Below are 57,671 nucleotides of genomic sequence, written 5' to 3' on the forward strand. Positions count from 1 at the left end.
CTCATTATGAACCTTTATGGGAATAATATGTGGTTCTTTAACCTCATGCAATTTCTCCAGTTTGTGATATTATCCATGTTCTACCTGACCTGTATCAAATCTCCCAAACTACGTTATATAATTCTCCGTCTTCCAATTGTGATGCTTTGCATCTTTTCTGTGGATTTCTTCCGAATGGAGGGAATGAAGTTTTATGATTCCATTTCCACAGGGATTAAAGCTGCGTTGATGATATTTTATGCTATCTCCCTTTTTATGCAGCAATTGGGAGATAAAGAGCTGATAGAAAAATCGATATACATAAACTCTTTACCTACTTTCTGGTATAATTCCGGAATATTCCTGTACTTTTGTTCAACTATTCTATTTTCCATTAGTTTAAGTTTGACACAAACACAAAAGGTTCAGGCTTCTATTCCCATGAATATGGTATACGTCACGTATGTGATTGTTTACACTGTTGGCAGTATTTCAATGATTCTCTTTTATGTTGGTCTAACTAAGACGAAATTATTGAAATATGCGGATCACTGATATCATTATCATCGGAACTACTGTCATGCTGATTCTGGCTATCGTGGTTATATTACTGGTAATGCAACAGCAGAAACAGGTAATTCAGCATAAGCTTATCATCAGAGATAAAGATCTTCAACTAGAGCGAGAGCGACTGGAAGCCATTCTCCAAGGAGGTGAACAGGAAAGAAAACGTATCGCGGAAGATCTGCATGATGAAGTAGGCGCACAATTGTCTGTATTAAAGTTAACCATAGGCGGACTTCAACCGCTATTAAAAACCGGCAATGGAGAAGCAGAACGCCTCAAAGAAACCAAAGAATTTACAGATACCATTATCCAGCAATTACGATTTATCTCCCAAAGCTTACATCCACAAGCCCTGGAAAACCTGGGTCTGGCACATGCCTTAGATTCCTTCTGCAGCCTGATGAATAAAAACAAACAGGTGAAGATAAAATTTAAGACAGACGCTTCCACGAATGCGGTAGATAAAGCAAAGGCATTACATGTGTACCGCGTAGTACAGGAATTGATTAATAATATCCTGAAACATGCGCAAGCTTCAGAAGTGGAAATCAGTTACCACAGCACTCCTTCCCTGCTTACTATTCACGTTGAAGATGATGGCAATGGTGCGCTGCTAGGACAGTTGGAAGCTGCCAGAAAAAAAACGGGTAGTCTTGGATTGAAAAATATTGAAAGCAGGCTGGATATCATAGGTGGTAACATTAGCTATAATCAACGGACGCCGAAAGGAACAATTGCTCAGATTCAAGTAGAGAACTATCAGCCTGCAGTACAGAATTAATTGATACTTATGTTGTTTTATTCTTAAATTGCCATCCGGTTGCGATCGGCGACCCGATTTTTTCAACTGTCGCACTGATGCTATTTTATCCTAGAAACAATCATGTAATTCTCTGTAAACTGTCCTCAAATGACACACCATATCAAAGTGGCAATTGCTGACGATCACAAAATATTTCGAAGTGGAGTCATTAATACCCTTATCCCGTACGAAAATATCAATGTCATCTTTGAGGCCGATGATGGCCAACACCTGCTGGATCTGATGGACCGCCAACAGCCAGATGTTATTTTAATGGACCTCAAAATGCCCAATATGGATGGCATTGAGGCTACCGTAAAGGTGAAAGCCAAATTTCCGGATGTCAAGGTGATTATCCTCACCATGTATGAGGACGATAACTTCATCGTACACCTCGTTGAAAACGGCGCCAATGCCTATCTCCTAAAAAATGCGGAGCCAGAAGAAATCTATGAGGCAATTTGTACTACCTTCGATAAAGGTTTTTATTTCAATGAAAATGTAAACCTAGCACTACTCAAAAAGGTATTACATAAAACGAAGCAACAGATCAAACCGACTCTCAAAAATGAGGTGCAACTGAATGATCGAGAACTGGAAGTTTTGAAGCTGATATGTAATGAACAGACTACCCAAGAAATTTCTGAACAGATTTTCTTGAGTCCTCGTACCGTAGAGGGAATACGCCAGAAACTGTTGGAAAAACTGAATGTAAAAAACAGTGTAGGCATCGTATTATACGCCTTTAGAAACGGCCTGATTGAGTAACTGCCAGCCAAACAGCCACCAATATTCTCAATATAAACCATGAAAACTGCTAGATCAATTGCCGTAGCTGCGAGCTGCGCATTTTTGCTGTATGCAAGTGCTTCCGTAGCACAAGTAAAAGTACCTGCTCCAAGTCCGGCGCAAACCGTTAAACAGGAATTTGCGCTGTCTAATGTTGAACTGAGCTACTCCCGTCCAAACACCAAAGGTCGTGTGATTATGGGTGATCTCGTACCTTATAACAAAGTATGGAGAACTGGCGCCAATAACGCTACCACCATCACTTTTGGTGAAGATGTGAAATTTGGCGGTACTGCTGTAAAAGCCGGCAAATACGGCTTACTAACCATCCCTGGCCAACAAAAATGGACAGTGATTCTCACCAGCAGCCTGGATGTTACCAAACCAGCCGATTACAAACAGGAAAATGATGTAGCCCGTGTAACGGTGACGCCTGTACGTACACAATTCGCACAGGAAAGTTTCACCATCGGTTTTGAAAATGTACAATACAATTCAATGGTACTGGCCCTTAGCTGGGATAAAGTAAAAGTACCAGTTGTCATTACTGCGGATATCGATGGTACCATCGAAGCACAGATCAATGCTGCTATGCAGACCGATAAAAAACCTTACTTCCAGGCAGCTATGTTCTATGCTGATCAGCATAAAGACCTGACCAAAGCCGTGTCTTACATCGACAAAGCTGCAGAAGCACAACCAGATGCCTTCTGGGTAATGTACCAGAAAGCTAGAATCCATTCCCTGGCGAAAGACAATGTCACAGCTAAAGCTGCGGCACTGAAATCACTGGAGCTGGCTAAAGCGGCTAAAAGCGATGATTATGTAGCGCTGAATACCAAGCTGCTGGCTACTTTGAAATAATCAAACATGCTTTATAATACAGCATGAGGCTGTATCAAAAAAAGAGGAGAGGAAGTGACATCACTTCCTCTCCTCTTTTTTTCGTCTCCCCTGCCCTGTGGGCAGGGCGACAGGCAAATTGATTTCGTATAACTTGGTGAATTATTTAGAGAGACGCCGGTCCACGAAAGGCTGTAAGATCAGCGCAAAACCGATCACGAGCAAACAGCCGATGGCGTTCAGCCAGAGCCAAGATACCTTGTCCAGCCAGAACATAATGAGTACAATGATCTCCGCTCCGATAGCGGCACAAAATGTAGCCGTTCCGCCGATACGCTTCAAGTAAAAAGCAACCAGGAATATCCCTAGTGTAACGCCATAGAACCAGCTACCCAGCACATTTACTACCTCAATCAAACTACCCAAACTACTTGCAAATTGCGCTACTGCAATGCAGAATATCCCCCAGATGAGCGTCCATATGCGGGACATCCGCATATATTTTTCTGGCGTCTCTTCTTTTTTGTACAATCGTTTATATACATCTACCACGGTGGTGGAAGCGAGGGAATTCAATGCTGCGGCGATACTCCCCCATGCGGCCAAAAATATAATGGCAATCAAGAGTCCTACCAGCCCTTTAGGTAAATTGTGCACTACAAAGTGTAGAAAAATGTAGTTAGTGTCACTCGCGTCTCCCGTAGGGTCAGCATTTTTTATCAACATCACGGCCTCCGACCTCACTTGCTGTGCTTTATCCTCTGTGGCTTGTAACGCGTTTTTCGCTGTAGCAATGGCGGTTTCTTCTTTTTTCTCCATTGCCGCCGCCAGCGTCTTTACTTGCCGTTGTTTTGCTGTACTTAAGGTGTTGTATTGATTTTCCAACTCACGCAACGCCGGTCCATGTGAGGTAGCGTATACCCGTTGCAGTTGGGCTTCATTAAAAAATAATGGCGCGCGGAAATAGAGATAAAATACAAATACCAGGGCACCTATGAGCAGGATCAGGAATTGCATCGGCACTTTTACCAATCCATTCATCAACAGACCTAAACGACTTTCCCGTACTGATTTTGCGCTGAGATAACGCCCTACTTGCGACTGGTCCGTACCAAAGTAAGATAAGGCCAGGAAGAACCCTCCTATCAAACCACTCCAGATATTGTATTTATCATTCCAGTCAAATTTGGTAACAATGACATTCAGCTTATTCATTTTGCCGGATACCTGCAAGGCTTCTTTGAATCCTATATCCGCAGGTAGCAAATGCACCACCATCCATCCCGCGAGGAACATGCCGGAGAAAATGACTACTAGTTGTAATGTTTGGGTATAAGATACCGCACGGGTTCCACCCGCCACTGTGTAGATAATCAACAATCCTCCCATAATCAGGTTCGTCCAGTAAAGGTTCCAGCCTAATAAAGAAGATAAAATAATACTGGGCGCACAGATACTGATACCGGTTGAAAGCCCGCGCTGAATAAGGAAAATCGCGGCCGTTAATGTACGCGTTTTTAAATCGAAGCGTTGTTCCAAAAACTCATAGGCGGTATAAACTTTCAGTTTATGGAATATCGGAACGAAGGTGATGCATAGTACCACCATCGCCAGCGGCAAACCAAAATAATATTGCACAAAGCGCATTCCGTCTGTATAAGCCTGGCCTGGCGCGGAAATAAACGTGATGGCACTCGCCTGTGTACCGATGATCGACAGTAAAACAATATACCAGGGCATAGATTGATTGCCCAGGAAATAACTCTCCATATTCTGTTTTCCCCTGCTCTTCCATACCCCATACAGAACAATGAAAGAGAGAGTAGCAACAAGTACAATCCAGTCTAACGAACTCATGAAAATGCTTTGGTGAATAAATAGAAGAGAACGATAAGCAATACCAGCCAGGCCACTACCAGTACATACCAGTAGTTCCAGGTTGGAAATAATGGAGGCTTCTCTTCATGCAGCGGTTTATCTGACATGGAAAGCGGAATTACAGGTTCAATAAAATCTGACGCCACATGCGTCTTATATACTTTTAGTCATGGTGACTTTTAGCCCACATGCTGCCGGTGAGCAGGCCGAGGCCAATACCGATCAGCAAGCCAATGTGAATCCGTTTTATTTCAAAACCAATTACCAGTCCTAAAAGAATACACAGCACCGCCGCAATGCGCAGGCGGGGCCGGTTATTCTTTACATTTTTATCGCTCATTAACTGCTATTTCTTTTTTGCGGAAATCAGGTTGACAAATATGCGATAAGCCCCTGGTACACCAGCAGGCAACTGCCTGAAGAATGACAAGGAAGTGTACACGTATCTGCCTTTACCATAATTCGTCACCAGTGTAGAGCCATCCAAAGGAGATTCTCCTTTGTCGCTCATGGCAAATAATTTATCATATGCCTTATCAGCCGATCCGGTGAAATACAATCCCAGTTCCTGTACCCATCCACTGAAATCAGCGTTATTGATATCATTTGGATAATGCAGCACAGGGTCTGCAGGGTGGAGAATGGTCACTTGGGCTTTTTCATCCGTAACTCTGTCGCGCGACAGTGAGAATGGATAAGGGCCAAGGTTGGTCATCACCAGCGGCGAATTTACGTTATACTGTACAAGATAAGTACCTCCATTTTTCACATATTCCATCAGTCGATTCTGCCAGAACTTCATTCTTGGATTGGTATTGTAAGCCCTCACACCAGCAATGATCGCATCATATTGGGCAAGGTTTCCGTTCATGATATCTTTTTCGGAGAGTTCTGTCACCTTGTACCCTACTTGGCGTAAGGAAGCCGCCACGAAATCGCCGGCGCCAGGGATATATCCCAGGTTATTGCCGTTATGTTTCAGGTCTACCGTCACCAGTCGCGCCTGTGCAGGAGGGAACAGTGTAATAACAGGAATATGGTCATAGCTGATACGTTGCAGTCCATCCGTATATACTTTCCCGTTATTAGTCATCGCCACAGAGAAAGTATCCACCTTGTTGGAATTTCCTGCCTGTGTGGGTTTTATCGTAAAATGAAATTCCTGTTCATCCCCTTGCTGATTGAAAGCGTAGGATTGCGTAGCTGGTGTCGCCACAAATCCGGCAGGTAATTTCAGGGAGATATCACCTTTCACACCTTCCGCCATCGCTTGCATTTTCACGGTTGCTTCCTGTGATTGGGCTCCTGTGAAAATAAATACTTGGTTAGTGAGATTGCCCGTCACCGGAGGGGCGATCACTAATGGCTCATAGAGCTCACCTTTCACAGGATCAGTGTATTTATATTGCAATGGGCGATGTAAGGTAAGTTCCTGGCCGTCGATGTTAAGGCGAATAGTGGCCTGGAGGGCAGGAATATTTTCCGGATTGCCTACCAGCAGCGGGTCTTGGATGGTATATGTACCCAGAGGATGGGGAGCATTCAACCAATAGGGCTGTGAAAAGGGCGTATTTTCCGGAACTGTAAACGTTTGTGGGAACGTATTTAGTTTATTATTTATAAGATCTTGTGCTGCCACTGCATTAGGAACGCCTGGGAAATCGGCCCCCAGTAGTTTAACCGGTACATTTCCCCTGTTAATTACCTGTAAGGTAGATTGTACTTTATATCCAGGAACGACAGTAGCATTCGCACTATAAGCTTCTGCCCAAAGGCCAGCACAGGCCAGGATCAGTTGTTCTGTTTCTTTCAATTTCTGGGATTTCCAATAACCGTCAGGAAGTCCTTGGATAGCCTTGCGAATAGCCAGTAATGCAGGTACAGAAGCAGCGGGATTGTCCATGTTATAGGCAGCAATGGCTTTGTCCACCATATCTCCAATAGCTTTACCACCGTTGATGCGGGCCCAGGACTGGTCTACCCCATCGAGGAGTTCTTTAGAAGGGCTAGTACCTTTAATGGTCTGGAAATACTCCAGTGAACTACCGCGGGTAGCAGCTACGCCGAAACCCTGGCTTTTGTGCTGGGATCGGCTTTCTGCGGCAATTTCCCCGAAGCCCTTGCCTAGGAGGGGATTGTATACCCCTACATCCATTTTAAACTGATCTTCCGAGGTAGTATTAATTCCGCTGAAGGTGTATGTATTCCAGAGGAGGCGTTTTGCCTGCCAGGGTTTTACATATTTCAGTTGTTCAGGTGCATAGTTAGGATCTGCTGCTAGGTCGAAGGCTTTAGCCGCAATAATGGCAGAGGCCGTATGATGGCCGTGACCAGCGCGACTATCCGCTGGGAAGCGGCAGATAATTACATCAGGTTGGAATTTACGGATGATCCATACCGCATCGCGGGTGATTTTATCGGTATCCCAGATGGAAAAGGTTTCTTCCGGATTTTTGGAGAAGCCGAAGTCCTGCGCCCTGGTAAAGAACTGTTCAGCGCCGTCAATTCGTCTGGCAGCGAGAAGTTCTTGGGTACGGATGAGGCCTAATAGTTCCCCTTGTTCGTTTCCGACGAGGTTTTGACCGCCATCTCCGCGTGTAAGCGAGAGATAGCCCGTACGATATAATTTTTCTTTGGCGAGATAGCCCAGTAATCGGGTATTTTCATCATCCGGATGGGCAGCGAAATAGAGAACACTTCCGAGGGTATCCAACTTTTTCAACTGCAGCCTGATATCGGCGGCATTCCAAACGGGTGTAGGCTGACTGTTGGCCGAACCGGCTACCAGCAGCAATAGTAACAAAGCCAGTGCGGTATAGATTCTTTGAATCATGTATGGTTGCGAGATTTACGGATAGTCAAAAATAGTAATTAATCCAGGCCGTCCAAGTGAATTGGGTTGAGCGGCTGTAGGATTGGAAGAACTACTTTTTGAACATAAAATAGGCGGCGCCTATCAGCAATGCGAAAGAGAGCATATAGTTCCATCTCAGCGGTTCTTTCAGAAAAAAGATAGCAAAAAGGCCGAATATTGTCAGGGAGACTACCTCCTGGATGGTTTTGAGCTGGAAGCCGTTAAATCCTTCCTGGACGCCATAGCGGTTGGCTGGCACCATAAAGCAGTATTCAAAGAAGGCGATTCCCCAACTGATGAGGATGATTTTCCAAAGGGCTGTGTCTGTTTGTTTCAAGTGGCCATACCAGGCATAAGTCATAAAACTGTTGGACAGTAGGAGGAGCAGTATCGTGCGCATGTGTGATTTTTTCGGATGCAAAGATACTGACTAAATGAAGGCAAAAAAAAGAGGCCGAATCAAGAATGATGTAGCCTCGTGTGGATCAAACCAATAGGGTTCTCATCTAGGATGAGTGTGTTGTTGGTTGCTAGTATTCTTTTTATTATTGTTCTAATTTAATTTCGCCAACATCAGTAGCTTTTCCGTCTTCCACTTTTACATCCTTGATGGTAGCGCTTTTGTATGGTGCTTTTCCTACTACAACAATTGTATAGGAACCTGCTTTTGCACCTTGAATAGTGAAGGTACCTTGGGATACCGCAGCTTTCAGTTTACCTTCCGCACTTACCGCTTCTACTTCAGTAGCTCCGTCTGCAGGTGTGATTTTACCGGTAATTGATCCAGCTTCCACTGCGCGAAGAGATTCAGTACCTTTGAGACTGTCCAGACCTTTCAGGGAATCGAGACTAACGGCTACGTGTGTACGCATTGCAGCAGAATCGATGCCTGCCAATGAATCAGCTGAGTAAACAGCAATACTATCAGCTCCCTTTACCGGTGTTGCAGCTGTCCCTTTGAAAGCAGACATTCCGAAAATCATTGCGGTTAATGCGAACATTCCTGTCATTGTTTTTTTCATGGCATTCAATTTTGATATGGTTAAAAATTATGATGACCTGATCACGGCGCTTATATGTGCATGGTTTTTGTAACATTGCCAATCTGTTGGCGGCCGTATAGTAACAATACATCCGAAACATCACTTACCATTAGTGAAGAAAATGTTAAAGTGAAAAAAAGTTTTAATCGTCTATCTTCGCACCGGCGGAAACAAATGATCAGCCCATGTTGCAACTGAGTAATGAAGAAATAGTTAAAGGCATCCGGACAAGAAACAAAGCTGTATTTGAAGCTGTATTCAAACAGTTCGCTCCTTCCATGTATAATATTGCGGTGCGATATGTAAAGGATGAGGATAGCGCGAACGATATGGTGCAGGATGTATTCCTCAATTTGTGGAAGAATGCAGAAAACCTGGATGAAAGAGCACCTATTCAGCACTATCTGGCTCGGGCTACTGTGAACACTTGCCTGAATAGTATTAAAAAGGACCAGCGGCAGGAAGCATATACAAAAGAACAGCTCCATGTAGCCTCTCCCTCTGAAACCTCCCATCAGCTACTAGAACATAAAGAATTGGAAACCCAATATCGTTATGCATTGGAAAAATTACCAGACCAGTGTAGACGTGTTTTTGAAATGAGCAGGTTTAAAGGACTTTCCCCTACGGAAATTGCAGCGCAACTGGATATATCTATTAATACGGTGTACGCTCATCTCACCACTGCTCTCAAAAAATTAAGAGTGGTATTGGTAAATAAGCAATAACCCCTGCCCGGAAAAAATTTTTTTAATTCGACTAATGGTAACTTCCCCTCTGGTTGTATTATCAATAAGAAGCCATGAATAGCAAAACCGACATAGATATTGTGATCCGTTACTTGGAGAATCCGGAAAACGAGCAGTGCAAACGCTTGTTGAACGACTGGATTCAAGAGGAACCGGCTAATCTCGACATCTTCCTGGACATGAGAGACATGTGGCATGGCGATCCTCTTCCTGCCGCCTCTGCCTTCGATACCCAGGGACAGTGGGTACAACTCAGCGCTACGCTGGACAAGCTTCCTGCCACCCAGCCCTCTACAGCAACAGTAGCTACTCCCATTGCAACTGCCAAAGTAAAAAAGATGCCTTACCGTTACTGGTGGGCCGCTGCAGCCGTAACTGGTATTGCAGTAGGCATGGCATTCTTGGGCCCTGGCGCTAACAAAACATATGCTACCCATCAGCAGATCGATAGCGTACGCCTGCAAGACGGCTCTATGATCTACCTGAATGCCAATACCGTGGTGAAGGTGCCTCGTAAATTCGGTGAAACCAGCCGTAAGGTGACCATCGCACAGGGAGAGGCTTTCTTTGACGTAGCACAAAGGGCATCACAACCCTTTACAGTAGAAGCATCGGATGTAAATATCCGTGTATTAGGCACCTCCTTTAATGTGAAAGCTGCAGACAAAGATGTGCAGGTTTTCGTGCAGACGGGTAAAGTGAGTGCTGCCTTCAAAAATTCCGACCAAAATGTAATACTGACGCCAGGTCTGGAGGCAAGAATGCCCCATAATGGCAATAATATCAGTACTACGGAACATAAAAAAGCCACCAATATCCTAGCGTGGAAAACACGCTGTCTCGTATTTGATGAAAGTCCCCTCACCGATGTGGCAGTAGCCCTGGAAGACTATTACCACGTGAAAGTGAATATCAATGATCCTAAGCTTGCAGATGCAAGACTGCTGGCTACTTTCCGTAACCTGCCGCTGGATGAAGTATTGGACATCATCAGAAAAGCATTACAAATAAACATTAAACACGAAGGTAACCTGGTAGAATTTTACTAATAGCCCTGCGATTACTGCTTATGCAGCAAACACTATCTCAGGCGCTACGCTCAGTTACCAGGTTAAGCCTGTCGTCTGTTTTTCTGTTTTTTGTTATCCTGGTATTTGCCGTTGCTGACGCCGCGGCCCAAAATTCTGTTCCCAAAAATGTCACGCTGCATTATCGGAAAGCCAGTCTGAAAACAGTATTACGGGAGATAGAACGACAAACAAAATACACCTTTGCTATTTCTTCCGAAGAACTGGAAAACCGCCGAGGGGTGTCTATCCAGGTAAAAAACACACCACTTCCAACTGTACTACCACTACTCTTCCCTCCTGCTAGATATTCTTTTGAAATTCGCGATGGACAAATCATTGTGATACCTGTGGGCAGCGCCAGCCCGAATGCTCCTACACCCGGATATAGTCGGCCTATCAATCCAAACAAATGGCTAATTACCGGTATCATCACTGACGGTATGCAGCCACTAAGTGGGGTTTCCATCCGCGAAGATGATACAAAGAATGGTACCGCCACTGCCGAAGATGGCAGTTTCCAAGTGGAAGTAGCCTCTGGTCAAGCTACCCTGCATGTATCCCTGATTGGTTTTCAACCGAAAGAAATCAGTGTACGCGACAGGCGTATCATCAATGTTATCCTGCAACCAGATTTAAAAAAGCTGAATGAACTAGTAGTACTGGGATATGGCTTACAGAAGCGCGCCAACATTACTGGGGCTATTGCCCAAGTAGATGGCAATCGGCTGAAAAGCAGACCAGTGCCGAATGTGATAGCCGCACTGCAAGGTACAGCAACAGGGCTGGTGGTTACTCGTAGCAACGGGCAACCTGGGAAGGAAGGTTTTAACTTACAGATACGTGGCGTTAACAGTGGCTCCGGCTCGAATACGCCCGTGATTGTGGATGGAGTGCCAGGATCATTGTCTGTGTTAAATCCAGATGATATAGAATCTGTTTCCATTTTGAAAGATGCCGCCGCTGCAGCCATCTACGGCGCTAGAGGAGCTGGTGGCGTAGTGCTGGTAAGTACGCGCAGTGGTAAGCCAGGCAAAATTTCTGTCGACTTCAATACCCTCGGTGGATGGGAAACTCCCATCCGACTACCACAACGATTATCCTCAGCGACAGATGCTACTCTGGAGAATATTGCAGCGGCGAATGCCGGAAAACCAGCGCCATGGCAGCCTGCGGAAATAGCTTTGCTACAACAAGGCAACAAGTATATGATAGATCCGAATAATCCGGATTTCTATAAATACTATTACAACTATAACCAGCTTGGATTAGTGACCAAGAATAGAACGGCTGTACAGAATTATAATTTGTCGGTGAAAGGTGGCTCGGAGAAAAACCAGTTTACGGCGTCAATGGGGTATTTCGGTAGACAAGGACTCTTCGCTGTAGGACCCGATAAAACCAATCGTGTAAACGGTCGGTTGAGTATGAATAACCGGTTTAATAAACACTTCAGCCTAGAATCCAGGATGTCTTTGGCACAGAGCAATACCTTCTCTCCTTCTCAACTTGTAGAAGGGCCACAAGGTTTGCTGGCAGGACTTTACCGCGGTCCAGGAAATGTACCGGTATTCGTGCCTGGCACCAATCACTATGCCTTCGGAGGAGCGCCAGTATATGCCATTTTGCACGATGGTGGCAAACGACAGGAGAAAAATGATTATATCGATGCGGTGTTTACATTGAGGGCCGATAGCCTCGTGAAAGGATTGAATCTTCGGTTAATTTATAGTCCACAAAAACAGGTGCTTCGCGATGATCTAGGCAGGCAGACAATTCCTCTTTGGAATCGTGTAGGCATCGCCGGTAGTGTACAACCGGATAATATGTTGCAGCAGAACAAGCTCGAAGCAAAAGGCGGAAACCTGCAACTGTTGGGCGATTACGATCTGAAGTTAAATGATAAAAATACCTTCCATTTACTGGGAGGCATCACACAAGAATCGTATAATACCACTCAAAATACGGCAGTCTCTTATGATATTGCCGCAGCGGATATCGCGAATAACAGGTTTAGTAACGCACCACAAAACACCCGACTACTGGGCATTACAGGGTCTCTTACTTCCCTTTTCGGAAAACTGAATTACAACTTTGATAATCGCTATTTGCTAGAGGCGAATTTGATTGGAGCGCGACTCTACCAGGCCGGTAATTACTTCCCGTCTATTACACAATGGAAGGTATTTCCGTCTTTCTCAGCGGGATGGCGACTGAATAATGAAACTTGGTTTTATGAAGCACTGCCTTTCTTCAACGAGTTTAAGTTACGCTGGTCTTGGGGGCAACTAGGGAATGTGAACAGTTGGAATACCATCAGCAGTGATGAGCGCTACCAAACCTTCACCTTTCAACCTGGGCCGCAACTACAACCGTTCGTCTTCCATAATCCTGTTCCGCAAGCCTATGGCTGGGAAAACATCGCTGCCAGCAATTTTGGTTGGGATGCGGTGTTGTTAAAGGGACAACTCACCCTTTCAGCGGATTATTTCATCCGCAGGAATAGGGATATGCAGATGCCCAAATTGACGTCCTCACTCGTTGGTGCATGGCCGCTCAGTTACCATGAAGGAGAAATGCGTACAGAAGGTTGGGAATTCAATGCAGGTTGGAAAAGTAATACCAGTAAAGCTATTACTTGGTATCTGAATGCCAATATCTTCCATAGCAAGAATAAAGTGTTGCGCAGTGATGGAGTTATTCCGCAGGCAGGCTGGAACCAAGGCGTACCGGGATATCCCTACTCCTCCCTCTTCGGATATCAGGCAGATGGCTATTTCCAGACGCAGCAGGAAGTGAGCCAGCATGCATTTCAAAATGCAGCCACTGGCCCTGGAGATATTAAGTACAAGGACATTAATGGCGATCATGTCATCGATAGTAAAGATTTGGTATATCTAGGGACTACAGATCCTCAGTATTCATACGGCATTGACGCAGGGATTAGCTGGAAAGGCATTGAGTTGTCTGTATTCTTCCAGGGAGTGGGCAATCGCAAAGTGATGCCGGATCCACGTTATAATATCCCTTTCAACAGTGGATGGCAGGAACCCTGGAGCATCAACCAGGACTACTGGACCCCTAATAATCCGAATGCCTTGTTCCCGCGGCTGTATCTGGGCGATCAGCAAAATGCCGTGCCATCTAGTCATTGGGTCATGAATGGCGCTTATATACGCCTGAAAAGCCTACAATTGGGCTATACCCTGCCTCCAGGACTCCTGAAGGCTTTACAGATTAAGTTGCTGCGTATTTACTTCTCTGGTCAGGATCTCTGGGAAACCAATAATATGAAGATTAAATACTATGATCCAGAGCAAGCCAGCGGCTATAACGGAAACGTCTATCCGTTTTTTAGATCTTACACCATTGGTTTGAATGTTTCTTTCTAACTTATTATTTCCAATGTTGGGCATCCGGGCAATGTGTCTGTAAGGCGCTGTAGGAGGCTGTTTTACCAAACAATGATTTAAACCGTTGTCGGAGTGGAGACGAATAATCCTCTTTGCAATGATAATGATCCATATAAACGCCATGGGCAGCTTCATCACAAATAGCCAGCATGATAGTGGCTTTTGCCTTTAATTCCTCATCTTTTCCCGCATAGGTAATTGCTTCACGATATAGTTTCATTGATTCCCTACAGTCAAAATAATCATTGCCAAAACGGCTGGTGAGTGGCCAGGAGGAATAAGAGAAACCATCCGGTATTGTGCGTGCCGATTCACTATACGATTTTCCGTAGGTAATAAGGCTCCAGGCCTTTCCTTCATAGGTAATATTAAAATAGGCGTTTCCCAGTTGCATAGCCGCCTGGGCCTTCTCTTTCAACGTAACAGCAGCAGATCTGGCCTTTTGCAATTGCAGGATATGATCCACTATTATGCGTTTGTTTCCTACTTTATAATCCGCATAATGTGTGGTATCAATACGATACAGGGGTACTGCTGCTTCTATATTATGGGTTAAGCCATAGTAATCAAAAGGAGTATACTCCCAATATGAGGTGGGAATGGCAGCAAAAGTAGCGGCAGCGGCTTCAAACTGGCGACTGCGTACCTGCAGGGTACCTTTTACGTCCAGCAATATATTATCATCCAGTTTTTCAGTGGTATTGATCATTTGTTCGAAGGCGGTTTTGGAAGATTGATGCTTAAAGGCAATGAGGGCATCTATATCGGATGGGGAGGCATATTTTTCAAACCAGGCAATATGGCGATAGCCAATTGTCGTATCAGCATAACCGGTTCCATTGTAATTAAATCCGTAATAGATATTCACAGGAAACTCGTACTGTTGCGCCTTCTGGAATGCCATACCTGCTTTAATCAGATCATGGTTTTTCAGTAATTGCTGTGATAAAACAAGGTATAGTTGTGGCATCAGTTGCAGCATAGGACCATTGATAAGCTCCTGGTTATTTTTCTCCTCTTGCATGGATTGCAGTAGATGCAGTTGTTCATAGATTTTTTGTTGTACCTGCGGGTCCGTGGTATTATAAGCATACATCGTTCCCAATACAATGGCAATGGCTTTTTGGCGAATGTAACGGGGTCTCCCCTTTGTATTTACCCTTTTCAGCCAGCGTTCTGCGGTTGCATAATCCTGATCAATCTGGCACAGGTGAGCAATGGCAAGATATAGCAAATCCTTATGCATCCTGGATTTACTGGAAATATGTTCCAACTCTTGCCGTACTTCCCGCAGATATACCAGATCCTTCTGCCTGTTGGGATTGGTAAAGCCAGCTTTTTTCCATTGCGGAACACTATTTCCAAATCCCAGTAGTTCTGGCGTCAGGAGCCAGTCTTCCAGCTTATTGACTTCCCTGCAAACCATCAGTGGCAGAAATTTATCATCCGGATCTATGTCCACAATTTTACGGATATACTGCAAGCCTTTCCCCGGATTCTTAATATTCAATACCGTATAGGCTGTTTTACGAAGAGCCGTATCTATTGGGGTTTCTAACAGTTGCTTAATCCACCTGGTTTCAAGCAGCCGTATCATATAGCTTTTCTTTTCATCTGACTGGGCAAAGCATTGCAGCCAGGCTTTAGTCTGCGAGAGACTATCACCTGTCATCCACCCATAGTACAATAGGCCCCAGTCGCCAACTACAACGTTTTTGTTGAGCAATTCCTTTTCATAATACTGACGCAGTAAATGCATATCCGACTTTCGCATGCTGTCGCTGTTGAATGTCTGATAGCTCAGTAATTTCATTCCCTGGAAAATATAACGTTGACGGATAAACGTTGGCAAGGTTTCAACACACCTGTTTTTTACAGTATCTACCAAGGGCTGAAAGCGGCATTTAAAGGAAGTTTCTTCTTCCTCCCAGGGATCATCCAGGCAGGCAGCATTACTTTCTATCTCCTTTGCAAAAATCATATAGTCCAGTGCAGCCTTGTTGGATGGCTGTTTCAGCCATTTGACAAACCGGTTATGCCGGTAGCTACCCTGTGGTATATCGTGCACTGCTTCCAGGAAATCATTGGATGGCATTGCATACTGGACTTCCATTATATCCTTCCAGGGGACTGTATTGTCCGTGAACCGGCTCCATTCCTCACAGTTTCTTTTCCGGTCATGCTGGCCGGGATCGGAATGAAAGTCGGAGTATATTTCTGAATTAAAATGAAGCGGTTCCAGGTTATCATTCCCCGTAATAGGCTGACGGAACAATAGAATTTGGAGTTGATTATGATACCAGTCAGGCCCGCAACTCTGGCTGGTGGTGGTGAATAGCTGGCTGGCCACTACTATACTAATAACGATAAAAAGTTTCCTGTATGAGAGGTGCATATTTGTTCATGTTGGGAGTGTTCCAATGATAGAAGGCGATCGTTTCATAGTTCGGAATTTTGCCAGTGACATAGCGGATGATTTCCTGTAACTCCGCCGGCTGTGCATATTCGCGGCGCAATACATCTCCTTCCCGGATGTAATGATTATCCATTACCGTATCCAGTTTTGAGATGAAATTGTTTGCTATTACCGGGTGGAAGACGCTCGTATCTTCAGCCAGACTCGCATCTCCATAAATAATCTGTTGAAACTCGTTATTCCTAAACCAAGCGTACCAGCCGAATACCGGGAAAGCCAGATCTAACGGCAACGGATATACGGTTTTACCAGTAATATAACGTTTCACCTCCTCCTGCATAATTATAGAATTATTTACATCGGGGTTGTTGATGCTATTGAGGTTATAGCACATCAGCATGCCTCTGTCTACAGGCGGGACGCCCATTCTCTGCTGGTATTTATAAGGATACAAGCGTATGGTAGCGGAGATAGTTTTATAAACTTCATTCGCCCGAAATGCCTGGAGGAAAGTAAAGTATTGCTTTTGTGTACTCGCTGTCCAGTCGCAGTCAAATTGCATTTCCGTAATGATTCCTTGCATGTTTAGTTGCCGGTTCAAAGCCCTTATTTTAGCCGCTACTTTACGGGCCAGCACAGCACAGGAGTCGACAGGCAGTTTCTCAAATACCCTGTTTTCAATATATACGACTGGTTTTATCCCTTGCAGCCGGCTCCAGGACGAATAACTGTATTTATCCGGGCTGGCAACAGGCACCGGCATTTTGCGTCGTTCGTCCCAGATCACATCAAAATAATGGAGATAGATGTTATCCGGTCGTAGTTTGGCGATGTTATCTGCATCCTCCGAATAACAAGAAGATTTCCAATAATAAAATGCATGGCTGGTAGGCCGACTGCGTTTGCAGCTCAAGGCAGCGATAATAGAAAAAAGCAGTAGTAGGGAGATGCGGAAACGCATGTAGAAAAGAATTACTACAAAGCTACGTGGTGGGAATAATTGTAAAAAAAGATCATTCGTGTTAGTGATAAGAATAAAAAAAAGCGGTAGTCTCCTACCGCTTTCCTGATATGCAAAAGAACGTTTATAAAGTTTGTTTACCTGCTAGCAGATAGAGCGCAGCCATACGTACCGCTACCCCGTTTTCCACCTGATCCAGGATGATAGACTGACCAGAGTCTGCCACATCGGAATTCAGTTCCACCCCTCTATTGATAGGGCCTGGGTGCATGATCACGATATCTTTTTGCAGGCTGTCCAGCAGTGCGCGATTGATACCGTATGCGATAGAATATTCCCTCAGAGAAGAGAACAGTGGTGTATTCTGGCGTTCCAGTTGTATACGGAGAACGTTGGCAACATCCGCCCATTGGAGGGCTTCGCGGATATCGTAAGTAACGTTTACGCCCAATGCAGCTTCCAGGTATTTAGGAATCAGTGTAGGCGGGCCTACTACTGTAACTTCCGCTCCTAGTTTCTTCAGGCAGTAAATATTGGAGAGTGCTACACGGGAGTGCATGATGTCTCCACAAATAGCAATTTTCTTTCCTTCTACTGATCCGAGTCTTTCCTTGATAGAAAAGGAATCCAGCAGTGCCTGGGTGGGATGTTCGTTGATACCATCGCCGGCATTGAGAATAGGTACGTCAATGTGGTTTGACAAGAAATGCGGCGCTCCGCTGGCGCTGTGACGCATCACCACCATATCCACTTTCATGGAGAGGATGTTATGCACCGTATCGATGAGGGTTTCCCCTTTAGATACAGAAGAACCGGAAGCGGAAAAATTGATCGTATCCGCGCCAAGTCTTTTTTCAGCGAGTTCGAATGAAATACGGGTGCGAGTTGAATTCTCGAAAAACAGATTGACAATAGTAGTATCGCGGAGCGTGGGAACTTTTTTAATTGGCCTTTGTAAAACTTCTTTAAACTGACTGGCTGTTTGAAAAATAAGTTCTATATCCTGACGCTGCAGATCGCGAATTCCGAGTAAGTGTTTTACAGAAAGTGACATTAATGTGCAAATATAAAGGATGAAACCTGAATTGTAAAATTCAATTTGCTAATCAACCAGTACAACCTCATCTTTTCCATCTCTATCTTCCCACAAAACCTTAACTTTCTGCGAGATAAATGCATCGATGGTTCTACCAGTATAATCCGGCTGAATCGGCAGTTGGCGGCTGAAACGGCGGTCTATCAAGGCCAGCAACTCTACGGAAGCAGGACGACCGAAATCCAGCATGGCATCGAGCGCAGAACGGATTGTTCTACCGGTATACAAAACGTCGTCTATCAGTACAACTTTCTTATTTTCTATGGAAAAATCAATGCTCGTTTCGTTGGGAACATGCAAGCCCTTCCCTTTGTTGAAATCATCTCTATAAAAGGTGATGTCCAGCTTGCCATAACGGATATTGGCATCCGGCAGCAGTTTGCGCAAAGTGCTGTAAATCCTATCCGACAGAAAAATACCTCTTGGTTGCAGTCCTATCAATACCGTCTCCTCAAACTGCAGGTGATTTTCTATTAACTGGTGACAAAGCCGGTCTATCGTAATAGACAATTGCTTCCCGTTTAGTATGGTTTTCAAAACACTACGTTTTAGGGGCCAAAAATAACAATTAATGAGGCAGATAAAAAGTACAATTATTCATTTGTAGGCAAGGATCATAAAAAAATACATCAAGGAGGAGTTATATGTAAAAATATTTACATAGTTCACTATTCAGTGGACTTGTCTTACATTCGTAGTACAAGATATTGCTATGCGTATACTAAAATTATTCTTGTTTATGGCAATTTTGAATTTCTGGAGCCCATCTGCGGATGCCCAGATTAAGACTGGGGATAAGGTACCGGTATTTTCCCTCCAAGATCAGAATGGAAAAACCTTTGATCTGGCCAATTATGTGGGTAAGCAGCCGCTGGTAATTTACTTCTATCCGAAGGATGAAACCAGCGTATGTACGAAAGAAGCCTGCTCCTTCCGTGACTCCTATGAGGAATTCAAAAAACTGGGTGCCCTGGTGATTGGGATCAGTTCAGATGATGTGGCCTCTCATAAAAGCTTTGCGGCACACCATCAGTTGCCTTTTACACTGTTGAGTGATCCGGATCAGAAAGTACGGAAGCTGTTTGGCGTTCCGAAAACTTTTGTGATCCCTGGCAGAGTAACGTATATCGTGGATAAGAAGGGCATCGTGGTGCATACCTTCAATTCTATGCGCGATGGAGAAAAGCATGTTACAGAATCCCTGGAAGCACTGCGAAAAATGCAGTAACATCAATGGGCAGCGAACGTCTGCCGGATGATATCCCGGTATTGATAAGTTACCGGCGGATTCCAATACCAGAAGGCAATCCGCCGGTATTTTATTTTACCAGTAATATATTTTATGGCAGACGCGAGAACCGCTGGCTGCACCGCCTCTCTACGCAAGATATCATTCACTTTATAATCAGTTCCTAAGTAGCTGGTATCTTTCAGCAATGTAAATTGCTCCTGATCTTTAGCTTCGAATAACGATTTATATTCCTTGAAAAACTCGAACAGGTAAGGATATCCCAACTTCTTCCCTTCCCGATAATGTACCATCCATCCTCCTACAGGAAACGCAAGATCTAACGGTAACGGATATACGCCTCCTTTAAAATATCCGGCTAAGATGGTGGAGTCCAGATTAGCATTATTACTACTAGTATCGTTGCTTCTCCCTATATCATAACATTGTAACATTACCCTGTTAACAGGTGGCACCCCCATTGTAGCCCTTTCTTTGAATGCATATAAGTTAACGGTGGCGGACAGTTCCTTCTTAGGTTGGAGTTGTTTGAACTGCAGCAGAAGGATGAAATATTTGTCTTTCGTATCAGGTGTCCAGTTACAATCAAATTGTATTTCATCATCTGGTGTAACAGCAGATTGCTGGTGGATTTGGGAAGACAACAGCTCCAACTTACTGTTCATCTTCGCTGCGAGCGGCACCATGGAGTCCATCGGTAGCTTCTCCAACACGGTATTTTCAATATGTATGACTGGGGTAAATGCGTTTCCACCATAAAATGTGGAATCCACAAACTGCTGCCTGAAGGAAGGTTTGGGCAAGGGAATATGATATTCATCGCTCCAGGTAACGTCGTAATAGTGAAGATACAAGTGGTTAAAGGTAGAAGATGGCAGTTTCGCTGAAGAATCTGTTGGCTGATAAAAAGCCGACCAGGAATAGAATGCCTGCGTATCTGATTTTTCCTTGCGGGAATTACAGGAAATACAAAAGAGGAATAAAACAATAGCAATGGGACGACACATAGTAAAACAATGAAAGAATGAAATAGGAAGTTAATCAATACCTTGGTTATCAGCAAAAAGAAGATGGTGTATCAAAACCAATTAGTACAATGGAAATGAAGGTAATACTTTCCTGTCTGTCGTCCCTGCCGCTGGGCAGGGACGACGAAAGAGATAAAAAAAGGGATCGACGTCTGCGACATCGATCCCTTTTTTTGATAAAGCATTTGTTGTATTGAACAATAATAAAATTATGCTTCGTTCAGGAATGGATACCTGTAATCAACAGGAGGTACAAAAGTTTCTTTGATAGCTCTTGCACTCAACCAGCGATAGAGGTTCAGCATAGAACCGGCTTTATCGTTGGTACCGGAAGCGCGGGCACCGCCAAAAGGCTGCTGACCAACTACTGCGCCGGTTGGTTTATCGTTGATGTAGAAGTTACCGGCAGCGTTTACCAATTTCCTGGTGGCCAGTTCTACTGCATAACGATCCTGTGCGATGATAGCGCCTGTCAGGGCATATTCAGAAGTTTGATCCAGTACTTCCATGATTTCTTCGAATTTCTCTGCATCGTATACGTGGATCGTCAGCACTGGGCCGAAGATTTCCTCGCACATAGTAACATACTTAGGATCGGTAGTTTCGATAACAGTAGGTTCGATGAAGTAACCTTCAGATTTATTGTAGTTACCGCCAGCGATGATTTTAGCAGCAGGATCTTTCTTCGCGTTGTCGATGTATTGCGTGATCTTATCGAAAGAACGCTCATCGATGACAGCGTTGATGAAGTTGCTGAAATCTTCTGTGGTACCCATTTTCATGGTTTTCAGATCAGCTACCAGTTTAGATTTGATAGCCTCTGCGATATTGCTAGGCAGGTAAGCGCGAGAAGCGGCAGAGCATTTCTGGCCCTGGTATTCGAACGCGCCGCGAGCCAATGCAGTGGCTGCAACATCCACGAGAGCGGATTTGTGGATGAGAACGAAGTCTTTACCACCAGTTTCCCCAACGATGCGTGGATAGGTTTTGTATTTGTGAATGTTTTCGCCGATGGTTTTCCACATGGTCTGGAACACGCCAGTAGAACCGGTGAAGTGGATACCAGCGAAATGTGGGTTAGCGAAGCAGATATCACCGATGAGTGGACCGCTTGCATATACCAGGTTAATAACGCCATCAGGCAGACCTGCTTCGATGAGTATTTTCATAAACATCTGTGCTGCGAATACCTGGGTGTTTGCTGGTTTCCATACTACTACGTTACCGCACATCGCAGCAGAAGTAGGCAGGTTACCACCGATAGCGGTGAAGTTGAAAGGTGTTACCGCCAGCACGAAACCTTCCAGAGGACGGTATTCCATACGGTTGTGGATACCAGGAGCGCTCACCGGTTGTTGGCGGTAGATTTCGCTCAGGTAATGCACGTTCCAACGGAGGAAGTCGATCAGTTCACAAGCGCTGTCGATTTCTGCTTGGAAAGCGTTTTTGCTTTGACCCAGCATGGTCGCACCGTTCATGTGGTAGCGATATTTCGTTGCGATCAGGTCAGCGGCGCGGAGGAAGATACCTGCGCGAGCTTCCCAGTCCATGTTTGCCCATTTTTCACGGGCAGCCAGGGCTGCTTCGATCGCATCATTGATATGGGAAGCATCTCCTTGATGGAAGTGACCCAGTTTGTGTTTATGTTCGTGAGGAGGGCGCAGATCGACAGTTTTGCCGGTGCGTACTTCCTTACCACCAATATACATAGGGATGTCGGCAGATTCCGCCTTAAAAGCTGCCAGTTGTTTTTTCAGGGCAGCTCTTTCCGGAGAACCCGGTGCATAGCTAAGAACAGGCTCATTTGCTGGCGCTGCGTAATCAAAATATCCTGTATTCATCTGGTAAGATTTTGTTGTTTCGAATAAATAATATGCCTCTTGCAGTTTCCGCTGCAAAGGTACTTGTTGTAACCAGGTGAGGCTTATTAATTATTAGTGGATACTTATTAATTATTGTCCTCTTCCTTCTGCATCATGAGGTATGCCTTGATGAAACCGTTGAGGTCGCCATCCATTACTGGGCCTACGTTACCTACTTCGTATTCGGTACGGTGATCTTTAATCATTTTGTACGGATGGAATACGTACGATCTGATTTGAGAGCCCCATTCGATTTTACGTTTGTTGGCGTTGGCGGCGTTTTTGAGTTCTTCGCGTTTGCGGAGTTCTTCTTCATACAGGCGTGATTTCAGCATGGTGAGGGCTTTTTCACGGTTCTCACCTTGTGTACGTGCCTGTTGGCATTCGATGATGATTCCTGAAGGGACGTGTTTGAGTCGGACAGCGGTTTCCACTTTGTTTACGTTCTGTCCGCCCTTACCACCGGAACGATAGAATTCCCATTCCAGATCGGCAGGGTTTACTGCAATCTCGATATTATCATCCACTAACGGATATACATATACGGAGGCAAAGGAAGTATGCCTGCGCGCATTAGAATCGAATGGTGAAATACGAACGAGCCTATGAACGCCACTTTCGGCTTTCAGGTGTCCGTAGGCGAAATCGCCGTCAAACTCAAGGGTTGCGGATTTGATACCGGCGCCATCGCCGTATTGCGTATCAATTTCAGACACTTTCCAGCCTTGTTTCTCACCATACATGCGATACATACGCAGCAACATTTCCGCCCAATCTTGGCTTTCTGTGCCACCTGCACCGGAGTTAATGGTAAGTACTGCCGGCATTTCATCTTCTGGTTGGTTTAAGGTAGACTTAAACTCCAGATCTTCTAATGCCGCCAGGGAGGCTTGGTAGGCCTGTTCCACTTCTTCTTCAGTTGCTTCTCCTTCTCTGAAAAAATCATTGAGCACACTACTGTCTTCTATGGCAGTATGCACATTGTCGTAAAGGTCAACCCAATATTTGTTTACCTTAATTTCTTTCAGGATGGAAGTTGCTCTGGCATTATCATCCCAGAATCCTGGGGCCAGGCTTAATTGTTTGTCATTTTCTATTTTGGCTAATCGGTCAGGGACGTTAAAGAAAACCTCCCAGGACGTGAAGACGATCCCTCATAGCTTTAAGTTGCTCTGCTGTCATAGGTCGCAAATGTAGTGAAAAATGTACAAATCTACTAATGTAATACCGATTGATATATACACTGCAACAAATCTGCGGTGTTAAACATGGTATTTAGCAAAATATTTACGAAATTTATTGATAACCAGGTTCTTCATATATAATCATTTGGTCATTTGTCTTATGCAAGCCCATGATACGCTCTATTACAGGAACAGGTCGATTTTTAACTCCATTGCCTTCATCATACTGATTGCGGTTCATCTGTTATCCTGGCTATTACCCATTAACGGGGTCAGCTCAGCAGATGTATCCGACTTATACCCTAGTCTGTTCGTTCCGGCCGGATTTACGTTTCACATTCGGGAGGTAATTTATATCTGTTTACTTGCCTTTACCATCTGCCAGCAAATGCTGGCCTTTTCACCGGACGAGGAATCTCGACTACGTTATCATATGCAGCGGATGCAGCATTGGTTCATTCTGAGTTGTATTTTAAATGCCTGTTGGTTTTTCGCATGGCATTATGAGATGATCCCGTTATCCATGCTATTGAAGGTATTGCAGCTCCTATGTCTGATCCGAATACATCAAAATTTTCATATTTATAATCCGTATGCTTATCAAAAGGAGGTCTGGTTTGTACAGATTCCTTTTAGCATTTACCTAGCGTGGATTGCCATCACTACCCTATTGAATTTTGCCACACTGAGTACTTATGAGCAGTGGATGATCACTCCTGCTGCACAGATAGGCCTAACCGTTGCACTGATCTGTGTCTCCACAATTATCAGTATGATAATGATACTTTTTCGAAACAATATTTTGTTTGCGCTTGTTAATGTGTGGATGCTATATGGCATCTTGTACAAAAGGCAGATGACCGGTACTCCAGAAGAATATGCCATTATCCATGCCTGTATTGTGGGAATCGGAATGATTGCTGTAACTATTTCATGGTATTTGATCCGGAAGCAGAAATCATCCGCTTAAAATATTAATTTTGGCGCGCATTAATATACACTACTATGTTCCCATCAATCAATCCTACTACTACCAAGTCCTGGCAGCAGTTACAGCAGCACGCTGAAGAAATGAAGAAGGTGCATATGCGTGCCTTGTTCGCAGAAGACGAAGAAAGGTTTAACACTTTCTCCATAAAGTTTGAGGACATTCTCTTTGACTATTCCAAGAATATCATAACGGAGGATACGAAGAACATACTCCTGCAACTGGCCGCCGATTGCCATGTTCCGGAAGCCATTAAGGCTATGTTCAGCGCAGAGAAAATCAATGTTACAGAAAACCGCGCTGTATTGCACACCGCACTGCGCAATTTCTCTGGCAAACCCGTTATGCTGGACGGTAGAGATGTCATGCCAGATGTAGAAGCCGTGCTGAACAAGATGAATCATATTTGTCGGCAGGTGCATTCCGGCGAATGGAAAGGTTATACGGGGAAGCCTATACGCTATATTGTAAACATCGGTATTGGAGGTTCTGATCTGGGTCCGGTGATGGTAACAGAAGCGCTGAAACCTTATTGGAAAGAAGGCATTCGTCCATTCTTTGTATCTAACGTGGATGGTACGCATATTGCGGAAACCCTCAAGCAGATCACACCAGATGAAACCCTGTTTCTGATTGCCTCCAAAACCTTTACTACACAGGAAACCATGACCAACGCACTCACCGCTCGTGATTGGTTCCTGCAACATGCGAAGGATGAGCAATTTGTAGCCAAACACTTTGTGGCCCTCTCTACGAACGAGAAAGCGGTGAAAGCATTTGGTATAGACCCCAATAATATGTTTGAGTTTTGGGACTGGGTAGGTGGACGTTATTCCCTCTGGTCTGCTATTGGACTCTCCATTGCGTTGACAATCGGTTATGATAATTTCACACAACTCCTATCGGGTGCGCATGCGGTAGATAAACACTTTGCTAGTACGCCGCTGGAAAACAATATTCCGGCTATCATGGCGCTCATCGGCCTATGGTACGGCAATTTCTTCGATACTGCAACAGAAGCCATTCTGCCATATGATCAGTATATGCACCGCTTCGCCGCTTATTTCCAGCAAGGAAATATGGAAAGTAATGGTAAACATACAGATCGTACAGGCGTTGACGTTAAGTATGAAACGGGCCCTATTGTATGGGGAGAACCAGGTACTAACGGTCAGCATGCCTTTTACCAACTGATTCACCAGGGCACGCATATTATCCCTTGCGATTTTATTGCGCCTGCGATCAGCCACAATCCTATCGGTGATCATCATGTTAAGCTGCTGTCTAACTTCTTTGCACAAACGGAAGCGCTGATGAATGGAAAAACCGAAGCAGAAGTACTGGCAGAACTGAAAAGTGCCAACGCTTCTGAAGAGGAAATTAAACGGGTACTGCCATACAAGGTTTTCTCCGGCAATCGCCCTACGAATTCCTTTTTGGTAAAAGAGATTACACCGTATTCCCTTGGTTCTCTGATTGCTTTATATGAGCATAAAATATTTGTACAGGGGGTTATCTGGAATATCTATAGCTTTGATCAGTGGGGTGTTGAACTGGGTAAACAACTGGCCAGCAAGATCCTACCGGAGCTGGAAAATGATGATTTAATCATTAACCATGACGCCAGTACGAACGGACTAATAAACGCTTTTAAAGCGATGAGAAAATAATTCATGTTTAAGGCTTAAGCCTTACTTTAGGTTTAAGTTCTGAGGTTGAAAATCGTCCCGCACTCTTTAGTGCGGGAATTTTTTTGTCTCGCAAAGGCGCAATGAGAAAATTAAGTCGCAAAGTGCGCCTGTGGCACTGGTCTCCTTTACATCTTTGCGGCATACTTTGCGACTTTGCGTGAAACTTTCCGGCATAAAAAAACCCCCGGAGAAATCCGGAGGTTGTCAGTGTATGATAAATAAATTCAGTTTACCATTTGTCTACATCATCGGCTGCATGTGAAGTAGGAGCAGCAGCTTCTACAGGAGCTGTTACTGGCGCGCCAGTAACTTCAGCACCTTCCGCTTCGTCCTGGTCTTCCTGCACATAGTCGTGGTTGTAGGCATCAAAGTCAAAATCGGGCATCAACTCAGTTTTCACGTAGTTGATGGTTTCGGTCAGCGCGTTCAGGAACTTGTTGAAGTCTTCCTTGTACAGGAATACTTTATGCCTGTCATAACCGTTGTCATTAAAACGTTTCTTACTTTCAGTGATTGTAAGAAAGTAATCATTTCCCCGAGTGGTCTTTACATCAAAGAAGTACGTTCTTCTTTTGCCCGCTTTCAATCGTTTAGAAAAGATGCTATCATTGTTTCTTTCCTGTTGATTGTTGTTTTCGTACGCCACAGTTGATAGATTTAAGTGTTAACGAATCAAATCCTGTTTCAATAAGGAACAAATATACTATTGTTTTACAAATATCAAAATAATTTTAAATGATTTTGAAAAATCATAAAACCACTGCGTTTACAGGCACTGCAGCGTATATGCAAGAGCGTGATTCTTACTCAGTTAGTGGTTCCTCTTCTCCAGATTGCTGCCGTGCGTACAGCTCAGCATAGTAGCCATTCAATGACAATAATTCATCATGCGTTCCAGCTTCTGCAATCCTTCCTTCGTCCAAAACAATGATCTTATCGAACTCAAATAAGGCGAATATACGATGGGTAATAATGATGGCTGTTTTATCCTTCAGATAGGCGTAAAGGTTACCGATAATTTCCTTTTCCGTACGTGCGTCTACGGCAGAGAGGCAGTCGTCAAATAAGAGGATTTGCGGATTCTTAATAAGAGAACGAGCGATGGATATACGTTGTTTTTGGCCGCCACTAAGCGTTACCCCTCTCTCCCCTATGGAGGTTTCAAACCCTTCCGCAAAACCTAGGATATCCTTTTCAACGGATGCCTGGCGGGCCGCCTGTTGTACCGCATTGATATCCGCCGTGGGAGCGCCAAAGCGAATATTATTAGCGATGGTATCTGAGAACAGGAATACATCTTGCGGAACATAGCTGATTTGTCCGCGTAAGTTTTCCAATGGCATGGTACGAATATCATGGCCATCCATCAGGATTTTACCTTCCTGCGGATCAAACATGCGGATCATGAGCTGTGCCAGGGTTGTTTTTCCAGAACCAGTACGGCCTATTACTGCTACTTTTTCTCCAGGGCGAATATGTAGATTGAAGTTACGTATGGCGGTAATACCGGTATGTGGGTAGGTAAATGTCAGATTTTCAAAACGAATATCTCCGCTAATATCAACCGGTTTGGCATCCGGCGCATCCATGATTTCAGGCTTAATTTGCAGGAATTCGTTTATGCGTTGCTGTGAGGCGGCGGCACGTTGAATCATGGACGCTACCATCCCGATGGAGAAAAATGGAAACATCAACATGTTTACATAAATCACAAACTCCGCCAAGTTACCTACGGTAATATTGCCAGCTATCACTTGCATCCCTCCAATAAAGATGGTCAGGATCACACTCAATCCGATCATCAGCGCCATCGTGGGCTGAAATAAGGCATCGGTTTTAGCCAAGCTAATAGAACTCTGTTTATATTCTTCGCTGGCCTTTTCGAAATGCGCAGCGCTCGCGTCTTCCTGTACATACGATTTTATTACACGAATACCAGAGTAGGATTCCTGTGCAATAGAAGTAATACCTGATAATTGCGCTTGGATACGTTCACTCTTTTTGTGTATGATCCTATTGACGTAGTAAATAGTTAAAGCGAGGAAAGGCAGTGGCGACAAGGTATAGAGCGTCAACATGGGATTAACTTCTATCATCAGGTAGATGATGATAACAATCAAGAACAAAGTTCGGGAAGCATACATAATAGCAGGACCTACGTACATGCGTACCCGTGATACATCTTCCGTGATACGACTCATCAAATCGCCCGTACGATGCATCTTAAAAAAGTTCAGATCTAGTCGCTGATAATGCTGATAGATTTCATTCTTCAGGCCGTACTCGATATGCCTACTCATCACGATCAGCGTTTGGCGCTGCAAGAAGAGGAAGAATCCGCTGAGCAGGGCAAACGCCAGAATACTGATGCCATAGAATGCCAATATTTGAGAAAAACTACCTCTGAAAATATGATTCAGACTGGTATCTTCCAATAAGCGGTATTCATCCAGGTTATGGGACAGCAAATCGAAGATCTGCCTCACCATAATGGGTTGGAATACGCTGAAGATAATGGATATGGCAGTAAATACTAATCCGAGGATTAATCGCCATTTATTCTGGAGGAAATATTTGTTCAGTGCCGCTAGATGTTTCAAAAGCCTATCTATTTACAAGCAAAAATAGGACTTTCTGCCATTCCCTTTACGGACAAATTATGGGCGGAAAAAACGGGTTATAAACAGCAATGCCTCCTTCCCTTTTGGAGGGAAAGAGGCATTACAGCTATTATTTTTCAGCATTAAGCCAGTTGCTTCAGCTCAGCTATGATTCTAGCTTCTGATTCAGCAGGCGTAACGTCTTCTTTTACGAATTTTTGTCCGGTGATATTTTCGAACAGTTCGATATAACGTTCGCTAACGCTATTGATGAATTCGTCGGTCATTTCAGGAACTTGTTGACCATCTTTACCTTGGAATCCATTTTCCATCAGCCACTCACGTACAAACTCTTTACTGAGCTGACGTTGTTGTTTGCCGGCTTTCTGGTTTTCTTCGTAACCTTCTGCGTAGAAATAACGGGAAGAATCTGGTGTGTGGATCTCATCGATTACATAGATCTGGTCGCCGATTTTACCGAATTCGTATTTGGTATCAACGAGGATCAGGCCACGTTCTGCTGCCATTTCCTTACCTCTAGCGAAGAGTGCCAGGGTGAATTTTTCCAGTTGCTCGTAATCTTCTTTGCTTACCAGCCCTTGTGCGATAATTTCTTCACGGGAGATATCCTCATCATGACCTTCATGCGCTTTGGTAGTAGGTGTGATGATTGGCTGTGGGAAGAAATCGTTTTCTTTCAGGCCTTCTGGCATAGTAACGCCGCAGAGTACACGCTGACCGGTTTTGTAAGTTCTCCAAGCATGACCGGTGAGGTTACCACGAACTACCATTTCTACCGGAAAAGTTTCACATTTCAGACCGATAGTTACACTTGGCAGTGGAGTTGATTTTACCCAGTTAGGGACAATATCTTTGGTAGCGTCCAGCATGATTGCAGCCACTTGGTTCAGTACTTGACCTTTGTAAGGAATCGGACGAGGCAGTACTACGTCAAATGCAGAAATACGGTCGCTAACAACCATCACCATCAGTTTATCATTAATGGTGTATACATCACGTACTTTCCCTTTATAGAAAGCGGTTTGACCTGGCAGGTTGAATTTTGACTCTAACATGAATAAAAATTATAAATTGAAGATGAATGACACTTTTACAGGGTGCAAAAGTAAACACGAAACACATGACTTGCTACACCCAATAGGATTTTTTCTTATCATTCCCCCGAAACGCCCGATGCATAAGGTCTTAGCAGCCCAATAATCGTATCGTTTTCCGGATATGGGGTCAGAAAAGACCGGATTACTTCCGGATCATTATGGTCCAGGTGTTCAGGAAAATAACCCATTCCATAGAATTTCCCTTTCTCCATCAGGATGCAACTACGTTCACCTGGATGTAATCCTTTATCTACAATGGTGACAGAAGGTTGCTGCTGTTGCAAGTATTGGATAGCTTCCAATACGCGACTATTATAGACGATCGCATCTTCTTCCCTGCGGCAAGCGCCATTGCAAGTACCGGCGGTAATACCGGCGCAGGTGCCATCTCCTTTTTGCAGGAAACATAATTTCGGACACAGATTAAATTCCTTAATCAGTGTGCGCAGCACCCGGTGGCCATCTACCAGCAGGTTAAAACAGTGGATAGGATGAGAATGTTTACGACGCTTTTCAATGGCGATACGCAGATATCCCTGTTGATCTTCGAATATGTAAAATCCATATTTATATTCTACATGCTTCTGGGCAGCATTAAAGGCGGGCCAGAGGCGCTTAATTTCCACGGATTCCAGGATACAGGCCATCAGCTCTGTTGCCGTTGGCTGATACGTAATGCTATGGATGGTACGCAAGAAATTCTGGCGCTGCCGACCAGGGTTATTGCCTGTAAAGTGACTGTTCACCCGTTTTTTTAGGTCGACCGCCTTCCCTACATACACCACTTTCCCTTTTTGATCGTGAAAATAGTAAACACCAGGGGCACTAGGCAGGTCCCTTACCTGCTCTGGCGGCAGATTTGGAGGCAGAAACTGCTCTTTAGAACCGCCTTTCAGCATACCCGCAATGGCCTGGGAATGATCATGCTGCAACATCAATCCAAACAGTTTCATCGTGGCTTCTGCATCCCCAGCAGCCCGGTGACGGCCATTGATGGGGATTTCAAAGTGGCGGCAAATATTCCCTAGGCTGTAAGAAGGTAGTCCCGGGAAAATTTTACGTCCCAATCGTACCGTACACAATTTTTTTGCCTGCAAATCATAACCCGCAGCCTGTAAATGATATTTCAGAAAAGAATAATCGAAGTTGACATTATGTGCAACAAAAATGTTGTCTTTAAGGAGATCAAAGACCATCGGGGCCACTGCCTCAAAGGGAGGCGCCTCGGCCACCATTTCATTGGAAATTCCCGTCAGTACGGAGATATAGTACGGGATAGGAACACCAGGATTGACCAGCGTTTCATAATGCTGCACCAATTCCCTGCCATCATACAGATAAATGGCAATCTCTGTTATTCCGCTGGCACTGGCATGACCACCAGTCGTTTCGATATCTACTATTGCATACATCCTAAAACAAAGATATTGCATTTGAGATTACATATGCAGATCACATAAACAATCATTCATGCATAATATTTGTCATATTTTTTAAAAAAATAATGATCGATAGCCCCAAAGGATATCCCATTGAATTGCTTATCTTTAATAAGCACAAATAGTACATCATTTTCCTTATTCTGTGCATTTGATCCCTTTTGTTAAAGCTTGACCTTTGTAGGGTCTTATGAACAATAGAAAAGCGGACTTGTTAAGCATAACGGAGCAGCGCAACCTGTTCACAGACAGCAACTAATTTCAACCACATAAAACATTCACTTATGGCAAAAACAACTTGGGTAGCAGATGCTGACCACAGCGAGCTTGAGTTTAAGATCAGACACTTGATGATCACCAATATCACTGGGAAGTTTCACACTTTCACAGTAGATGCAGAAACAGAGGAGGAAGACTTTTCGAAAGGAAAAATTACAGCGTCAGTGGATGTAGATTCCATTAGTACCGGTAATGAGCAGCGGGATGGCCATCTTCGCAGCCCGGATTTCTTTGATGTAGACAAGTATCGTTACATAAAATTTGTGGCCACTAAAACAGAGAGTATTGATCATGACGGGTCATGGTCACTCTGGGGAGACCTGACTATCCGGGACGTTACCAAAAACATCAAGCTGGATGTAGAATTCGGCGGTGTGGTAAAAGACCCATGGGGCAATACAAAGGCTGGTTTTACCATACATGGTAAAATCAACCGGAAAGATTTCGGCCTGAACTGGAATGCGGTAACAGAAGCAGGCGGTGTAATGGTGAGCGATGAAGTCAAAATTCTCTGTGAAGTACAGATGCTTAAGAAATAATTTTTTCCGGTCCCGCCCCGACGCGGGACCGTTTTATTAAAACAGTATACCATGAGCGCAATTACAGGCATACATCACGTTACGGCTATTTCCGGCAGCGCAAAACGCAATTTCGATTTTTATACGCGCGTGATGGGATTACGATTTGTAAAGAAAACTGTCAACTTTGACGATCCCAATACTTACCATTTTTACTATGGCGACGAATCCGGCACACCTGGCACTATATTGACTTTTTTCCCTTGGGAAGACATTGCCACTGGTCGCCGCGGCACGCACATGGCTACAGAAATCGGTTATGCCGTACCTGACGGTAGTCTGGATTTCTGGCTGAAACGTTTCGAAAAAGAGAACGTCATTTACAACAAACCATCTTCCAAATTCGGGGAAGTATATCTCACTTTCCTGGACCCAGATGGATTGAAAATAGAACTTACCGTACCGGAACTTCCTGATAATCGGGAACCCTGGGAAACGGCTGAAATCAAAGAAGCGAATGCTTTACGTGGCTTTCATCATGTTACCTTGACTTTGGATGACATCCAGCCTACTGCAGATCTACTGGTCTCTGTTTTCGGTTATGAATTGAAAAAGAACCATACCAACAGGTACCGCTTTGCAGGACCTAACGGGGAAAAAGGCGGATATATTGATCTGGTGGAAGCTAAGGGGGAGATGCGTGGTCATGTGGCCGGCGGATCTGTGCACCATGTGGCGTTCAGAGTACCTGACGATGCTACCCAAGAACATTTCCGGAAAATCCTGGAAGATCGTGGATTGCATATTACTTCCCAGTTGGACAGGAAATACTTTAAATCCGTATATTTCCGGGAACCAGGAGGCGTGCTGTTTGAACTGGCAACCGATCAACCCGGATTTACCGTAGACGAACCTAAAGAACAGTTGGGACAGCATTTGATGTTGCCTCCGCAGTTTGAAGCGCAAAGAAATGAAATTGAGAAGAAATTAATAAAGCTCGATTAACATGGACTTCCAACCAATGAAATATATTTGGGAACCTGCGGTTAACGGCAATGGATATACGTTATTGCTACTGCATGGAACCGGTGGAGATGAATCCGACCTGTTACCTATCGGGGCGCGACTGGGCGCAGGTTTCAATATCCTAAGTATACGAGGGAATGTATCAGAACATGGGATGCCCCGTTTCTTTCGGAGGTTGAGCATGGGCATCTTTGATGAAAAAGATGTTCATTTCCGCACCCATGAAATGGTACATTTCTTACAAGAACTTTCATTGGGATTGGGTTTTGATCCCGCTAAGATGATAGCAGTTGGATACTCCAATGGCGCTAATATTGCCGGTGCTACGCTGATGTTGTATCCCGAACTACTAGCAGGCGCTATTCTGTTTCGGCCAATGCAGCCTTTATATGGACTGGAAACAGCCTTTGAAACAGAGAAGGCACAGCCGGTATTGATGAGTTCCGGAAAAGAAGACAGTACCGTAGATCCTGCTGCCACAGAAGGCTATGCCACACTATTGGAAGCCAACGGATTTAAAGTAAGCGCCATGCAGGTAGAAGCAGGACATAACCTATCGCAACAGGATATCACCCTTGCCGGCAAATGGCTAAAAGATTCATTTTAAAAAAATTGATAAGGAAGCTGCACTATGACTATGGACGAATCAGTGAAAGTATCGATTGGCAACGTTCCCTACCAGGTTTCAGTAGAAACCCGCGGACACAGATGGTTGGTGGATGAGCCAGAAGATGTGGGTGGTGGAGACACGGCTCCAAGTCCCGGAGAGCTATTACTCAGTAGCCTGGGCTCTTGTACCGCCATCACGCTTAAGATGTATGCCACCAGGAAAAAATGGCCAATGGAAGATGTAGAAATAGAACTGGCATTCAACACCGCACTAAAGCCAGATCCTTTAACTACCGTAATTGAACGAAATATCACCATTAAAGGTGACCTCACCGATGAACAAAGAGCACGCCTGATGCAGATTGCGGATGCCTGCCCTGTTCACAAGGTGTTGACTAACCCTATAAAAATAATCACTCGTCAAGACTAAAAGGAGGATTTCAAAATGAAAGACATTACTAAGAAATACACGAACGGAGAGGTTACCATTGTATGGAAACCCAATGTATGTGTACATTCTGAAGTATGCTTCCACGGTTTACCGGAAGTTTTCAACCCTAAGGAAAAGCCCTGGATTAATGCAGAAGGGGCTACTACAGAACGTATCATTTCCCAGGTAAAGCAATGCCCTTCCGGTGCGCTTACCTATTACCTGAATGCAGATGTGGAGGCAGAAGCAGGCGTAGCGCCCGTGATAGAAGCAGACAGCATTGTGGAACCGCTGCCCAACGGACCCTTACTCGTGTATGGCAACATTCTCATTAAAGAGGCAGATGGCCATGAAACACACAAAAACAAGGTGACAGCCTTCTGCAGATGTGGCGCATCCAGCAATAAACCCTATTGCGATGGCACCCATGTAAAAATCAATTTCAGAGATAAACCTGAACAGTAATGGAATTAACGATTCATAATAATACCGCTCAACATCGTTTTGAGACTACCGTAAATGGATTCACTGCATTTATTCAATATCATCTCTTCCAGGGTGGCATCGCCTATGTACATACAGAAGTACCGCCAGAACTGGAAGGGCAAGGCATTGCATCTCAGATGGCCAAATATGTGTTGGATTACGCCCGGACAGAGCACTTGAAGGTAAAACCTTTATGTCCTTACGTGCACGCCTATATGAAAAGGCATCCGGAATATAACGACTTACTCTGATGATCAATCAGCAGCACAAATGCAAAGCGGCTGGCAGGGATTAATTCCTGTCAGCCGCTTTTTTTATTTACTATCTTTATAAAAAACATAATATGATACTCTTACAAGCCATGCTGCAACCCTGGCATTGGGCTATTGGCGGGTTCCTGATAGGGCTGACAGTTCCCCTACTGTTATTGCTCGGAAATAAGCCATTTGGCATCTCCTCTTCTCTCCGACATATCTGTGCCGCCTGTTTTCCGGCGGATATTTCCTTCTTTAAGTACGATTGGAAGGCACAGAAATGGAATTTATTCTTTGCTGGAGGCATTCTTATCGGGGCATTTATTGCCGCTCATTGGACGCAAGGAAATGGGGAAATGGAAATTGCCGCTGCCACCAAAGAAAGACTGCAAAATTATCAAATCCATAACTACCAGGGACTGTTGCCGCAGGAGCTATTTAACTGGAATAACCTTTTTACGTTGAAGGGGCTGATATTCTTTGTAGTAGGCGGTTTCCTCGTTGGCTTTGGCACCAGGTATGCTGGGGGCTGTACTTCCGGGCATTCGATCATGGGATTATCCAATCTGCAGTGGCCTTCCCTTGTAGCCACCATCTGCTTTATGGTGGGAGGTTTTATTTCCGCCAATGTGATTCTTCCCTGGGTATTTTCCATTCTTAATTAATGCGTCATGAAAAATATTAAGTACTTATTAGTCGGAATTTATTTTGGAATTGTATTGGTGAAATCGCAGGTAATCAGTTGGTTTCGGATACAGGAGATGTTTCAGTTGACTTCATTTCATATGTACGGCGTAATTGGAACAGCCGTTATTACTGGGATGATATCAGTGCAACTCATTCGTCGGTTTGGCATTAAAACATTTGCTGGTGAGCCGATTTCCATTGCGCCCAAGCAATTTGATAAGGGACAGATTTTCGGAGGAATTATCTTCGGATTAGGTTGGGCGATAACAGGCGCTTGTCCGGGTCCATTGTTTGCGCAGATTGGTAGCGGCTTTACAGTGGTGGTGATCACTTTATTGAGTGCGATTGCCGGAACCTGGGTATATGGTTTGTTGGAGAAAAAGTTACCACATTAAGGGCCGACTTTCGTCAGCCCTGTGTGATATGTATTGATTAACGATGTTGAGACATTTGATAGATAATGGCGATGACAGCGATGATAAAAATTATCAGTCCAGCAATCTTCACCCAACTGTAAGGCCTGTCACCAGTCACTTCACCAGTGGTAGCATTGACTACGAAATGATATACCTTGTCGTTGTATTTGTAGGCGCTGATCCAAACAGGCAGCAGTAAATATTTCAGGCCAAGACTATTATATACGACATCGTAATGGTCGATGATCTGTTCATCTCCACCGATATCATCACGAATTTCCTCGCGAATAACCGGGTCCATACGCTGTTGTGCCAATACCAACCCTTGTTCCGCATTGGTTTGATACAATTCCGCCCGGAAGCCGCTCAAGTAGCGACCATCATAGGCTTTCAGCAATTCCAGTTTCCATGGTTCCAGGATCACTGCCATTTTCTGTGGCAATGAAGGGCTGGCGGAAACGAGGACATCACGGAAATCATTTGCAACGTGACCGGATGTACGATACCAGGCAGTATGACGTACCTGGCGGGTACGGGTTTGTTCCTCCCCATTTACCGTTTCGGTATAGGTTTCTGTAACGTAGTAGTACTCCCCTCGCTGACCTGAATACGAAGTGCTGGTATCCGCATCATAGGACCAGTGAGGAATGTATATCCCTTTCAATTGTTGGGAAGAACCGTCTCTTACTTTTTTAACGAGATCCGATGGCGCGAACCATAGTTTGCTCATCCAATTACGGAAGAAGCCAAGGGCTTCCCCGTCTTTAATGATGAATGGCAGCACGTAGTGTGGCTGGAGCATGGAGGTGGTCTGTGCATGGTCTATGACCAATGGTGATGCACAGAACGGGCAGGAATCGGCCGTGACATTGGGCAGTAAAGTAGTGGATGCACCACAGTTGGTACACTTCACCACTACAGCTTCCTGTGTAGCGCTGGTATGCGCCTGTTCAGCCGCGATAAATTGTTCGTAATCGAAGGAGTGTACCTCCGTTTCTGTTTCCTGTGCGATTTCGTTTACAGTTCCGCAGTAATCGCATTTCAGGCTGTTGGTACCTGGTGCATAATGAAGCACCGCACCACAGTTCTGACACTTTAGAGAGGAGACCGTTTCACTTGTTTTGTCCTCAAATGACATAGGGCAATATTCAGTCTGTTAGATAGCAGTGCGGCGGGTACCGCACTGCTCAAAAAATTAAGGTAATGGCGGAGGAACAGTAGCGAGTACCGGTGCCAGTTCTGGCACTGTGGAAGCGGCGGACCATGCAGCCATACCAGCTTTCCATACCAGGGTATTGCCATTCAGTTGACCAGCAGCGGCGAGCTGACGCAATTGATCCATTTCAAAAGGACCAGATTGTTTACCATCTACAGCTACGTAGAAAGCTACCGCAGCAGGCAACGGCGGAGGAACTGCGCCCTGGGTTGGGGCAGCAGCACCGGTTCCACTCTGGCCGGTTACTGGATTGAAAGTATTTTGTTGGAACACATTACCCACTTGGCCCATCATGGCTGCGCCCATACCGAGGCCCAGACCAGCGCCCGCGAGGCCGCCGCTGCCAGGGTTTTCCGCAGATTTTTCCATGGCGTTAGCTGCCTGGAATTGCGCATAGGCGCCCAGGTTACCAACGATACCCATGCTACTGCGTTTGTCCAGCGCTGCTTCCACTTCCGGTGGCAAGGAAACGTTTTCAATCAGGAACTTGGTCAGTTCCAGGCCCAGTTCATTGAATTCAGGGCTGATTTTATCACCAATAACTTTGGAAACTTCGTCATAGTTTGCCGCCAGGTCCAGTACAGGGATTTTTGCTTCCGCAATGGCATCCATACCACGGGAAACAGCCAGATTGCGTAACTGTTCGTTGATACCATCCACTGTAAATTCAGGGTTGGTAGCTGCGATTTCTTTCAGAAACTCACCAGCATCCTTTACGCGGAATGCATAACTACCGAAGGCGCGTACACGCAGCGGACCAAATTCCGCATCGCGCAGCATAATCGGATTCTTAGTACCCCATTTCTGGTTGGTAAATTGACGCATGCTCACAAAGAAAACATCCGCTTTATAAGGGCTATTGAAGCCATATTTCCAACCCTGTAAAGTAGCCAGGATAGGCAGGTTCTGAGTATTCAGTGTATACATACCGGCCGGAAACACATCCGCAATCTTACCCTCATTCATAAACACAGCTACCTGTGATTCACGTACGGTGAGTTTGGCGTTTTGTTTTATTTCATTCTGATAGCGGGGAAATTTCCAAACAATAGTATCCGCGGACGTATCCGTCCATTCAATAATGTCAATAAATTCATTCCTGAGTTTATCAAATAATCCCATAATGACAAGTTTTTAATACGAGTTAATGTCTGTCAAATCTACAGAAATATTTATTTGAATTGGAACTAATGATTTGTTATAATTTCAACAACTTCGCATTGATGGCAACAACGACGGTACTCACTGTCATCAGCACCGCACCAGCGGCAGGACTGAGAATAATCCCCCATGGCGCCAGGATACCCGCCGCCAATGGCATGGCAATCAGATTATAACCCGTTGCCCAGGCTAAGTTCTGGACCATTTTACGATAGGTAGCTTTCCCAAATCGAATGAGACTGACAATATCCGCTGGATTACTGTTTACCAGTACAATCCCCGCCGTTTCCGCTGCGATATCAGAGCCGGAACCAACGGCAATCCCAATATCCGCCTGGGCCAGCGCCGGAGCATCATTGATACCATCGCCGGTCATGGCCACGTATCGCCCTTCCAACTGCAACGTTTTAATTGCTTCTAGTTTTTGATGCGGTAAGACTTCTGCAATCACCTTATCAAGATGTAGCTGCTCCCCCACCACTGCTGCCACTTTGCGGTTATCGCCGGTGAGCAATACGGTCGTAATGTGATCAGCTTTCAGCGACTGCACAGCAGCCGCGGATTCTGGACGAATCTGATCCGACAACAACAGGTAGCCTGCCAGTTGTTCGTTTATGATAACATAAGATAAAGTGCCGGTATCATCTGTTTGAACAGGTGGCAGTTGGAAATGGTCCCGAGCATATGCCGGAGAAGCTACCAATACAGTATCTTGGGCAACTGTTGCTTGTACTCCTTTTCCGGAAAGCGCCTGTACTTCGCTAGCAGTAGGAATCTGCAAGTTCAATTCATTTGCTTTGGCAATGATACCCGTTGCAATTGGATGCTCCGACTGCTGTTCTGCTGCTGCTGCGAGTGCCAATATATCTTCCTTACTACGGTCAGGCATATACGATTCCATAACCGTCACTTCAAATTTGCCAACGGTTAGCGTCCCTGTTTTATCAAAAACCAGGGTATCTATTTTCCGGGCGTTTTCAAATGCAGTTCTGTTTTTAATCAGGAGTCCATGTTGTGCGGCAATGGTGGTAGATCGGGCTACTACTAGCGGAATTGCCAATCCCAGCGCATGCGGACAACATATTACAATCACGGTGACCATTCTTTCCATCGCAAAAGCCAAGGAGCTACCAGTAAGCCACCAAATGAGGAAAGTGGCTACCCCGGCCACTATAGCTAATAGCGTCAGCCAGCGGGCAGCCTTATCTGCCAACAGTTGAGTCCCTGATTTGGCTTGTTGCGCATCATTCACCAGCTTAATTACCTGCGACAAATACGATCCTGCGCTATCATGGGAAACGGTGATGTGTATAGCGCCATTTCCATTGATGGAACCCGCAATTACTTTATCTCCGGCTTTTTTCTCTACTGGTTTGGATTCTCCGGTCAGCATGGATTCATTTACATAGCTGCTGCCTTCTCTCACTACTCCATCGGCAGCTATTTTTTCGCCTGGTTTTACCAGGATGATATCATTGGGTTTGAGGCTATCTGTTTTTACTTCGAGGATCTCGTTTCCTTTGACCAGATGCGCTTCTGCCGGCATCAGTTTGACCAACAGTTCCAGTTCTCGGCCAGCACCGGCTACTGCGCTCATTTCAATCCAATGGCCCAATAGCATAATGAGTATAAGGGTAGCCAGTTCCCAGAAGAAATCCATGCCTTTTAATCCGAAAAGCGTGGCCACACTATACACAAAAGCCACGGTAATGGCGAAACCTATCAGGGTCATCATGCCGGGATTACGCTGCTTCATTTCTTGGGCCCAACCGATCAGGAAAGGCCAGCCACCATAAAAGAAGATGATGGTACTGAGACCGAACAAAACGTAATTCCCTCCGGGGAAGTCGATCTGTAAGCCCAGCCACTGCTGAATCATATGCGATAATAGCATTACTGGTACGGTCAGCACCAGTACTACATAAAATCTTTTTTTAAAGTCATTGATCATAGCTTGATGGTCATGACCGCCATGGGCGCCATGCCCGGCGTGGCTACTATGATCCATTTGCATTTCGTTATGATCTGCTTCTTGATGATGTTGATGCCCTTCATGCGCATGATGTTCACTTGCAGGCACATGGTGGTGATCATGAGAATGGTCTGTCTGTTGATGGTGATGTTCGTGATGAGGGTCCATAATTCCGGGCTTTAATAGGTGAAAACAAGTGCCAGTTTGATTTGTTGGCGGTGGTATATATACTAGTAATTTACAAACATTTCATTGATAAGCAGATATGGCCTATTGGGATTACATTATAAGAAAAGCCGCCCATTTGGATTGGGCGGCTTTTTGCTATTTTGTATCGAATTGTCTTAGCCAGGTTTGAGCGAGACCGGGCCATACATTGGCGGCAGGATTGCCGGGCCTTAGCCCATAACCATGTCCACCTTTATTGTAAAAATGTAATTCTACTGGAACTTTGGCATCTCTCAGTGCACCCGCCATCACCAAGGCACTGTTGCCATACGGATCATCTGCGGTAGCAAAGAGAAACATAGGAGGCGTGGCAGCATCCGCTTTCAGCTCCGGTGTGAGTGTACGATTGTCCCCTTTATCCAAGTAAGCCGGATAGATCAACATGGCAAATGCCGGCTTGCAACTAACACTATCCGCTTTATCAACTGGCGTATACTGTTGTTCATGGTAAAGTGTACTAGCACGGGCACTCAGAGAACCGCCGGCTGAAAAGCCTAACAGACCTACCTTATCTGCATTATAACCAAACTCCGCAGCCCGACTTTTCACTATACGCAAAGCCCGTTGCACATCTTGTAATGCGCCTAGTTCTTTATTAGGTACACGGTAGTGAAGTACAAACGCCGTATAGCCGAGACTGTTAAACCACTTCGCTATTTCTGTTCCTTCCAGATTAATGGCTAGGATATTGTATCCTCCTCCGGGGCAAACTACGACTGCCACGTCCTTGCGTCCGTGTAACGGCGCCGGGTATACGGAAATAAAAGGGTCCGTCACCTCTGCGATACGCAGTACACTCCGACTGGAGTCTGCCGACATTTTATAAGCCGCTTTACTAGTTTCTCCCGGCGCATTGCCGGGCCAGAGAGGGATTGTCTTTATCTGCTGTGCCATCATATTAAAACCAGAACCCATCAAAAAGCATAAGAGCATCCATTTTTTCATATGTAAAGGATGATTTAATTATTTAACGCATTCCAACCAAGCTTGTGCCATGAGTCGCGCTCCAGCCACAGAAGGATGAACGCCGTCGCCGGTCCAATAAGCCGCTGGCGCTGATTGGATAGCCTTATCAAAGATAGCCTGGTAAGGAATAAAAGTAGCCTTGTATTTCTCTGCCATTGCTTTGGCAGCAGTTCTGTACTCATTGAAAGTCGGGTACCAGTTGTCATCCACTGCCTTCACTCCTTTTATAGCAAAAGGCTCACCGAGGATGAGTTGGATGTCCGGGTATTTCTGACGGGTACGATCCAGGAGTTTATCATAATCATCCCGATAAACTTTGGAAGTACCATCGTATTTACCGGAGAGGGTATGCCAATAGTCATTCACTCCGATGAGGATACTGAGCACATTCGGTTTGAGATCTAGGCAATCTGCATCCCAGCGTTCGGCCAGTTGATATACTTTATTTCCGCTGATACCGCGGTTGTAGATATTTAGGTTTTTATCTGGGTGTTGCCAGAGCATTTCAGAGGCGGCGAGGAAGGCATAGCCTCCTCCCAGTGCGCTGCCGTTATTGGGGCCTGGCGCATCTCTTTTTCGGCCTACATCCGTAATAGAATCGCCCTGAAAGAGGATGATATCATCTTTTTTTAGTTGGATTTTAGCGGGTTTAGGCCCTGTAGTGGCGGCAGCCACAATCTGTGGCAGACTGATCGCAGCGAGGCTTCCCAGGGAAACGTTTCTCAGGAAACTACGGCGGTTCGATGTGTTCATAACGTTATTTTAGCTTTTTTAGATAGTGGAACATCTAAAAATATAAAAATGACATTTGATCTTTTAAATTTTTTTCAGGAATGATTTGTAACTAGACAAACGCGCTATGGCCGGTAATCGCGCGACCTACAATAAGGGAGTTGATTTCTTTGGTACCCTCGTAGGAATAGATAGCTTCTGCATCCGCTACAAACCTGGCCACATTATATTGCAGGAGTATGCCGTTGCCGCCCATTACTTCCCTCGCACGGCCTACAATGTCGCGAGTACGCAATGTACAAAACACCTTCGCAAGAGAAGCGTGTTCATCTTTTAATCCCCCTTCATCCTGGATTTCGGAGAGGCGGAAAACCATCGTTTGCATTGCGGTGAGGTTGGAGAGCATTTCCACCAGGTGGCCTTGTATCAATTGGAAAGAGGCAATCGGTTTTCCAAATTGTTCTCTATTATTGGTATAAGCCAGGGCATTTTCGTAGGCGCCCCGAGCGCAGCCAACAGCCTCCCAAGCCACACTGGCCCTGGTCTGCCGGAGTACGCGGGCAGTATCTCGGAAACTGGAAGCATGTTGCAGGCGGTCGCTTTCTTCAATACGTACGTCTTTCAGCGTTATAAGGCCATTCTGCACAATGCGGAGGGCCATCTTATCGTGCATTTTTTCTACGGAGAATCCGGGAGTGCCTTTTCGCAGCAGGAACCCTTTCACTTGGTTATCGTCCACATCACGGGCCCAGATTACAATTACATCCGCGAAAGTAGCGTTGCCAATCCATTTTTTCTGGCCATTGAGTACCCAGGTATCCCCTGTTCGTTTGGCCGTGGTGGTTAGTCCGCCAGCGGTACCAGAGCCTACTTCCGGCTCCGTAAGTCCAAAAGCGCCGATGGTTTCCAGTTGCTGCATGCGTGGGAGCCATTCATCTTTTTGTGCCTGTGAACCCAGCATATAAATCGACCCCATTGCCAAGCCGCTTTGTACACCAAAGAAGGTAGCAATACTGGCATCTACACGCGCCATTTCCATGGCGATAATGCCTTCCATGAGATATGAGCGGTTAGGGCAGCCATAGCCATCGTAGGTGACACCGCAGATATTGAGTTCCCGGAACTTGGGTATGATTTCAAAAGGGAATTCCGCTTTCAGCCAGTATTCATTTACGATTGGCTGGATTTCCTTCTCCATAAAGGCGCGGACTTTCAGTTGGAGTGCACGGTCTTCTGCATTCAGGCGGGCGGAAATGTTGTAAAAATCGCCTTCTACTGGGGGAACCTTCTTTTTGCTGCCATGAGAGGTCAGCATTTTCATTAATCCGTTCAGTTGGGTTTCATCCATCTTTGCTACGGACTCCATTACTTTCGGCAGATCCACCTTTTCGGAGAGCCGGGCCAACATTTTAAAATCAATGCTCTTAAAGAGATGATAGGCATTTCTTAGCTTAGAGAAGGTTCCAGGCATAATTTCCGTTTTGGATGAATTTACGAATTATTTACCCGTAAATTTTCCATCCTGGGTAATCTTCAGGACCTTATCATTGATTTTAATAGTGGTAGTTCCGGTAAAGTTTCTTTCCTCTTTAGGCTGATGTTCTCCATCCTCTTCAAAAGTAAGATGGGTAGGCATCGTACCTGCGTAGGAAGTATTTTTCAGGTTGCTGTAAATAACATATCGATCGGTGATATCCAGGTTTTGATTGGCCAGCACCACTTCCGCCAGGCGTTCGTTATTGCGGTGGAAGATATGTACTGCAATAGCTACGGGATGTGGAAAGGGAATCCAAGAAGTACCTTCAAAAGAATGTTCTTCCCTAGACTCATCTGGAAGAATAGATGTCAGCAGATTCTTCATGGACTTCGCATCAAAGAAGCGGCTTGCAATTTCCAGGTGATTGCGCGTTTCCTGGAGTTCTCCATCTGCATCCTGGCGTAGTGTAAGGTCCCAGATAAAGCGCCAGTCGTCTTGCTGATCCATATTATAAAATATTGGCTCCGCGATAGTTTCCTTCAGGTGGATGGTACCATCTGCAGCAATAGACGCATTTTCTGCCTGGGTATAATATCCTTCGGCATCTTCTCTGCCCAACAACATTTTGCGGTCGGTTTCCTTCCCTTCCGGCGTGTATACTACCAGGGTATAACCAGGAGCGATGACACCTTCGCCCTGTTCCATTTCGTCTGTAGTATATAACAGCATCGGCATTTTACCGGGCAACAGTATTTTACCGTAATGGTAAAATTGTAGGGTATCTGCGAAAATATGTTGTTCAAAATTGAAGAAAGGCGTGAGTACGGATACAGGTTTCAGCTTGCTATTATCTGGAGCTTTATCCAGTACCAGTGGCACCTTCACTTCTGGAAACCGACGCAGGTATTCCTGAAAACTGATATCCTCTTGTGGCACATGGGAGATTTCTCCTTTGGCATCTATTTTTATCAGCTTCAGTTTGCCTTTGCTCTTTGGTTCTGATTCGTGATTGGTGGAATAGACATACCATTGGGTACGTAATTCGATGATGGAATCATTTTCAAAAAATGGTTCCATACGGGTATAGGAGTGCTCTGTTTTGCTTTCTGATACGGCATTCATCCCGATTTCCTCGGTGGCTATCATTTTACCTTTGTGATCAAAAGTGCCTAGTATCTGCCTATACCAATTCTTGTTAACGTTGGTATAGCATTTAAATACAATGGCTACGTAGTTGTTTTTCCTGACAAAAATACCCGCTAAGACTTTCTCAAACTTGTGACCGTTGGGAGCAGGTATAAAACTGCTACCACTGATATCTTTCAGTTTCTCGTCAGCATCGGTACGATCTACCATAGGTAATGAATCGACCAGTCCGGTGAAGCCCGGAATACTTTTAATCGTAACCCTGGCGGTATCGGCATCTGTATTGGTATTGCCATTGTTCTGGCATCCTGCTACTGCGAAAATGAGCAATGCAGCAGTAATATTTACCAGTGTTTTCATGGATTCTCGGGATGATTTGCGAGGCAAGATAATATAATTCCCTAAAAAGCAACCACCTGCAACAGAATATCCGGCAGGTGGTTGGTCAACGATTTACTACTGCGATTATTGTGCAGTAATGGATCCGTCTTTCGCTATCACATAAGTTTTATCCGCAATCGTTAGTGTAACAGTGCCTGATATGGTACCAAAACTTTCGTACTCCGTATAGACTTTATCGATAGATGTCGGGAGTTTTACGTCTGCATTGGTGAAGGTATTATCCAACGTAAGGGTATAAAAATTTGAAAATTATTGTACAGTGATGCTGCCATCTTTAGCCACCAGATAGGTTTTACCGCCAATGGTAACGGTAACAGGCCCGTTAATCGTACCTTTTAACTCCTGCCGTCCTACATAATCATTACCTATAGATTCCAGTGCTTTCACCCCTTCATTTCTGGTAGTATTACTCAACACCACAGCTCCCCGAACGCCACCACTGTTGCTGGCAGTAATCAGCCTAATTACTTTGCCAGTCTTTTCCACGGAGGTATGCAGCAACACCGTAAGATTCCAGTCTTCCAATGATCCCAGGTAATCGAGATCATCATATGTAGTGGCGCCTTCCTTAAAACTGCGCAATTTAGCAGGATCAAAATCTTGCACTTCCATTTTCACGGCGGTATAGGTCCTGGTAAAATGCCCTGTCGGACTTAATATACATTTCACTGCTCTTTCATCGTGAATAGCAGTATATCCATCAATGCTGTCCAGTAGGCTGGTGGTTTCCATCATACTGATACTCCCGTCTGTGTCCATGTTAAATTGATGGGTGGCGAACTGGTAACTTTCACCCGCGTAATTTCCTGTTACTTCCATTCTATCTGTCTCCTTTCCTTGTGGGGTATACGCAATGAGTACCATGGCAGGACCAAAGGCATCCGCGTCTTCCCCTCCATCCAAATCCTCTACTTTTAACAATACCATCGGCTGCTTCTCAGGAACCTCTATCTTTCCTACCATATACAGCGATGGGAAATTGGATTGAAAAAGTCCACCGAAATCAAACCAAGAAGATCCTCGCAGCAATTGATAAAAATTTTTCTGTTCGGTGGTCGATGCATAGCGCAACGGCAAGGTTAATTGTTGGAATGCGGCTAGATACGTCTGAAAAGATTCTTTCACCACATTTTTTGGCAACAGTTTGCCATCAGGTTGGACTGCGAAGAAATGTATTTCCGAAGGTTTTTCAGGGCCACTTTTAAAAAAATTACCTGTATACTCGACAAAATATTTCCGGAATTCGATAATGGAATCATTTTCCATCACCACTTTGGTAGCGTAGTGTCCCATTTGTCCATGCTCATTTATCACTTCTCCTATTTGTACCTGATCCAGTTTCGAGCCATCCCCCGCATAAGTGGTCACCCAATAATTAGTATGCCCGTTTCGTACCCCATAATAAAATACGCTTACTACATTGTTGTTGGTCTTTAATCTGCCAGCCCACAGTTGATCATATATGGTCAATGAGTCCTCTATGGTATGGAGGGCAATAATGGGGTCAAGCGAGGACTTATAGGTATATGGTATTTTTACTAACTCCAAAGACTGCACGAAGGCGGTAAAGGAAGTTATATCTACAGTGGCCTTCTCCTTCTTTTCCGTTTTTGGATGACAAGATGCCAACATAGCAGCCAAAAGGATCAATAAATAACGTTTATTCATAACAGTTAGTGCAAATAAGTTGATTTATTGTGGCGTAATACTACCATCCTTGGCAACCACATATGTTTTCCCATCAATGGCTACAGTAACGGTTCCTGTAATACTACCATTCTCTGCATAATGCAAATAATCATCGGTGATAGCAGTAGGTGCTTTCACCTCGTTACCCAGGGTATTCAACAGGGTGGTTGAGCCGAGAATGTGCCCAGATGGGTCAGTAGTGATCAGTCTTACCAGTTTACCCGCTTTTTCCTGATAGGTATGTATAAATAAAGCCATTTTCCAATCTTCCAGTCTACCCAGGAAATCGCTCTGTGTTGTATCCTGCACATTTTCTGATCTGGTGGGATCAAAATCTTTCACGACATATTTTATGTCTGCATAATTCTTGATAAAGCGACCTGCTGGACTGATCGTAAATTTTGCCATTCGTTCTTCATCCACAGCCGAATAGCCATCACCGTATTGCCCCATGCTGGAGGACTTCAGGAAACTAAAGCTGCCGTCTTGTTCCATATTAAATTTAGTAGAAGAAGACTCAAACCCTTCCGTAGAGTAAGATCCAGTCACCTCCACTCTATCTGTTTCAATTCCTTGCGGATTATATGCCACTAACATCAAGGAGGGACCATAAGATTCCAGGTCGCCGCCGGTATCCATATCGGAGACTTTTACTAGTACCATGGTGGGGTTCCCAGGAATTTCCAATTTCCCCAATTTAGCCGCTTTAGGAAATGTGGTAGACAAGAGTCCGCCATAATCCAGCCAAGATCCGCCCCTATAGGCCTGTTGAAAAGGTGTGGTCTCCGGCGTGTCCTCGTAATTCAATGGCAATGATAACTTTTCGAAATTAGACAGGTATCTCTGGAAAGATTCTTTTTCCGCTTTTTTCCATATCAGTTTGCCACCGGGCCTCACAGCGAGGAAGCGTATTTCAGAGGGTTGATCGGGGTGAAAGGCGTTATAACTTTCTTCTGTGGCGGAATAATATTTTCGGAATTCAATGATAGAATCATTCTCCATCACTACCCTATTTACATATTTCGAAGTACCATCTTCATCTATTTTCTCTCCCACCTCGGTCTGTTCCAGTTTATGGCCATCAGCACTATAGCTCGTTACCCAAAAATGCCCGTTTTTCTTTTGCTCTCCATAATAGAATACAACGATAACGTCATCGGTAGTACGAATACGCCCTGCTCGGAGATCATCATATTGGGTAGCGGTATCCTCAATAGTATGCATCTCTTTTACCAAGGACATAAATTCGGGATGGGCCAACGGGGTTTGAACATACGGTAATGATTGTACGAAATTCTTAAAAGCGACTGCATCCACAGGGTTTCCCTGTTGCTTAGGTTGATCCTTACAGGCAGCCATGATACCAATAAGGGCAACCATCAAATAGCGTTTATTCATGAAGGTTAGGATATAAATAGTGTGTTGTAAAGATATATACAAAAATGGGGTTATTGAGGAGTGATACTACCATCGGCGGCAATGCTAAATGCCTTATTACCTAATATAACTCGCACAGGACCTGTAAGGTTTTTCCAGATAGTGTGATCAATATTTGGTGGTGGTATTTTTTTAGGTAGCTCAAAATGGAGCGATTTGAGGGTATTCACCAGCTCCAGGTCCCCTAGTACTTTTCCTTCCTTATTGACCGTCAGTAAATGGAAAGATTGTTCATGACCCTTGCGGAAATTATAAAACATCAGCGCCATATCCCATCCATCCAACTCCGCTAGGAATCCCGGTTCCTGAATTAACGTATTGGCACTGCCTTGCGCTACAAGCTTAGTAGGGTCAAAGTCCTGGAACCTTATCACCTGATCCGTATAGGTAGTGGTAAGACTACCGTTATTATCCCAGGTTACTCCTACTTTACGAGATTGGTCTCTGGCACCAATATCGGAAGGGAAACTCCTATCCTGTCCACTCTCCTGGAAGGAAACGGTACCGTCTGTGGCTATACGAAAATAGGAGAGCGTATCTTCACTTTCCTCGGTACCATTATCTCCACATACGCGTAATCTGTCGGCTTCCCGACCGTTTGCATCATAAGTAACCAATATTAGAGAGGGACTGTAGGCAATTTCACCACCATCAGCGAGCGTTAAATCTGCCACTATTAGTAAAACTGCCTGTGATCTTCCAGGGACGGCTATCTTCCCAATTTTATATGCTACAGGATAATCAAACAACAATAACTTTCCATAATCAAACCAGGAATTTCCTCTATGTGCTAGCGCAAAGTTTTTTCCAACGGGAGTGCTATCATAGGCCACTGGCAAGGATAACGCAGGTATAGCGTTTATAAATTCTGGGAAAGTTTCTTTCTTTACTTCCTTCCAGACCAGCTTTCCTCCTGGCCGTATAGCCAGTAGCTTTATTTGGGAAGCATTATAAGTGGCATGCATAATGTTATCATAGCCCTGATCGTAATAAGAGCGATATTCCAGGATAGAATCGTTTTCCATCAAGGCTTTCGTCACATATTTCGACGTTTGATCCTGGAGGTCCCGTATGCCGATGTCGACCTTATTTATCACTTTTCCAGTACTATCAAAAGAAGTCATCCAATAGCTGTAAGCATCTTTTTTCTTACCAAAATAAAAGATCACAACAGTGCTATCGGCCGTCCGTACCCTAGCAGCACGCAGTTCATCGAATTTGTAATGTGCATCTTCAATAGCAAAACCGCTTTCCACTACAGGCATTTCTTCCCCGTAAAAATGAGGAGTATGGAGGTAAGATAGCGTTTTGATATAATTTTTATAGGCAGACACGTCCGCATCGGATGTCGTTTGTTGCTGGGGTGGTTGGTGACAGGCGGTCAATATGCCAAGCAGTCCAATTAAGATATAGCGTTTAATCATAAGTTAAGAAACAATGGGGCAAAGCTAAACATCCAAGACTACTTTAAAAAAAATAACCCCGGGAAGACCATCCCGGGGCGTTTTTGTAGGATATGGATAATATTACCTGGTAACGGTAATGGTCTTTTTCAGCTTGAGATCTTCGGAATTGCTGCCTACCGCAATTTCAAATTCACCGGGCTCCACAGTCCAATTCATATCCTTATCTAGTAAGGCCAGATCATCTGGATGCAGTGTGAAGTGAAGAGTTTTGGTTTCACCTGGCTTCAGGGTCACTCTTTCGAAACCACGCAACTGCCAAACATAAGTAGTTACGCTGCTCACTTTATCGTGCATATATAATTGTACTACCTCATCACCGGTACGTTTGCCCGTATTAGTTACATCAACGCTTACCTTAAAATCGCCCTGCTGGCGGTTTTGCTCAGGAGTGATGGACAGATTTCCGTAGGAGAATGTTGTATAGCTCAGACCGTAGCCAAAAGGAAACAGTGGGCCATTTACGCTCGTACGTCCGTAACCGTTATTGCCACTGGAAGGCTGATCCGCGTGTGAACCAGGCTTATATGGAAAGTTCAGTTCTATCTGACCCGTTGATTTAGGGAAAGTTACAGTCAGTTTACCACCTGGGTTATAATCACCGAAGAGGGCTTCTCCCACAGCGATACCGCCTAATGGGCCAGGAAACCATGCCTCCAGGATAGCAGGCAGGTTCTGCGCTTCCCAGTTAATCGTCAATGGCTGACCGTTGATCAGCACCGCAATCACCGGTTTACCGGTAGCGTGAAGCGCTTGTAACAGTTGCAACTGACGGCCAGGGAGGTCCAAACTAGTACGGGAAAGGCTTTCCCCTACTCTTTTATCATCTTCTCCTACCACTGCAATAATCACATCCGCATCTTTCGCTTTACTAACGGCATCGGCTATACTATCTTGTTCAGCTTGACTTAACGGCGTTGGTACGATTTCAGTGCCAGGCCAACCTGGATTTACCACATCGCAACCTTTGGCATAGGTAACATTGATACCGTTGCCAGCCAGTTTACGAATACCTTCGAGCACATTGATCACCGGGTTATTGGAAGGACCATAGCGACTATTAGCGTGACTTTCAGCAGTTGCCAAAGGACCTGTTACCAGGATTTTATGCACCGCAGCTCTGCTTAGTGGCAAGGTATTTTTTTCATTCTTCAGCAGTACCAGGGACTCGCGATTGATCTGTAACGCAAAAGTATCATCCGCCGCAGTGTGTACTCCTTTGTCGGCCAACTTCTCATCCACATATGGATGATCAAACAATCCCAGTTTGAATTTCACTCGCAATACATCCGCTACGCGACTGTCGATTGTTTTCATGGACACGCTGCCTTCTTTCACCAGCTCTCTCAATGGCATGATGAAATCTTCTGGTGGAGTGAAGTTGGTTCTAACGTTCAGACCAGCTTCCACCGACTGACGTACCGCATCTTTATAATCAACTGCTACATGGTGTTTGGAGTAAATATATTCTACCGCCTCACTATCGGATACTACATAACCATCAAATCCAAATTCTTTACGGAGCAATTGGGTCAAGAAGTAATAGCTACCTGTTACGGGTTCTCCGTCCCAGTCGTTATAACTGCTCATCACCCCCATTGGCTTTGCTTCCTGGATCACCCGACGGAAAGGATACAGGTACAACTGATGCATTTCCCGTGGCGCCACATGTGGATCCGTGCGGGCATTCCCATCACGTCCTCCTTTGGGAATACTATATACAGCGAAGTGTTTCAGGGTAGATGCCACGCCTTGCGACTGAATACCGTTCACCATTTCTTTACCCAGTTCAGCGATGAGGAAAGGATCTTCTCCATAGCATTCCACCACGCGGCCCCAGCGGGGATCGCGGGCAGGGTCTAAAATGGGCGCATATACGTTCGTATAGCCGAGCAGTTTAGCCTCTCTACCAGCAATTTGTCCGGCCTGCAATACTAGGGAACGATTCCAGGTACTACCTATACCGATTGGCGCAGGTAAAGGCGTAGCACGGTCGTGGTTCAGGCCATGGATACCCTCATTGGTAAAATCCACCGGGATCCCCAACCTGGTTTCTTCAATGAACCAGCGTTGTACGGTATTAATAGCCGCAGCATGGCGATTGTAAGGGAAGGAATATTTCGTCTGTGCTTTTTTGTTGTTGGCAACACTGTTCAGTTCCTCATCAATATTGGCGATACCATCTTTCCAAACTTTGTTTTTCCATTCTGGCGTTGGCATTTCATCTTTCAATACTCTTCCATAGCCGTACAGGGTAGCCATTTGGCAAGTCTTTTCGTCCAATGTCATTTGAGACAGCAAGTCCTTGATCCGTTCATCCACTGTGCGGGTAGGATCTTCGAAGATATCCTTCTTGCCATTCTTGTTGAAATCAATCCAGCCATTCCGATAGATGGGCTGCTGTTTCTGAGCGGTAGCATATTGCACCGCCAGGACAGTCAGCAACCCGGTTGCAGTAATCCTGAGCTTCATTTGCTGATATTTATTTAACGCTTAAAAGTCATGCAATGGATTGCAAAACGCCACCAAGATAAAATTATAATCTGAAAAGCAAAGGGAAAAAGTGAGATACGGAAAAAAGCTAAGCAGTTGCCCTCCAGTACATTAATAATTGAAAATGGGATTAAATTTATATATAAAAAGACTACATTAGCGCTATTCATCATCAAAACATCTGTGAAGGTTAAATGATTACAATGCCTTCTTATCAAGCATATAAGGACCTTTTTGAATCGTTATACGGGGAGTTATGTAACTATGCTTTCACCTTCCTGAACGACGATGCAGCAGCAGAAGATGTTGTGCAGGAGACGTTTATCCGGTTATGGCAGCGGCATCAGGATTTGATAGGTATTCCCAATATAAAGCCATATCTATATAGGGCGGTACGGAATAATTCCATTTCTGCGCTCCGTAAGCAGCAGGTGGAACAGTCGCACCAGAAAGGGTTTGAGCAACTAGCAGATATCAGTGAAGAACCATCCGAACAGGAAAAAAGGGAAGCCAAACCGCACTACGAAAAGTTAATTTACGAGGCTATTGAGAACTTACCGCCTCAATGCCGGGAGGTATTTACGCGTTGTCGGGTCCAGGGAATGACCCATCAACAGGCGGCAAATGAACTAGGTCTTTCCGCAAAAACAGTCGAAAATTACATGGGAAGGGCTTTAAAAATCTTACGTAAGTACCTGGCAGACTACGGTTTACCAGTTTGCTTACTGCTCCTGGTAAATTTTATTAAAAACTAAATAGAGGGGAAAGGGTATCCCTGACGTTTTAAAGATAGAGTACACTGTAGTTTATGGAACCTACTAATTATGAATTGATCACTAAAAAACTGTCCGGTCAGATTACCCCTGATGAAGACCTGGAGCTGAGCAAATGGTTAGAGGATAAGGATCATCAGAGAGAGTTTGAGCAACTTGCGAAAATCTGGAAAGACAGTAACATAGCGCCTTTAAAAAGGGAATACAACACCAGCGCGGCCTGGGCCAAAGTAGAGGGAGCAATTCATCCTGGTACACACCAGGCAAATGCTCGTATACGCCCTATGCGTTGGAAATTCGCTGCCGCTGCAGCGATCCTTGTATTACTCGCTGGCGCTGCCTGGTGGATGATGGAATCCCCATCCCACCCGCATGGCCTGAAAGAACTCGCTGCCAACGATGGCAAAATTCGCGCACTGCAATTGGACGATCAGTCCAAAGTAACACTGCGCCCGGGTTCTAGCCTGAAATATTCAGACAACTACGAAGGGAATAAACGCGTGGTAAACCTCTTAGGAGAAGCCTATTTCGAAATTACCACAGACGCATCCCGTCCCTTCCTCGTTAAAACACCCGACAATGCCGTGGTGGAAGTACTGGGTACTTCCTTCGTGGTAGAAACCTCCGACTCCTCTACCATCGTAGTGGTAACAGAAGGTAAAGTGAAACTGAGCAAAAATGGAGATGAAGAAGGCGTAATCCTTACCAGTGGCCGAAAAGGAATCATTAAAAACGGATCCATTTCTGCTATCGACAATGATAATCCAAACTTCTTAGCCTGGAAAACTGGAACATTACAATTTAATGATCAGACTTTAGTTGATATTGTGCCACAATTAGCCGACTTTTACGGCAAAGAAATCAGGATTGACGAAAGTTACCGGAATGTAGCTGCAAAACAAAAAGCAACCATCAGCTTCCGGGGCCAATCCTGTGATGTTGCATTACATGAACTACAACTATTGCTGGGCTTTAAATACAGGCAGGAAGGCGATACAATTGTCATCAGCCAATAAAAATGTAAATCGACAGCCCCTACGGACTTATACTGCGTTAATATTATTGCTACTGATGCTGGGAGGCTTTAATGCCCGAGCCCAGCACAGTAGCGATTCTATTTTAAGCCATCCCTTCACGCCCAAACACACACAGGGCACCATCCTTTCCTTTATCCAGGAAATACAGCACTCTACAGGAATTGCCATCTCCTATAGCTCCAGCTTTCTGCACCTCAACAAAAAGGTACAGTTGCATGGTACGGAGAAAACCACAGGCATGGTATTAAATACCATCTTACAGGGTACTGGCATCCAAGCCGCCGCTGTCAATGGTAAAATTTTCCTGTTACGGGAATCCTCTCAAACACAGTATTACACGCTCAGCGGCTTCGTTCGCGAGGAAACCAGTAAGGAGGTCATCATCGGCGCTTCTATCTATGACCCGATCACCAAACGAGGAACAGTTAGCAATGCCTACGGTTTTTATACCCTCCAAGTGCCTGATACCTGCAACCTCATTGTGTATTCGCACGTAGGATATGAACCCATCCTCCAAAAACTCCCTCCTCCAGATGACGGCCAGTTGGATATTTACCTCTCTGCCCGCAATTTTCTGCAACCGGTGGTAGTGAATGCTGGTCCGGATGATACAATACAATTGCATGCTGGTTATATCAATATGCCGCTCTCCTACCTGAATAGCTTTCCTGCATTGCTGGGAGAAAAGGACGTCCTCAAATCATTACAGTTCTATCCTGGCGCCGGCAGCTCCCTGGAAAGTAGTAGCAACCTACTGATCCGCGGTGGTGGCGCTGATCAGAACTTATATCTCCTGGATGGCGTACCTATCTATCATACAGGTCACCTTTTTGGGCTCTTCTCTATCTTCAATGGAGATGCGGTGAAAGATGTAAGTCTGTATAAAGATGCTTTCCCTGCCCGTTATGGCGGCCGACTTTCCTCCGTGGTGGATATCCGCACCAAAGACGGGAATATGAAGGAATGGCATGGAAAAGCCGTTATCAGCCCTGTATCCGGTAGCGCAGAACTGGATGGCCCGATTGTAAAAGACCGGACCTCCATGTCTTTATCCTTCCGCCGTTCCCTAGTTGATGCCTTATACGGTAAAAACTACCTGAAAGACTACGGCAATTACTACCTCTACGATATCAACCTGAAAGTGAACCAGGTGATTAATGATAAAAACCGCCTCTACTTAAGTTTCTATAAAGGGCAGGATAAAATGCTGATCTCTAGTGAAAATCCTACCATTGACCTGTTTGATGACTATGATTTTTCCTGGAGTAATATCACATCCGCGCTGAAATGGGCCAGTGTGGTATCTCCGCGGATATTTACCAACACGACCGTTACCTACAGCCGCTTCCATAATCTCTTTACGCAGAAATCAATGATCCCGCTGAGTTTCAATGATTCGCTGTATGTAAAAGGCCAGGGCGTTTCCAGGGTGCGGGACATGGCGATCAATAACGAGACAGAATTCACGATCAATAACACACATAAACTTTCCTTCGGTGGCGGTTATACGTATCATAACTTGGCGCCAACGGCCTATAGCACCAATATTGCTTTAGGTGTTGGGGTTAAAAGAGCTGCGCCGACCTACTTTATGTCGGAAGTCAACGCTTATGCGGAAGACCAGATGTCGCTGTTGGAAGATAGATTGATAGTGAGACCCGGTTTGCACATAGGGGCATTGATCCAAAAAGGCGCCGGTTATACCAGTGCCCAACCACGATTACTGGTTAGATGGAAGTTTAACCATGGCCAGTTTATAGAGGCTTCTTATGCCACTATGACCCAATTCGTGCACCAACTGACAACCCCGGTGATCAACCTCCCCACCGATCTCTGGGTACCTAGTACAGATAATATTAAACCAGAACGTTCTTACTCTTACAGTCTCGCCTACGAAAAGAAATGGGATAACGACTGGAGAATTAGTGTAGACGGCTATTACAAACAACTCAGCGATATTGTTACCACCAATACGGTGTTGAATATCTTCGATAATTCCGATCTGTGGGAAAAGAAAGTAATTGCCGGCTCAGGTACCAACTATGGTGGAGAAGTACTCCTGGAGAAAACAAAAGGCCGGTTTACGGGTATCTTCGCTTATACCCTGGCATGGGCATGGCGACAGTTTGATCGCATTAATGCGGGCCGCAGGTACCCTTATAAAGAGGATCGCCGACATACGATTTCATTAGCCATGAAATATCAATTCAAACCAAATTGGTCGTTCAGCGCTTCCTGGAAATTCGCCAGCGGGGCACCGTTTACCCTGCCACAACAAATTTACCCGGATATGGACTGGGCGCGACATATCAACGGTTACTTGGATGAACGGTATTCTCCTTTCTCCACTCACCTGGTCAATTACCTACCGTTCTTTGCTGGGTTGAACAACTATCGCCTACCTCCGGTGCATCACCTGGATCTGGGTACCACCATCTATTTGGGCAATAAATCTCGCTTTAAACATATTATCAGTGCTGGTGTATACAATATTTACAATAGGGCCAATCCGTTTATTGTAAGCTTTGACCAGTTTTCTTACTTCAATACAGATCAGGTATATCCGTTACAGTTATATCAATACAGTCTGTTTAGAACCTTGCCGTACCTGAATTACACATTTAAATTTTGATGAAGATGCGTTTGATGTATTTAGCTGTGTTATCGATTTTATTACTGACCGCATGTGAGTCTGAACTGCCATTGCCTCCTGGCAATGGCCAGCCCAGAGTGGTAGTATACAGTGAACTGACCGCAGGTCAACCTGCAGAGATACGCGTGGGCAAAAGTAAAATAGTGGCACCGGGAGTAGATAATTCTTTTGACTTGGTGCCTGATGCATTGGTAAAAATCCTGAACCGAGATAGCAGCCTGGTAGAAACGCTGACCTTTGCTACAGATACCAGTAATCGCATGAGTATTTACCGAGGTAAAGTGAACCTCAACCCCAATACCTTTTACCGGGTACGAGTAGAGGTTCCAGGGATGAGGGTAGTGACTTCCTCTACCACCATTCCGTCAAATTTGAAGGTAGATTTGTTAGATACCAGTCGTACTATCCTGAACGGCCGCCCGGTGCTACAGTTTCATCTCACCATTCATCCGCAACCCGGACAGCGGCAGTATATAGTAATGGAAGCGTTGAAACAATCCGCTCA

Annotated in this window: 50 protein-coding genes (1 of these 50 running past the window's edge); 21 read left to right on the forward strand and 29 right to left on the reverse strand. The window is 44.9% G+C overall.

From position 1 onward, the window contains the following. Window positions 1-520 precede the first annotated feature (520 nt). From JO154_RS01185 to JO154_RS01195, 3 genes are all read left to right on the forward strand, one after another. On the forward strand, window positions 521-1,327 hold the full coding sequence (locus tag JO154_RS01185) for a sensor histidine kinase (protein WP_291941146.1): 807 nt from the start codon (window positions 521-523) through the stop codon (window positions 1,325-1,327). 129 nt (window positions 1,328-1,456) lie between these two features. After that, entirely contained in the window at window positions 1,457-2,116 is a 660-nt protein-coding gene (locus tag JO154_RS01190) for a response regulator transcription factor (RefSeq protein ID WP_291941148.1), read from the forward strand. Window positions 2,117-2,155: 39 nt separating this feature from the next. Further along, window positions 2,156-3,001, forward strand: coding sequence for a DUF2911 domain-containing protein (locus tag JO154_RS01195; protein WP_291941150.1), 846 nt, complete (start codon window positions 2,156-2,158; stop codon window positions 2,999-3,001). 141 nt (window positions 3,002-3,142) lie between these two features. Here JO154_RS01195 and JO154_RS01200 read toward each other — a convergent pair whose 3' ends face one another. From JO154_RS01200 to JO154_RS01225, 6 genes are all read right to left on the reverse strand, one after another. Beyond that, window positions 3,143-4,837 (reverse strand): sodium:solute symporter, encoded by a 1,695-nt coding sequence (locus tag JO154_RS01200; protein ID WP_291941151.1) that lies wholly within the window; start codon window positions 4,835-4,837, stop codon window positions 3,143-3,145. Further along, window positions 4,834-4,965: a hypothetical protein gene (locus tag JO154_RS01205; protein ID WP_291941152.1), complete on the reverse strand. Its 132-nt coding sequence runs from the start codon at window positions 4,963-4,965 to the stop codon at window positions 4,834-4,836. Before JO154_RS01205 ends, JO154_RS01200 begins: the two co-directional genes overlap by 4 nt. Window positions 4,966-5,021: 56 nt before the next feature. Further along, entirely contained in the window at window positions 5,022-5,198 is a 177-nt protein-coding gene (locus JO154_RS01210) for a hypothetical protein (RefSeq protein ID WP_291941153.1), read from the reverse strand. 6 nt (window positions 5,199-5,204) lie between these two features. Next, window positions 5,205-7,691 carry a PIG-L family deacetylase gene (locus JO154_RS01215; protein ID WP_291941155.1) on the reverse strand — a complete coding sequence of 829 codons (2,487 nt, stop codon included), beginning with the start codon at window positions 7,689-7,691 and terminating at the stop codon, window positions 5,205-5,207. Between the two features lie 91 nt (window positions 7,692-7,782). Then, window positions 7,783-8,112, reverse strand: coding sequence for a DMT family protein (locus JO154_RS01220; protein ID WP_291941157.1), 330 nt, complete (start codon window positions 8,110-8,112; stop codon window positions 7,783-7,785). A gap of 145 nt (window positions 8,113-8,257) precedes the next feature. Further along, window positions 8,258-8,734 (reverse strand): hypothetical protein, encoded by a 477-nt coding sequence (locus JO154_RS01225; protein ID WP_291941158.1) that lies wholly within the window; start codon window positions 8,732-8,734, stop codon window positions 8,258-8,260. 206 nt (window positions 8,735-8,940) lie between these two features. Between JO154_RS01225 and JO154_RS01230 the strand changes: the two genes are divergently transcribed. The 3 genes from JO154_RS01230 (at window position 8,941) to JO154_RS01240 (ending at window position 13,963) form a co-directional block, all read left to right on the forward strand. Continuing rightward, window positions 8,941-9,483, forward strand: a complete 543-nt coding sequence (locus JO154_RS01230) for an RNA polymerase sigma-70 factor (RefSeq protein ID WP_291941160.1) — start codon at window positions 8,941-8,943, stop codon at window positions 9,481-9,483. 74 nt (window positions 9,484-9,557) lie between these two features. After that, window positions 9,558-10,553, forward strand: coding sequence for a FecR family protein (locus JO154_RS01235; protein ID WP_291941161.1), 996 nt, complete (start codon window positions 9,558-9,560; stop codon window positions 10,551-10,553). A gap of 20 nt (window positions 10,554-10,573) precedes the next feature. Continuing rightward, entirely contained in the window at window positions 10,574-13,963 is a 3,390-nt protein-coding gene (locus JO154_RS01240; protein ID WP_291941162.1) for a SusC/RagA family TonB-linked outer membrane protein, read from the forward strand. Window positions 13,964-13,967: 4 nt separating this feature from the next. On the opposite strand, the gene JO154_RS01245 is transcribed toward JO154_RS01240, so the two are convergent. The 4 genes from JO154_RS01245 to pyrR all read right to left on the reverse strand — a co-directional run bounded on the left by JO154_RS01245 (window position 13,968) and on the right by pyrR (window position 18,994). Further along, window positions 13,968-16,379 carry a hypothetical protein gene (locus tag JO154_RS01245; RefSeq protein ID WP_291941163.1) on the reverse strand — a complete coding sequence of 804 codons (2,412 nt, stop codon included), beginning with the start codon at window positions 16,377-16,379 and terminating at the stop codon, window positions 13,968-13,970. Next, window positions 16,342-17,361 (reverse strand): hypothetical protein, encoded by a 1,020-nt coding sequence (locus tag JO154_RS01250; RefSeq protein WP_291941164.1) that lies wholly within the window; start codon window positions 17,359-17,361, stop codon window positions 16,342-16,344. Before JO154_RS01250 ends, JO154_RS01245 begins: the two co-directional genes overlap by 38 nt. 124 nt (window positions 17,362-17,485) lie before the next feature. Then, on the reverse strand, window positions 17,486-18,415 hold the full coding sequence (locus JO154_RS01255) for an aspartate carbamoyltransferase catalytic subunit (protein WP_291941165.1): 930 nt from the start codon (window positions 18,413-18,415) through the stop codon (window positions 17,486-17,488). Window positions 18,416-18,463: 48 nt separating this feature from the next. Further along, window positions 18,464-18,994, reverse strand: a complete 531-nt coding sequence (gene pyrR / locus JO154_RS01260; protein WP_291941166.1) for a bifunctional pyr operon transcriptional regulator/uracil phosphoribosyltransferase PyrR — start codon at window positions 18,992-18,994, stop codon at window positions 18,464-18,466. Between the two features lie 202 nt (window positions 18,995-19,196). Here pyrR and JO154_RS01265 point away from each other — a divergent pair, with 202 nt between their 5' ends. Beyond that, a complete protein-coding gene (locus JO154_RS01265) occupies window positions 19,197-19,685 on the forward strand; it encodes a peroxiredoxin (RefSeq protein WP_291941167.1) in 489 nt (162 codons plus the stop codon). Window positions 19,686-19,687: 2 nt separating this feature from the next. Here JO154_RS01265 and JO154_RS01270 read toward each other — a convergent pair whose 3' ends face one another. The 3 genes from JO154_RS01270 to prfB form a co-directional block, all read right to left on the reverse strand. Beyond that, window positions 19,688-20,713: a hypothetical protein gene (locus JO154_RS01270; protein ID WP_291941168.1), complete on the reverse strand. Its 1,026-nt coding sequence runs from the start codon at window positions 20,711-20,713 to the stop codon at window positions 19,688-19,690. Between the two features lie 230 nt (window positions 20,714-20,943). After that, entirely contained in the window at window positions 20,944-22,575 is a 1,632-nt protein-coding gene (gene pruA, locus JO154_RS01275; RefSeq protein ID WP_291941170.1) for an L-glutamate gamma-semialdehyde dehydrogenase, read from the reverse strand. A 107-nt stretch (window positions 22,576-22,682) separates the two neighbouring features. Continuing rightward, a protein-coding gene (gene prfB, locus JO154_RS01280; protein ID WP_291941171.1) for a peptide chain release factor 2 occupies window positions 22,683-23,778 on the reverse strand; the annotation gives its coding sequence in 2 pieces (ribosomal slippage) (window positions 22,683-23,717 and window positions 23,719-23,778; 1,095 coding nt in all). A gap of 162 nt (window positions 23,779-23,940) precedes the next feature. On the opposite strand from prfB, the gene JO154_RS01285 reads away from it, so the two are divergent. Together JO154_RS01285 and pgi are read left to right on the forward strand one after the other, a co-directional pair. After that, window positions 23,941-24,750, forward strand: coding sequence for a hypothetical protein (locus JO154_RS01285; RefSeq protein ID WP_291941172.1), 810 nt, complete (start codon window positions 23,941-23,943; stop codon window positions 24,748-24,750). Window positions 24,751-24,785: 35 nt separating this feature from the next. Further along, window positions 24,786-26,438, forward strand: a complete 1,653-nt coding sequence (gene pgi / locus JO154_RS01290; RefSeq protein WP_291941173.1) for a glucose-6-phosphate isomerase — start codon at window positions 24,786-24,788, stop codon at window positions 26,436-26,438. Window positions 26,439-26,688: 250 nt separating this feature from the next. Here the strand turns inward: pgi and JO154_RS01295 are convergent, their stop codons facing one another. The 4 genes from JO154_RS01295 to JO154_RS01310 form a co-directional block, all read right to left on the reverse strand. Next, window positions 26,689-27,105, reverse strand: a complete 417-nt coding sequence (locus JO154_RS01295; RefSeq protein ID WP_291941175.1) for a DUF3276 family protein — start codon at window positions 27,103-27,105, stop codon at window positions 26,689-26,691. 157 nt (window positions 27,106-27,262) lie between these two features. Beyond that, entirely contained in the window at window positions 27,263-29,059 is a 1,797-nt protein-coding gene (locus JO154_RS01300; protein WP_291941176.1) for an ABC transporter ATP-binding protein, read from the reverse strand. A 143-nt stretch (window positions 29,060-29,202) separates the two neighbouring features. Further along, window positions 29,203-30,135 (reverse strand): phosphoribosylaminoimidazolesuccinocarboxamide synthase, encoded by a 933-nt coding sequence (locus tag JO154_RS01305; protein ID WP_291941177.1) that lies wholly within the window; start codon window positions 30,133-30,135, stop codon window positions 29,203-29,205. 98 nt (window positions 30,136-30,233) lie between these two features. Continuing rightward, window positions 30,234-31,589 carry an exonuclease domain-containing protein gene (locus JO154_RS01310; protein WP_291941178.1) on the reverse strand — a complete coding sequence of 452 codons (1,356 nt, stop codon included), beginning with the start codon at window positions 31,587-31,589 and terminating at the stop codon, window positions 30,234-30,236. Window positions 31,590-31,900: 311 nt separating this feature from the next. Here JO154_RS01310 and JO154_RS01315 point away from each other — a divergent pair, with 311 nt between their 5' ends. The 8 genes from JO154_RS01315 to JO154_RS01350 all read left to right on the forward strand — a co-directional run bounded on the left by JO154_RS01315 (window position 31,901) and on the right by JO154_RS01350 (window position 36,300). Further along, window positions 31,901-32,434, forward strand: coding sequence for a YceI family protein (locus JO154_RS01315; protein WP_291941180.1), 534 nt, complete (start codon window positions 31,901-31,903; stop codon window positions 32,432-32,434). Window positions 32,435-32,485: 51 nt separating this feature from the next. Beyond that, on the forward strand, window positions 32,486-33,418 hold the full coding sequence (locus tag JO154_RS01320) for a ring-cleaving dioxygenase (protein ID WP_291941182.1): 933 nt from the start codon (window positions 32,486-32,488) through the stop codon (window positions 33,416-33,418). Window position 33,419: 1 nt separating this feature from the next. Beyond that, window positions 33,420-34,046, forward strand: coding sequence for an alpha/beta hydrolase (locus JO154_RS01325; RefSeq protein WP_291941183.1), 627 nt, complete (start codon window positions 33,420-33,422; stop codon window positions 34,044-34,046). 30 nt (window positions 34,047-34,076) lie between these two features. After that, window positions 34,077-34,478: an OsmC family protein gene (locus JO154_RS01330; protein WP_291941185.1), complete on the forward strand. Its 402-nt coding sequence runs from the start codon at window positions 34,077-34,079 to the stop codon at window positions 34,476-34,478. A 15-nt stretch (window positions 34,479-34,493) separates the two neighbouring features. Next, window positions 34,494-34,943 (forward strand): (4Fe-4S)-binding protein, encoded by a 450-nt coding sequence (locus JO154_RS01335; protein ID WP_291941186.1) that lies wholly within the window; start codon window positions 34,494-34,496, stop codon window positions 34,941-34,943. Continuing rightward, the gene (locus JO154_RS01340) at window positions 34,943-35,215 is read left to right on the forward strand and encodes a GNAT family N-acetyltransferase (RefSeq protein WP_291941188.1); all 273 of its coding nucleotides are present in this window, start codon (window positions 34,943-34,945) and stop codon (window positions 35,213-35,215) included. The genes JO154_RS01335 and JO154_RS01340 overlap by 1 nt, the downstream gene beginning before the upstream one ends. A gap of 92 nt (window positions 35,216-35,307) precedes the next feature. After that, window positions 35,308-35,883, forward strand: coding sequence for a YeeE/YedE thiosulfate transporter family protein (locus JO154_RS01345; protein WP_291941189.1), 576 nt, complete (start codon window positions 35,308-35,310; stop codon window positions 35,881-35,883). A gap of 6 nt (window positions 35,884-35,889) precedes the next feature. Then, window positions 35,890-36,300 (forward strand): DUF6691 family protein, encoded by a 411-nt coding sequence (locus JO154_RS01350; RefSeq protein ID WP_291941191.1) that lies wholly within the window; start codon window positions 35,890-35,892, stop codon window positions 36,298-36,300. 37 nt (window positions 36,301-36,337) lie between these two features. On the opposite strand, the gene JO154_RS01355 is transcribed toward JO154_RS01350, so the two are convergent. The 12 genes from JO154_RS01355 to JO154_RS01410 all read right to left on the reverse strand — a co-directional run bounded on the left by JO154_RS01355 (window position 36,338) and on the right by JO154_RS01410 (window position 52,682). Beyond that, a complete protein-coding gene (locus JO154_RS01355) occupies window positions 36,338-37,459 on the reverse strand; it encodes a hypothetical protein (protein WP_291941193.1) in 1,122 nt (373 codons plus the stop codon). Window positions 37,460-37,516: 57 nt separating this feature from the next. Further along, window positions 37,517-38,659 carry an SPFH domain-containing protein gene (locus JO154_RS01360; protein WP_291941195.1) on the reverse strand — a complete coding sequence of 381 codons (1,143 nt, stop codon included), beginning with the start codon at window positions 38,657-38,659 and terminating at the stop codon, window positions 37,517-37,519. Between the two features lie 76 nt (window positions 38,660-38,735). After that, on the reverse strand, window positions 38,736-40,838 hold the full coding sequence (locus JO154_RS01365) for a copper-translocating P-type ATPase (RefSeq protein WP_291941197.1): 2,103 nt from the start codon (window positions 40,836-40,838) through the stop codon (window positions 38,736-38,738). Window positions 40,839-40,994: 156 nt separating this feature from the next. Continuing rightward, window positions 40,995-41,843, reverse strand: coding sequence for an alpha/beta hydrolase (locus JO154_RS01370; protein ID WP_291941198.1), 849 nt, complete (start codon window positions 41,841-41,843; stop codon window positions 40,995-40,997). An 18-nt stretch (window positions 41,844-41,861) separates the two neighbouring features. After that, on the reverse strand, window positions 41,862-42,617 hold the full coding sequence (locus JO154_RS01375) for an SGNH/GDSL hydrolase family protein (protein ID WP_291941200.1): 756 nt from the start codon (window positions 42,615-42,617) through the stop codon (window positions 41,862-41,864). 91 nt (window positions 42,618-42,708) lie between these two features. Further along, window positions 42,709-44,067 carry an acyl-CoA dehydrogenase family protein gene (locus tag JO154_RS01380; RefSeq protein WP_291941201.1) on the reverse strand — a complete coding sequence of 453 codons (1,359 nt, stop codon included), beginning with the start codon at window positions 44,065-44,067 and terminating at the stop codon, window positions 42,709-42,711. Between the two features lie 27 nt (window positions 44,068-44,094). Further along, window positions 44,095-45,579, reverse strand: a complete 1,485-nt coding sequence (locus tag JO154_RS01385; protein WP_291941202.1) for a hypothetical protein — start codon at window positions 45,577-45,579, stop codon at window positions 44,095-44,097. A 105-nt stretch (window positions 45,580-45,684) separates the two neighbouring features. After that, window positions 45,685-45,846 carry a hypothetical protein gene (locus JO154_RS01390; protein WP_291941204.1) on the reverse strand — a complete coding sequence of 54 codons (162 nt, stop codon included), beginning with the start codon at window positions 45,844-45,846 and terminating at the stop codon, window positions 45,685-45,687. 24 nt (window positions 45,847-45,870) lie between these two features. Continuing rightward, window positions 45,871-47,289 (reverse strand): hypothetical protein, encoded by a 1,419-nt coding sequence (locus tag JO154_RS01395; protein ID WP_291941205.1) that lies wholly within the window; start codon window positions 47,287-47,289, stop codon window positions 45,871-45,873. A 24-nt stretch (window positions 47,290-47,313) separates the two neighbouring features. Next, window positions 47,314-48,708: a hypothetical protein gene (locus JO154_RS01400; RefSeq protein WP_291941207.1), complete on the reverse strand. Its 1,395-nt coding sequence runs from the start codon at window positions 48,706-48,708 to the stop codon at window positions 47,314-47,316. Window positions 48,709-48,758: 50 nt separating this feature from the next. Continuing rightward, the gene (locus JO154_RS01405; protein WP_291941208.1) at window positions 48,759-50,171 is read right to left on the reverse strand and encodes a hypothetical protein; all 1,413 of its coding nucleotides are present in this window, start codon (window positions 50,169-50,171) and stop codon (window positions 48,759-48,761) included. Between the two features lie 102 nt (window positions 50,172-50,273). Next, window positions 50,274-52,682, reverse strand: a complete 2,409-nt coding sequence (locus JO154_RS01410; RefSeq protein WP_291941209.1) for a glycoside hydrolase family 3 N-terminal domain-containing protein — start codon at window positions 52,680-52,682, stop codon at window positions 50,274-50,276. Window positions 52,683-52,906: 224 nt separating this feature from the next. Between JO154_RS01410 and JO154_RS01415 the strand changes: the two genes are divergently transcribed. The 4 genes in view from JO154_RS01415 to JO154_RS01430 are tightly spaced (at most 55 nt apart) and all read left to right on the forward strand, a layout consistent with a single transcriptional unit that may run on beyond the window. Then, the gene (locus tag JO154_RS01415) at window positions 52,907-53,458 is read left to right on the forward strand and encodes an RNA polymerase sigma-70 factor (protein ID WP_291941210.1); all 552 of its coding nucleotides are present in this window, start codon (window positions 52,907-52,909) and stop codon (window positions 53,456-53,458) included. 53 nt (window positions 53,459-53,511) lie between these two features. Next, on the forward strand, window positions 53,512-54,492 hold the full coding sequence (locus tag JO154_RS01420; RefSeq protein ID WP_291941211.1) for a FecR family protein: 981 nt from the start codon (window positions 53,512-53,514) through the stop codon (window positions 54,490-54,492). 55 nt (window positions 54,493-54,547) lie between these two features. Further along, the gene (locus JO154_RS01425; protein WP_291941213.1) at window positions 54,548-57,145 is read left to right on the forward strand and encodes a carboxypeptidase-like regulatory domain-containing protein; all 2,598 of its coding nucleotides are present in this window, start codon (window positions 54,548-54,550) and stop codon (window positions 57,143-57,145) included. Window positions 57,146-57,150: 5 nt separating this feature from the next. Beyond that, window positions 57,151-57,671: the 5' portion of a DUF4249 family protein gene (locus tag JO154_RS01430; RefSeq protein WP_291941215.1), read on the forward strand. The gene runs 499 nt beyond the window's last position; the window shows 521 of its 1,020 coding nt (coding positions 1-521); its start codon is at window positions 57,151-57,153; the stop codon falls past the right edge of the window.

Source organism: Chitinophaga sp., assembly GCF_019236475.1.
Classification (GTDB): domain Bacteria; phylum Bacteroidota; class Bacteroidia; order Chitinophagales; family Chitinophagaceae; genus Chitinophaga.

Excerpts from the sequence above, each read along its gene's own strand:
- JO154_RS01185 (WP_291941146.1), top strand. The coding sequence starts at position 521 with ATGCGGATCACTGATATCATTATCATCGGAACTACTGTCATGCTGATT.
- JO154_RS01190 (WP_291941148.1), top strand. The coding sequence starts at position 1,457 with ATGACACACCATATCAAAGTGGCAATTGCTGACGATCACAAAATATTT.
- JO154_RS01195 (WP_291941150.1), top strand. The coding sequence starts at position 2,156 with ATGAAAACTGCTAGATCAATTGCCGTAGCTGCGAGCTGCGCATTTTTG.
- JO154_RS01200 (WP_291941151.1), bottom strand. The coding sequence starts at position 4,837 with ATGAGTTCGTTAGACTGGATTGTACTTGTTGCTACTCTCTCTTTCATT.
- JO154_RS01205 (WP_291941152.1), bottom strand. The coding sequence starts at position 4,965 with ATGTCAGATAAACCGCTGCATGAAGAGAAGCCTCCATTATTTCCAACC.
- JO154_RS01210 (WP_291941153.1), bottom strand. The coding sequence starts at position 5,198 with ATGAGCGATAAAAATGTAAAGAATAACCGGCCCCGCCTGCGCATTGCG.
- JO154_RS01215 (WP_291941155.1), bottom strand. The coding sequence starts at position 7,691 with ATGATTCAAAGAATCTATACCGCACTGGCTTTGTTACTATTGCTGCTG.
- JO154_RS01220 (WP_291941157.1), bottom strand. The coding sequence starts at position 8,112 with ATGCGCACGATACTGCTCCTCCTACTGTCCAACAGTTTTATGACTTAT.
- JO154_RS01225 (WP_291941158.1), bottom strand. The coding sequence starts at position 8,734 with ATGAAAAAAACAATGACAGGAATGTTCGCATTAACCGCAATGATTTTC.
- JO154_RS01230 (WP_291941160.1), top strand. The coding sequence starts at position 8,941 with ATGTTGCAACTGAGTAATGAAGAAATAGTTAAAGGCATCCGGACAAGA.
- JO154_RS01235 (WP_291941161.1), top strand. The coding sequence starts at position 9,558 with ATGAATAGCAAAACCGACATAGATATTGTGATCCGTTACTTGGAGAAT.
- JO154_RS01240 (WP_291941162.1), top strand. The coding sequence starts at position 10,574 with ATGCAGCAAACACTATCTCAGGCGCTACGCTCAGTTACCAGGTTAAGC.
- JO154_RS01245 (WP_291941163.1), bottom strand. The coding sequence starts at position 16,379 with ATGCACCTCTCATACAGGAAACTTTTTATCGTTATTAGTATAGTAGTG.
- JO154_RS01250 (WP_291941164.1), bottom strand. The coding sequence starts at position 17,361 with ATGCGTTTCCGCATCTCCCTACTACTGCTTTTTTCTATTATCGCTGCC.
- JO154_RS01255 (WP_291941165.1), bottom strand. The coding sequence starts at position 18,415 with ATGTCACTTTCTGTAAAACACTTACTCGGAATTCGCGATCTGCAGCGT.
- JO154_RS01265 (WP_291941167.1), top strand. The coding sequence starts at position 19,197 with ATGGCAATTTTGAATTTCTGGAGCCCATCTGCGGATGCCCAGATTAAG.
- JO154_RS01270 (WP_291941168.1), bottom strand. The coding sequence starts at position 20,713 with ATGTGTCGTCCCATTGCTATTGTTTTATTCCTCTTTTGTATTTCCTGT.
- pruA (WP_291941170.1), bottom strand. The coding sequence starts at position 22,575 with ATGAATACAGGATATTTTGATTACGCAGCGCCAGCAAATGAGCCTGTT.
- JO154_RS01285 (WP_291941172.1), top strand. The coding sequence starts at position 23,941 with ATGCAAGCCCATGATACGCTCTATTACAGGAACAGGTCGATTTTTAAC.
- pgi (WP_291941173.1), top strand. The coding sequence starts at position 24,786 with ATGTTCCCATCAATCAATCCTACTACTACCAAGTCCTGGCAGCAGTTA.
- JO154_RS01305 (WP_291941177.1), bottom strand. The coding sequence starts at position 30,135 with ATGTTAGAGTCAAAATTCAACCTGCCAGGTCAAACCGCTTTCTATAAA.
- JO154_RS01310 (WP_291941178.1), bottom strand. The coding sequence starts at position 31,589 with ATGTATGCAATAGTAGATATCGAAACGACTGGTGGTCATGCCAGTGCC.
- JO154_RS01315 (WP_291941180.1), top strand. The coding sequence starts at position 31,901 with ATGGCAAAAACAACTTGGGTAGCAGATGCTGACCACAGCGAGCTTGAG.
- JO154_RS01320 (WP_291941182.1), top strand. The coding sequence starts at position 32,486 with ATGAGCGCAATTACAGGCATACATCACGTTACGGCTATTTCCGGCAGC.
- JO154_RS01325 (WP_291941183.1), top strand. The coding sequence starts at position 33,420 with ATGGACTTCCAACCAATGAAATATATTTGGGAACCTGCGGTTAACGGC.
- JO154_RS01330 (WP_291941185.1), top strand. The coding sequence starts at position 34,077 with ATGGACGAATCAGTGAAAGTATCGATTGGCAACGTTCCCTACCAGGTT.
- JO154_RS01335 (WP_291941186.1), top strand. The coding sequence starts at position 34,494 with ATGAAAGACATTACTAAGAAATACACGAACGGAGAGGTTACCATTGTA.
- JO154_RS01340 (WP_291941188.1), top strand. The coding sequence starts at position 34,943 with ATGGAATTAACGATTCATAATAATACCGCTCAACATCGTTTTGAGACT.
- JO154_RS01345 (WP_291941189.1), top strand. The coding sequence starts at position 35,308 with ATGATACTCTTACAAGCCATGCTGCAACCCTGGCATTGGGCTATTGGC.
- JO154_RS01350 (WP_291941191.1), top strand. The coding sequence starts at position 35,890 with ATGAAAAATATTAAGTACTTATTAGTCGGAATTTATTTTGGAATTGTA.
- JO154_RS01355 (WP_291941193.1), bottom strand. The coding sequence starts at position 37,459 with ATGTCATTTGAGGACAAAACAAGTGAAACGGTCTCCTCTCTAAAGTGT.
- JO154_RS01360 (WP_291941195.1), bottom strand. The coding sequence starts at position 38,659 with ATGGGATTATTTGATAAACTCAGGAATGAATTTATTGACATTATTGAA.
- JO154_RS01365 (WP_291941197.1), bottom strand. The coding sequence starts at position 40,838 with ATGGACCCTCATCACGAACATCACCATCAACAGACAGACCATTCTCAT.
- JO154_RS01370 (WP_291941198.1), bottom strand. The coding sequence starts at position 41,843 with ATGAAAAAATGGATGCTCTTATGCTTTTTGATGGGTTCTGGTTTTAAT.
- JO154_RS01375 (WP_291941200.1), bottom strand. The coding sequence starts at position 42,617 with ATGAACACATCGAACCGCCGTAGTTTCCTGAGAAACGTTTCCCTGGGA.
- JO154_RS01380 (WP_291941201.1), bottom strand. The coding sequence starts at position 44,067 with ATGCCTGGAACCTTCTCTAAGCTAAGAAATGCCTATCATCTCTTTAAG.
- JO154_RS01385 (WP_291941202.1), bottom strand. The coding sequence starts at position 45,579 with ATGAAAACACTGGTAAATATTACTGCTGCATTGCTCATTTTCGCAGTA.
- JO154_RS01395 (WP_291941205.1), bottom strand. The coding sequence starts at position 47,289 with ATGAATAAACGTTATTTATTGATCCTTTTGGCTGCTATGTTGGCATCT.
- JO154_RS01400 (WP_291941207.1), bottom strand. The coding sequence starts at position 48,708 with ATGAATAAACGCTATTTGATGGTTGCCCTTATTGGTATCATGGCTGCC.
- JO154_RS01405 (WP_291941208.1), bottom strand. The coding sequence starts at position 50,171 with ATGATTAAACGCTATATCTTAATTGGACTGCTTGGCATATTGACCGCC.
- JO154_RS01410 (WP_291941209.1), bottom strand. The coding sequence starts at position 52,682 with ATGAAGCTCAGGATTACTGCAACCGGGTTGCTGACTGTCCTGGCGGTG.
- JO154_RS01415 (WP_291941210.1), top strand. The coding sequence starts at position 52,907 with ATGCCTTCTTATCAAGCATATAAGGACCTTTTTGAATCGTTATACGGG.
- JO154_RS01420 (WP_291941211.1), top strand. The coding sequence starts at position 53,512 with ATGGAACCTACTAATTATGAATTGATCACTAAAAAACTGTCCGGTCAG.
- JO154_RS01425 (WP_291941213.1), top strand. The coding sequence starts at position 54,548 with ATGCTGGGAGGCTTTAATGCCCGAGCCCAGCACAGTAGCGATTCTATT.